Annotated in this window: 63 protein-coding genes (1 of these 63 running past the window's edge); 33 read left to right on the forward strand and 30 right to left on the reverse strand. The window is 40.3% G+C overall.

The window, feature by feature from the left end:
* Positions 1–93 precede the first annotated feature (93 nt).
* The gene (locus PHY84_RS05300) at positions 94–1089 is read left to right on the forward strand and encodes a GGDEF domain-containing phosphodiesterase (RefSeq protein ID WP_299858328.1); all 996 of its coding nucleotides are present in this window, start codon (positions 94–96) and stop codon (positions 1087–1089) included.
* Positions 1090–1104: 15 nt separating this feature from the next.
* On the opposite strand, the gene PHY84_RS05305 is transcribed toward PHY84_RS05300, so the two are convergent.
* The 9 genes from PHY84_RS05305 to folD are packed head-to-tail and all read right to left on the reverse strand — an operon-like array spanning position 1105 to position 7963.
* Entirely contained in the window at positions 1105–1617 is a 513-nt protein-coding gene (locus PHY84_RS05305; protein WP_299858329.1) for an RNase H family protein, read from the reverse strand.
* A 34-nt stretch (positions 1618–1651) separates the two neighbouring features.
* The gene (locus PHY84_RS05310) at positions 1652–3067 is read right to left on the reverse strand and encodes a leucyl aminopeptidase (protein WP_299858330.1); all 1416 of its coding nucleotides are present in this window, start codon (positions 3065–3067) and stop codon (positions 1652–1654) included.
* 8 nt (positions 3068–3075) lie between these two features.
* Positions 3076–4275 (reverse strand): tryptophan synthase subunit beta, encoded by a 1200-nt coding sequence (gene trpB / locus PHY84_RS05315; RefSeq protein WP_299858331.1) that lies wholly within the window; start codon positions 4273–4275, stop codon positions 3076–3078.
* Complete coding sequence (locus PHY84_RS05320) at positions 4275–4823, reverse strand: adenine phosphoribosyltransferase (protein ID WP_299858332.1); 549 nt, start codon at positions 4821–4823, stop codon at positions 4275–4277. Before PHY84_RS05320 ends, trpB begins: the two co-directional genes overlap by 1 nt.
* Before the next feature lie 10 nt (positions 4824–4833).
* Positions 4834–5166 carry a hypothetical protein gene (locus PHY84_RS05325; RefSeq protein ID WP_299858333.1) on the reverse strand — a complete coding sequence of 111 codons (333 nt, stop codon included), beginning with the start codon at positions 5164–5166 and terminating at the stop codon, positions 4834–4836.
* A 12-nt stretch (positions 5167–5178) separates the two neighbouring features.
* Positions 5179–5616: a ribose 5-phosphate isomerase B gene (rpiB, locus tag PHY84_RS05330; protein WP_299858334.1), complete on the reverse strand. Its 438-nt coding sequence runs from the start codon at positions 5614–5616 to the stop codon at positions 5179–5181.
* A 15-nt stretch (positions 5617–5631) separates the two neighbouring features.
* The gene (locus PHY84_RS05335; protein WP_299858335.1) at positions 5632–6309 is read right to left on the reverse strand and encodes a site-2 protease family protein; all 678 of its coding nucleotides are present in this window, start codon (positions 6307–6309) and stop codon (positions 5632–5634) included.
* Positions 6296–7105, reverse strand: a complete 810-nt coding sequence (gene lepB / locus PHY84_RS05340) for a signal peptidase I (RefSeq protein WP_299858336.1) — start codon at positions 7103–7105, stop codon at positions 6296–6298. The genes PHY84_RS05335 and lepB overlap by 14 nt, the downstream gene beginning before the upstream one ends.
* A complete protein-coding gene (gene folD / locus PHY84_RS05345) occupies positions 7106–7963 on the reverse strand; it encodes a bifunctional methylenetetrahydrofolate dehydrogenase/methenyltetrahydrofolate cyclohydrolase FolD (RefSeq protein WP_299858337.1) in 858 nt (285 codons plus the stop codon). It abuts the gene before it with no gap.
* A gap of 75 nt (positions 7964–8038) precedes the next feature.
* Between folD and PHY84_RS05350 the strand changes: the two genes are divergently transcribed.
* A complete protein-coding gene (locus PHY84_RS05350; RefSeq protein WP_299858338.1) occupies positions 8039–8395 on the forward strand; it encodes a cytochrome c in 357 nt (118 codons plus the stop codon).
* Positions 8385–9320 (forward strand): aldolase/citrate lyase family protein, encoded by a 936-nt coding sequence (locus PHY84_RS05355; RefSeq protein ID WP_299858339.1) that lies wholly within the window; start codon positions 8385–8387, stop codon positions 9318–9320. The genes PHY84_RS05350 and PHY84_RS05355 overlap by 11 nt, the downstream gene beginning before the upstream one ends.
* A gap of 5 nt (positions 9321–9325) precedes the next feature.
* Here the strand turns inward: PHY84_RS05355 and PHY84_RS05360 are convergent, their stop codons facing one another.
* Positions 9326–10204 carry an energy transducer TonB gene (locus PHY84_RS05360; RefSeq protein ID WP_299858340.1) on the reverse strand — a complete coding sequence of 293 codons (879 nt, stop codon included), beginning with the start codon at positions 10202–10204 and terminating at the stop codon, positions 9326–9328.
* Between the two features lie 93 nt (positions 10205–10297).
* Between PHY84_RS05360 and hemL the strand changes: the two genes are divergently transcribed.
* Genes hemL through PHY84_RS05375 form a run of 3 tightly spaced genes read left to right on the forward strand, consistent with a single transcriptional unit; the run spans position 10298 to position 12396 of the window.
* Complete coding sequence (hemL, locus tag PHY84_RS05365) at positions 10298–11590, forward strand: glutamate-1-semialdehyde 2,1-aminomutase (RefSeq protein WP_299858341.1); 1293 nt, start codon at positions 10298–10300, stop codon at positions 11588–11590.
* Positions 11583–11912, forward strand: coding sequence for an AtpZ/AtpI family protein (locus PHY84_RS05370; protein ID WP_299858342.1), 330 nt, complete (start codon positions 11583–11585; stop codon positions 11910–11912). The genes hemL and PHY84_RS05370 overlap by 8 nt, the downstream gene beginning before the upstream one ends.
* Complete coding sequence (locus PHY84_RS05375) at positions 11896–12396, forward strand: hypothetical protein (RefSeq protein ID WP_299858343.1); 501 nt, start codon at positions 11896–11898, stop codon at positions 12394–12396. The genes PHY84_RS05370 and PHY84_RS05375 overlap by 17 nt, the downstream gene beginning before the upstream one ends.
* Here the strand turns inward: PHY84_RS05375 and PHY84_RS05380 are convergent.
* Positions 12380–13063 carry a hypothetical protein gene (locus tag PHY84_RS05380; protein ID WP_299858344.1) on the reverse strand — a complete coding sequence of 228 codons (684 nt, stop codon included), beginning with the start codon at positions 13061–13063 and terminating at the stop codon, positions 12380–12382. The genes PHY84_RS05375 and PHY84_RS05380 overlap by 17 nt on opposite strands.
* Before the next feature lie 8 nt (positions 13064–13071).
* Complete coding sequence (gene rpoD / locus PHY84_RS05385; protein ID WP_299858345.1) at positions 13072–14943, reverse strand: RNA polymerase sigma factor RpoD; 1872 nt, start codon at positions 14941–14943, stop codon at positions 13072–13074.
* 92 nt (positions 14944–15035) lie between these two features.
* Here rpoD and PHY84_RS05390 point away from each other — a divergent pair, with 92 nt between their 5' ends.
* The 13 genes from PHY84_RS05390 to PHY84_RS05450 all read left to right on the forward strand — a co-directional run bounded on the left by PHY84_RS05390 (position 15036) and on the right by PHY84_RS05450 (position 25392).
* Positions 15036–15920, forward strand: a complete 885-nt coding sequence (locus PHY84_RS05390; RefSeq protein WP_363317894.1) for a flagellar hook-basal body protein — start codon at positions 15036–15038, stop codon at positions 15918–15920.
* An 18-nt stretch (positions 15921–15938) separates the two neighbouring features.
* A complete protein-coding gene (flgG, locus tag PHY84_RS05395; protein WP_299858346.1) occupies positions 15939–16727 on the forward strand; it encodes a flagellar basal-body rod protein FlgG in 789 nt (262 codons plus the stop codon).
* Between the two features lie 134 nt (positions 16728–16861).
* Positions 16862–17365: a 3-isopropylmalate dehydratase small subunit gene (locus PHY84_RS05400; protein WP_299858347.1), complete on the forward strand. Its 504-nt coding sequence runs from the start codon at positions 16862–16864 to the stop codon at positions 17363–17365.
* Positions 17365–18432: a 3-isopropylmalate dehydrogenase gene (gene leuB, locus PHY84_RS05405; RefSeq protein WP_299858348.1), complete on the forward strand. Its 1068-nt coding sequence runs from the start codon at positions 17365–17367 to the stop codon at positions 18430–18432. Before PHY84_RS05400 ends, leuB begins: the two co-directional genes overlap by 1 nt.
* Positions 18429–18677 carry a tetratricopeptide repeat protein gene (locus PHY84_RS05410; protein ID WP_299858349.1) on the forward strand — a complete coding sequence of 83 codons (249 nt, stop codon included), beginning with the start codon at positions 18429–18431 and terminating at the stop codon, positions 18675–18677. The genes leuB and PHY84_RS05410 overlap by 4 nt, the downstream gene beginning before the upstream one ends.
* Positions 18668–19000: a hypothetical protein gene (locus PHY84_RS05415; RefSeq protein WP_299858350.1), complete on the forward strand. Its 333-nt coding sequence runs from the start codon at positions 18668–18670 to the stop codon at positions 18998–19000. Before PHY84_RS05410 ends, PHY84_RS05415 begins: the two co-directional genes overlap by 10 nt.
* Entirely contained in the window at positions 18997–19833 is an 837-nt protein-coding gene (gene purU / locus PHY84_RS05420; protein WP_299858351.1) for a formyltetrahydrofolate deformylase, read from the forward strand. Before PHY84_RS05415 ends, purU begins: the two co-directional genes overlap by 4 nt.
* An 8-nt stretch (positions 19834–19841) precedes the next feature.
* A complete protein-coding gene (locus tag PHY84_RS05425) occupies positions 19842–20312 on the forward strand; it encodes a tRNA (cytidine(34)-2'-O)-methyltransferase (protein ID WP_299858352.1) in 471 nt (156 codons plus the stop codon).
* On the forward strand, positions 20309–20455 hold the full coding sequence (locus PHY84_RS05430) for a hypothetical protein (RefSeq protein ID WP_299858353.1): 147 nt from the start codon (positions 20309–20311) through the stop codon (positions 20453–20455). The genes PHY84_RS05425 and PHY84_RS05430 overlap by 4 nt, the downstream gene beginning before the upstream one ends.
* A 477-nt stretch (positions 20456–20932) precedes the next feature.
* Positions 20933–21592 carry a LexA family transcriptional regulator gene (locus PHY84_RS05435; RefSeq protein WP_299858354.1) on the forward strand — a complete coding sequence of 220 codons (660 nt, stop codon included), beginning with the start codon at positions 20933–20935 and terminating at the stop codon, positions 21590–21592.
* Between the two features lie 5 nt (positions 21593–21597).
* On the forward strand, positions 21598–22944 hold the full coding sequence (locus tag PHY84_RS05440) for an SH3 domain-containing C40 family peptidase (RefSeq protein ID WP_299858355.1): 1347 nt from the start codon (positions 21598–21600) through the stop codon (positions 22942–22944).
* Between the two features lie 76 nt (positions 22945–23020).
* Positions 23021–24136, forward strand: a complete 1116-nt coding sequence (locus PHY84_RS05445) for a multiheme c-type cytochrome (protein WP_299858356.1) — start codon at positions 23021–23023, stop codon at positions 24134–24136.
* Positions 24137–24150: 14 nt separating this feature from the next.
* On the forward strand, positions 24151–25392 hold the full coding sequence (locus PHY84_RS05450; RefSeq protein ID WP_299858357.1) for a 1-acyl-sn-glycerol-3-phosphate acyltransferase: 1242 nt from the start codon (positions 24151–24153) through the stop codon (positions 25390–25392).
* Here the strand turns inward: PHY84_RS05450 and PHY84_RS05455 are convergent.
* Positions 25374–26645, reverse strand: coding sequence for an MFS transporter (locus PHY84_RS05455; protein WP_299858358.1), 1272 nt, complete (start codon positions 26643–26645; stop codon positions 25374–25376). The genes PHY84_RS05450 and PHY84_RS05455 overlap by 19 nt on opposite strands.
* Positions 26646–26711: 66 nt before the next feature.
* On the opposite strand from PHY84_RS05455, the gene PHY84_RS05460 reads away from it, so the two are divergent.
* Genes PHY84_RS05460 through amrS form a run of 4 tightly spaced genes read left to right on the forward strand, consistent with a single transcriptional unit; the run spans position 26712 to position 29431 of the window.
* On the forward strand, positions 26712–27497 hold the full coding sequence (locus tag PHY84_RS05460; RefSeq protein WP_299858359.1) for a glycerophosphodiester phosphodiesterase family protein: 786 nt from the start codon (positions 26712–26714) through the stop codon (positions 27495–27497).
* Positions 27494–27766, forward strand: coding sequence for a J domain-containing protein (locus PHY84_RS05465; protein WP_299858360.1), 273 nt, complete (start codon positions 27494–27496; stop codon positions 27764–27766). The genes PHY84_RS05460 and PHY84_RS05465 overlap by 4 nt, the downstream gene beginning before the upstream one ends.
* A 15-nt stretch (positions 27767–27781) precedes the next feature.
* Positions 27782–28393 carry a methyltransferase domain-containing protein gene (locus PHY84_RS05470; RefSeq protein ID WP_299858361.1) on the forward strand — a complete coding sequence of 204 codons (612 nt, stop codon included), beginning with the start codon at positions 27782–27784 and terminating at the stop codon, positions 28391–28393.
* Between the two features lie 12 nt (positions 28394–28405).
* Positions 28406–29431 (forward strand): AmmeMemoRadiSam system radical SAM enzyme, encoded by a 1026-nt coding sequence (gene amrS / locus PHY84_RS05475; protein ID WP_299858362.1) that lies wholly within the window; start codon positions 28406–28408, stop codon positions 29429–29431.
* 12 nt (positions 29432–29443) lie between these two features.
* Here amrS and PHY84_RS05480 read toward each other — a convergent pair whose 3' ends face one another.
* The 12 genes from PHY84_RS05480 to PHY84_RS05535 are packed head-to-tail and all read right to left on the reverse strand — an operon-like array spanning position 29444 to position 40380.
* Positions 29444–29968: a hypothetical protein gene (locus tag PHY84_RS05480; RefSeq protein WP_299858363.1), complete on the reverse strand. Its 525-nt coding sequence runs from the start codon at positions 29966–29968 to the stop codon at positions 29444–29446.
* 32 nt (positions 29969–30000) lie between these two features.
* Positions 30001–30954: a uroporphyrinogen-III synthase gene (locus PHY84_RS05485; RefSeq protein WP_299858364.1), complete on the reverse strand. Its 954-nt coding sequence runs from the start codon at positions 30952–30954 to the stop codon at positions 30001–30003.
* Between the two features lie 30 nt (positions 30955–30984).
* Positions 30985–31752, reverse strand: coding sequence for an enoyl-ACP reductase (locus tag PHY84_RS05490; protein WP_299858365.1), 768 nt, complete (start codon positions 31750–31752; stop codon positions 30985–30987).
* Positions 31753–32646, reverse strand: a complete 894-nt coding sequence (dapA, locus tag PHY84_RS05495) for a 4-hydroxy-tetrahydrodipicolinate synthase (protein ID WP_299858366.1) — start codon at positions 32644–32646, stop codon at positions 31753–31755. It abuts the gene before it with no gap.
* Positions 32643–33902, reverse strand: coding sequence for a pitrilysin family protein (locus PHY84_RS05500; RefSeq protein ID WP_299858367.1), 1260 nt, complete (start codon positions 33900–33902; stop codon positions 32643–32645). The genes dapA and PHY84_RS05500 overlap by 4 nt, the downstream gene beginning before the upstream one ends.
* 43 nt (positions 33903–33945) lie before the next feature.
* Positions 33946–35004, reverse strand: a complete 1059-nt coding sequence (locus PHY84_RS05505; protein ID WP_299858368.1) for a quinone-dependent dihydroorotate dehydrogenase — start codon at positions 35002–35004, stop codon at positions 33946–33948.
* A 56-nt stretch (positions 35005–35060) separates the two neighbouring features.
* The gene (locus PHY84_RS05510; protein ID WP_299858369.1) at positions 35061–35639 is read right to left on the reverse strand and encodes an HAD family hydrolase; all 579 of its coding nucleotides are present in this window, start codon (positions 35637–35639) and stop codon (positions 35061–35063) included.
* A complete protein-coding gene (locus tag PHY84_RS05515) occupies positions 35636–37111 on the reverse strand; it encodes a glycosyltransferase family 39 protein (RefSeq protein WP_299858370.1) in 1476 nt (491 codons plus the stop codon). The genes PHY84_RS05510 and PHY84_RS05515 overlap by 4 nt, the downstream gene beginning before the upstream one ends.
* Positions 37108–37839, reverse strand: coding sequence for an SDR family oxidoreductase (locus tag PHY84_RS05520; protein ID WP_299858371.1), 732 nt, complete (start codon positions 37837–37839; stop codon positions 37108–37110). The genes PHY84_RS05515 and PHY84_RS05520 overlap by 4 nt, the downstream gene beginning before the upstream one ends.
* The gene (locus PHY84_RS05525) at positions 37836–39128 is read right to left on the reverse strand and encodes an FAD-binding oxidoreductase (RefSeq protein WP_299858372.1); all 1293 of its coding nucleotides are present in this window, start codon (positions 39126–39128) and stop codon (positions 37836–37838) included. Before PHY84_RS05525 ends, PHY84_RS05520 begins: the two co-directional genes overlap by 4 nt.
* Entirely contained in the window at positions 39125–39517 is a 393-nt protein-coding gene (locus PHY84_RS05530) for a GtrA family protein (RefSeq protein ID WP_299858373.1), read from the reverse strand. The genes PHY84_RS05525 and PHY84_RS05530 overlap by 4 nt, the downstream gene beginning before the upstream one ends.
* The gene (locus PHY84_RS05535; RefSeq protein ID WP_299858374.1) at positions 39514–40380 is read right to left on the reverse strand and encodes a decaprenyl-phosphate phosphoribosyltransferase; all 867 of its coding nucleotides are present in this window, start codon (positions 40378–40380) and stop codon (positions 39514–39516) included. The genes PHY84_RS05530 and PHY84_RS05535 overlap by 4 nt, the downstream gene beginning before the upstream one ends.
* Positions 40381–40561: 181 nt before the next feature.
* Here PHY84_RS05535 and PHY84_RS05540 point away from each other — a divergent pair, with 181 nt between their 5' ends.
* Both PHY84_RS05540 and PHY84_RS05545 read left to right on the forward strand, forming a co-directional pair.
* Positions 40562–41785, forward strand: coding sequence for a nucleotide sugar dehydrogenase (locus PHY84_RS05540; RefSeq protein WP_299858375.1), 1224 nt, complete (start codon positions 40562–40564; stop codon positions 41783–41785).
* Between the two features lie 26 nt (positions 41786–41811).
* Positions 41812–42369: a DJ-1 family glyoxalase III gene (locus PHY84_RS05545; RefSeq protein ID WP_299858377.1), complete on the forward strand. Its 558-nt coding sequence runs from the start codon at positions 41812–41814 to the stop codon at positions 42367–42369.
* Here the strand turns inward: PHY84_RS05545 and PHY84_RS05550 are convergent.
* Positions 42353–43264, reverse strand: coding sequence for a class I SAM-dependent methyltransferase (locus PHY84_RS05550; RefSeq protein ID WP_299858378.1), 912 nt, complete (start codon positions 43262–43264; stop codon positions 42353–42355). The two genes, PHY84_RS05545 and PHY84_RS05550, sit on opposite strands and share 17 nt — an antisense overlap.
* A gap of 59 nt (positions 43265–43323) precedes the next feature.
* Here PHY84_RS05550 and PHY84_RS05555 point away from each other — a divergent pair, with 59 nt between their 5' ends.
* Positions 43324–44523 carry an FAD-dependent oxidoreductase gene (locus PHY84_RS05555; RefSeq protein WP_299858379.1) on the forward strand — a complete coding sequence of 400 codons (1200 nt, stop codon included), beginning with the start codon at positions 43324–43326 and terminating at the stop codon, positions 44521–44523.
* Here PHY84_RS05555 and cysS read toward each other — a convergent pair.
* Genes cysS through murJ form a run of 4 tightly spaced genes read right to left on the reverse strand, consistent with a single transcriptional unit; the run spans position 44520 to position 47935 of the window.
* Complete coding sequence (cysS, locus tag PHY84_RS05560) at positions 44520–45920, reverse strand: cysteine--tRNA ligase (RefSeq protein ID WP_299858380.1); 1401 nt, start codon at positions 45918–45920, stop codon at positions 44520–44522. The two genes, PHY84_RS05555 and cysS, sit on opposite strands and share 4 nt — an antisense overlap.
* Before the next feature lies 1 nt (position 45921).
* Entirely contained in the window at positions 45922–46227 is a 306-nt protein-coding gene (locus tag PHY84_RS05565; RefSeq protein ID WP_299858381.1) for a CcdB family protein, read from the reverse strand.
* Positions 46227–46472, reverse strand: a complete 246-nt coding sequence (locus tag PHY84_RS05570; RefSeq protein WP_299858382.1) for a type II toxin-antitoxin system CcdA family antitoxin — start codon at positions 46470–46472, stop codon at positions 46227–46229. Before PHY84_RS05570 ends, PHY84_RS05565 begins: the two co-directional genes overlap by 1 nt.
* Before the next feature lie 56 nt (positions 46473–46528).
* Positions 46529–47935: a murein biosynthesis integral membrane protein MurJ gene (gene murJ, locus PHY84_RS05575; protein WP_299858383.1), complete on the reverse strand. Its 1407-nt coding sequence runs from the start codon at positions 47933–47935 to the stop codon at positions 46529–46531.
* A gap of 92 nt (positions 47936–48027) precedes the next feature.
* Here murJ and PHY84_RS05580 point away from each other — a divergent pair, with 92 nt between their 5' ends.
* The 7 genes in view from PHY84_RS05580 to PHY84_RS05610 are tightly spaced (at most 17 nt apart) and all read left to right on the forward strand, a layout consistent with a single transcriptional unit that may run on beyond the window.
* Entirely contained in the window at positions 48028–49935 is a 1908-nt protein-coding gene (locus tag PHY84_RS05580; RefSeq protein WP_299858384.1) for a flagellar assembly protein A, read from the forward strand.
* Complete coding sequence (gene ruvA, locus PHY84_RS05585; RefSeq protein WP_299858385.1) at positions 49932–50501, forward strand: Holliday junction branch migration protein RuvA; 570 nt, start codon at positions 49932–49934, stop codon at positions 50499–50501. The genes PHY84_RS05580 and ruvA overlap by 4 nt, the downstream gene beginning before the upstream one ends.
* Before the next feature lie 17 nt (positions 50502–50518).
* The gene (locus PHY84_RS05590; protein WP_299858386.1) at positions 50519–51556 is read left to right on the forward strand and encodes a D-alanine--D-alanine ligase; all 1038 of its coding nucleotides are present in this window, start codon (positions 50519–50521) and stop codon (positions 51554–51556) included.
* The gene (locus PHY84_RS05595) at positions 51556–52293 is read left to right on the forward strand and encodes an alpha/beta hydrolase (RefSeq protein ID WP_299858388.1); all 738 of its coding nucleotides are present in this window, start codon (positions 51556–51558) and stop codon (positions 52291–52293) included. Before PHY84_RS05590 ends, PHY84_RS05595 begins: the two co-directional genes overlap by 1 nt.
* Positions 52293–53738: a UDP-N-acetylmuramoyl-tripeptide--D-alanyl-D-alanine ligase gene (gene murF / locus PHY84_RS05600; RefSeq protein WP_299858389.1), complete on the forward strand. Its 1446-nt coding sequence runs from the start codon at positions 52293–52295 to the stop codon at positions 53736–53738. The genes PHY84_RS05595 and murF overlap by 1 nt, the downstream gene beginning before the upstream one ends.
* Positions 53738–54223 (forward strand): TRAP transporter small permease subunit, encoded by a 486-nt coding sequence (locus PHY84_RS05605; RefSeq protein ID WP_299858390.1) that lies wholly within the window; start codon positions 53738–53740, stop codon positions 54221–54223. Before murF ends, PHY84_RS05605 begins: the two co-directional genes overlap by 1 nt.
* Positions 54220–54998, forward strand: the 5' portion of a protein-coding gene (locus PHY84_RS05610; RefSeq protein WP_299858391.1) for a TRAP transporter large permease subunit. The gene runs 505 nt beyond the window's last position; the window shows 779 of its 1284 coding nt (coding positions 1–779); it begins with the start codon at positions 54220–54222; the stop codon falls past the right edge of the window. Before PHY84_RS05605 ends, PHY84_RS05610 begins: the two co-directional genes overlap by 4 nt.

The raw sequence follows: 54998 nt of genomic DNA on the forward strand, positions 1-54998 counted from the left end.
TTTTTGGTTGAAAGTTGTATCAATATAAGGAAAAACTATTTCTAGGCTATTCTAAGAATTAGAATATATTAAATTAAGCTATATTTAAGAACCGTGGCGCATTTTGTACCTTTATGTAAATATAGCCCACTTCTGTACGAACACATAGAATTTAAAGAGATTGAGATTCTTCTTAGGGAGTGGCTTGTACATTTTGCAGCTACCTCTTTTTTTATAGCTCAGGAGCCTGTACCTGTTCGTATGACCGTTGGAGTGGCTATCGGAGGCATAAAACTTTTAACACATGCAGATATCGCCCTGCATCATGCTAAAGAGAAGAGGCTTGCCTATGCGCTTTATAAGGAAGAGGCAAATATAGAAGAAGTTTATCGTACCAATATCGCTATGGCAAAAACCATCCACCAAGCACTCCTGCAAAACTGCATCATCTGTCATTATCAGCCTATTGTCGATTTTAAAACCAATGAGATTTCAAAGTATGAAACGCTGGTACGCCTTGTCAATAAAGATGGAAGTATCGTGCCGCCGCTACATTTTCTCCCGATAGCAAAAAAGACAAAACTCTATGCACAAATTACCCGTGCGGTTGTGCGCCAAGCGTGTGAGACTTTCAAAAACAGAAGCGAGGAATTTTCTATCAACCTCTCTATTTATGATATTGAAGATTCCGCAACGGTGCAAGAGATTATCAGCAGGCTTATCAAGACAAAGACTGCTTCACGTGTTGTTTTTGAGATTTTGGAGTCTGAGGGTATAGAAAACTACAGTGCCGTAGAGCAGTTTATCACGCAGGTAAAAGCACTTGGGGCAAAGATAGCTATAGACGATTTTGGAAGCGGTTACTCCAACTTTGAGCATATTTTGAGACTGGACATTGACTATATCAAGATAGACGGCGCACTTATACGTGATGTTGCAACCAAGAGGAACAACGACATTATTATCGAAACAATTGTTGATTTTGCCCATAAAATAGATGCAAAAGTAGTTGCGGAATATGTAAGCGATGAAAATATATATAATATTATCAAAGCGATGGGTGTGGAATATTCACAAGGCTTTTTTACGGGAAAACCGAAAGTGCTTTAGGAGTTGTAAGAGATTTTAACTTGTTTTTTTGGTCAAAAAGTATCGCAAGGCTTCTCGTGAAGCTCTATCTACAAGCGTAAAAAGATTGTCCACCAAATCTTTATCTTGTGTCTTTTTATGTCCTTTTACTTTGACAAAATCACACTCATTATGTTTAACCAAGGCGTAAAACTTTTTATAGAGTTCATGGTTTCTCAAAAGCTCGTTTTTTTTCGTCATATAGTTATTTTTTATGATTCGCTCTCTTCTATCTTGAAGCGATATGAGATTTTGACAATCGGTAAAGATAATTATCTTGCGTTTTTTAAACTTCACCTCACTCAGCGCCCATATAAGTGTTTGAAGCTCAAGTTTAGACGAAGTAGTGTTTTTAAACTTTTTTGTCTTTACTTTAAGTTTTGAGAGCGGAGCTTCGAGTTCATACTCAGCCAGAAGCAGGTATGCGCCGTACCCGATATTTGTCTGGGGATAGACACTTGCATCCGTGAAGAGAAAAAAAGTAGGTTTCACCCTATCGACATAAATCATACAGGTATAAATCCATCTATATCAAGCGTGTCTGCTATTTTATCTCTCTCAAAAATTCACACATCAAGCGCACACCAGCACCCGTACCGCCATAGACATTACAGTCCCATGCTGTCTCCGTATAAGCAGTTCCTGCGATATCAAAGTGCATCCACTTGTTTTTGTTCTCCTCTTTTATAAACTTATCTAAAAACATTCCCGCCGTAATCGCTCCGCCGTAAGGCTTTGAAGCAGTGTTGCTAATGTCGGCTATTTCGCTTTTAAGTAGTTTTTTGAGGTGTCTGTTAAATGGGAGTGAGCTTATCATCTCTCCTGCATCGCTTCCTGCTCTGCTTATGTCATGTTTGAGTTTGTGCGAGTGCCCCATCAAGCCCGTCGTATATTGCCCAAGAGCAATCATACACGCTCCAGTTAACGTTGCAAAGTCAAAGATATAGTCAGCCGCAACTTTATCTTGTGCATAGTCAAGCACATCGGCTAAAACCAAACGACCCTCTGCATCCGTGTTTCTGACCTCTATGGTTGTTTTGCTTCTTGAAATTAAAACGTCGTCAGGTTTGTAAGCATTGCCGCCGACCATATTTTCAACCGCACCGATAAATCCATGCACCTCAACATCAAGTTTAAGCTCACTTACCGCCTTTAAGATGCCAAGCACGGCACATGCTCCGGCTTTGTCCATCTTCATCGTAACCATAGAAGTAGGCTGTTTTAGACTTAGTCCGCCGCTGTCGTATGTCAAACCTTTGCCCACAAGTGTAATGACTTTTTTTGGATTTTGCGGCTTGTATGAGAGATGTATAAGAGTGCTTCCATGCACAGAAGCACGTCCGACTGCCAGCATCGCTCCCATCTTCTCTTTTGCCAAATCATCCTCTTGAAGTATTGCACATTCAAGGTTGTTCTCTTTTGCAAGGTTGCTTGCCACAAGAGATAGAGTTTGCGGGTTAATCTCTTGCGGCGCTTTGTTGACGATATCGCGAGTAAAGTTGGTTGCATTTGCTATGATTAGGGAGTTTGCAAAAATCTCTTCAACTTTTGTAAAGTCCAAATCATTTGAAACTAAAAAAACCTCTTCAAGTGCTGCTTTTTTTGGCTCCGATTTGTAGTCGTTAAACTCATATCCGCCAAGAACAACACCATCAACAAGCGCACTGATAACCGATTTGCTTAAGATGGCAATTTTTGCAGATTTAAAATTTGATGTCTTTAGAGTTTTCATAGCACATGAACATGCACTTCGTATATCATCGCTCTTTTTGCTCTCAACACCGCAGACAAGAACTCCTTTTTCATACAAAAAGCAAGTAGTGTCCTGCTCCGCCTTAAATCCTGCTTTTTGCAAAATCACAGCATGCTCATATGACTCCAGCTCATCTTTTTTCATAAAAACAACGTTCACATCCGCAGTTACTGCATCTAACTCTGTCTCAATAAGTTTAATATTCATCTCTTATCCTAGTCGTCAAAATTTAGTATATTTTTTGCTTGTATCATATCTTTGTCGCCCCTGCCTGAAAGGTTTACGATGATGAGTTTGTCTTTTATGTTTGGCATCTTTTTTAGGTATGCTACGGCGTGTGCGCTCTCAAAAGCAGGGATGATACCCTCTTTGCGTGAGAGCCATACAAAGGCATCAAGCGCCTCTTGGTCGGTTGCGTGGTTGTAGCTTACACTCTTGTTTTCATAGTGAAATGCATGCTCAGGTCCGATACCCGGGTAGTCAAGTCCCGCTGAGATGGAGTATGCTTCTTGAATCTGTCCGTCCTCATCTTGCAAAAGGTAGCTCATCTGCCCGTGAAGCACGCCCGCACGCCCTTTTTCAAGAGAACATCCGTGCTCATGCGTCTCTATGCCTTTGCCACCTGCTTCTATGCCGATGCACTCAACCTCTTCGTCCTCTAAAAAGTGTTGAAACATACCGATAGCGTTGCTTCCTCCGCCGATACATGCGATAACATGGTCAGGCAAACGCCCCTCTTTTTCAAGGATTTGTGCTCTTGCTTCATAGCCTATAATCGCCTGAAAATCGCGCACCATCATGGGGTATGGGTGTGGTCCTGCAACTGTTCCGATGATGTAAAAAGTGTCTCTTGCGTTGGTTACCCAGTGGCGGATAGCGTCATTCATGGCATCTTTTAGCGTTCTGCTTCCGCTCTCGACGCTATTTACTTTTGCGCCTAATAGTTTCATGCGAAAAACGTTTAGTTCTTGACGTGCCACATCTTTTGCGCCCATAAATATTTCACACTCTAAACCCAAAAGTGCGCTAATAGTCGCTGTTGCCACACCGTGTTGACCCGCGCCGGTTTCTGCTATGACTTTTTTATAACCGAGTCTCTTTGCCATAAGCCCTTGGGCTATAACATTGTTGACTTTGTGTGCTCCCGTGTGGTTCAAATCTTCTCGTTTTAGATAGATTTTTGCACCTAACTCCTCTGAGAGGTTGTTTGCAAAGTAGAGCGGAGAAGGGCGACCGACATAGTCTTTTAGGTAGTAATCCACTTCCGCCCAGAAATCTTTGTCAAAGCGGATACTTTTGTACTCCTCTTCCAGCTTTAAGAGTGCGGGCATAAGAGTTTCAGGAACATATCTGCCGCCAAAAATCCCAAAGTGTCCATGAATAGGGTCAAATTTTGAAGCTGATGGAATATACATTAGGCTACCTCGATTAAAGAATATACAGGAGTTACGCTTTGTAAATTTTTTTGCCCGTCTAAAAAAGTCAGGGCGATGATAAAGCAAGCCTCCACACAAGAAGCACCCGCTTGGTTGATAAGTCTGGCAGCGGCATTTGCCGTGCCGCCTGTTGCGATTAGGTCGTCTATAAGAAGCACTCTTGCGTTTGGCTTTGCGCTAAAAGCATCGATATGAATCTCTATCTCATCAAAACCATACTCCAAAGAGTACTTTTCGCTGATGGTTGTGTATGGAAGTTTCCCTTTTTTGCGAATCGGCACAAAACCTATACCTAGCATCTGCGCCAAAGCTGCCCCGAAGATAAAACCTCTTGCATCAATCCCTGCAATGTAGTCAAGATTATACTCTTTGTATTTTTGATAGAGGTGGTTCATGGTTACGCCAAAGGCTTCCGCATTGTTTAAAAGCGTTGTGATATCTTTAAAAATAATTCCCGGTTTTGGAAAATCCTTAACATCACGCAAAGAACCCTCTATAATTTTTCTCTCTAAGCTGCTCAGTGTCATCATCTATCCTTTAAAGAAGAGCGTCTATACGGCTCTCCAGTGCTTTGATTTTGTTGTTGAGACGGTCTGTCTCTTGTCTGTGTTTTGTGTTTCTCTGTTTTAAAACTTTGAGTTCGTTGCGTAGTTTTGTAAGCTCGTCACTTAAAATATCCACATTGCCAAGCGCACGCTGGAGCTGAATCTGATACTTTCTTATAAGTATCTCCGCCTCTTGAAGTGTGAGCTTCATAAGGTCGTTGCTTCTTTGCTCTTTGTTTGTGATGCTTTTGAAGTAAAACATCTTGACAAAAAGATAAATTGCAACGATAGCAAGCAGTGTTAAAAGTGACCATTCCCAAAACATACGCTTTTCCTTTTAGTTGTTTATAGCTTCTATCTTTGCAACACGACCCTCATGGCGTCCGCCCTCAAAACTCCCTGCAATCCAAGCGTCCAAGATGGACTCGGCAACCCCTTTGCCTACGATTCTCTCGCCAAAGCACAGAACGTTTGCGTCATTATGTCCGCGTGCAACCGTTGCGGTGTAAGCGTCATGACAGAGTGCAGCACGGATACCGTGGTGGCGGTTTGCAGCCATGCTCATGCCTATACCCGAGCCGCAAATCAAAATCCCCTGGGCTTCCTTGTCTGCCAAAACAGCCTCGCAAACCTTGATAGCATAGTCCGGATAGTCAACTCTCTCTTTTGAGTATGGTCCTAAGTCAACAACATCGTGCCCCTTTTGTTTAAGCAGTTCGACCGTATAGTCTTTAAGATCCAAGCCGGCGTGATCCGTAGCGATATAAAACTTCATTTTTTCCTCTCTTTTTTATGGTAATAACAGACTTAAAATCATCTGCACAGGTAGAAGCAGCAGATAATTTTTTAGCGGTGTCATAAGAACAATCAAGACTATAATTATTCCATATCTTTCATATTTGTAAAAGAATTCAGCGACAGAATTTATCCTGTGTTTGAGTGCAAGATGCGTTAAAAAATGGGCACCGTCAAACTGCGGAATAGGCAGGAGGTTGAAAACCCCAAGCACTACATTGATGATAAGTGTTTGCAAAACAAAAAGATATGCAAAAACATAAAAGAGCGAATCACTCGTCGTAGGCTGACTCATCATCACAATAACCACAGAAGCAAAAGCCGCCAATGTAAAGTTATAAACTATACCCGCCAAATCCACCTGCATAGCGCCGTTATAACCCGCATTTCTTGCTACAGTGGACATATTTATAGGCACCGGTTTCGCCCAGCCAAAGAGAAAACCGCTCTCAGCCCCAAGGAGCATAGGTAAAAAGTACATAGTCGCAGGAACGATGATAGTGCCTACCAAATCGACATGCGAGATAGGGTTGATGGTAAGTCTGCCTGCATTTTTGGCTGTTGTATCGCCATAGATGTAGGCAACCCATCCATGCATAATCTCATGCCCGATGATGGCTGTCGCAAGCGCTAAAACGGCAGCCGCAATTTTGAGCAGATCAATAGATTCCATAATCATCTTTATCTTGTTTTTTTCTCTCAGCTATAGCTTTTTGCAGATAAACATCACCCTCTAAATCAGTTGGAGTTTTGCCTATGCGATCCCATCTTATCTCCCAGTTGTCATCTATGCTAAAGTAAACAAACCAAGGAGTTCCTTCGATGTTTTCATAAGGCACCGCACCCCAAAAACGGCTGTCATTTGAGTGGTCACGGTTATCACCCATCATAAAGTAGTGGTTTTCATCTATACGGATAGGGGCAAAGTGGAATATAGGCAAAGGATACTGACCATTTTGTGTTATTTTTTCATCATGGTGAATCCCTAGATGTTCTTTTGTGTATGGATTTTTTACCCAGAGTTTTCCTGCAAAAACAACGATTTCATGCCCTTTGAAGTTCTCTTCTATCCATGCATCGCCCTCTTTATGGTGGAGGTATAGATTTTTATCAGATATGAAAAGTTCATCGCCAGGGAGTGCAACACAACGCTTGACAAAGTGCTGTTTTGGGTTGTGCGGCGGTCGAAAGATAACGATATCGCCACGCTTTGGCGTATCTCCGTCCATAAGGCGAAGTCTGTCGCTCCACGGCATGATAGATACCTCTAAAAACGGAATATGCGGCATAGGGATGCCATAAGCAAACTTTTTGGCAAAAAGATGATCCCCGATAAGCAGCGAGTCTTTCATCGACCCGCTTGGAATCTTGAAAGCCTGAGCAATAAAAAAGATAACAAAAAGAACGATGATAATCGTTCCCGTCCATGAGTTGGAAAATTTGTATGTTTTGTGTAGAAATTCTTTCATTTACACTCTCGCTTTTGCATGGGCTTTTGCCGCTTTTAATGTATTGCTAAGAAGCATGGCGATAGTCATTGGTCCGACACCACCAGGAACAGGGGTGATGTAAGAGCATTTTTCACAAACTTTTTCAAAATCGACATCTCCTACAAGTCTGCCGTCATCTGTTCGGTTGATGCCGATATCAACGATTATAGCGCCATCTTTTACCATGTCCTCTTTGATAAGGTTTATTACACCTGCACCTACAAAAATCATATCAGCGTTAAGTGTATGTTTTTTCAAATCATCCGTAAAGATATGGCAAATCTCAACGGTTGCATTTGCATTTAGCAGAAGCGAAGCCATCGGTTTTCCAACAATGTTTGAAGCACCCACAACAACACAGTTTTTTCCCTTGACATCAATGTTGTACTCATTTAAAAGTTCCATAACGCCAAGCGGGGTGCATGGAACAAAGCCCTCCAGTCCTGTTGTTAGTCTTCCCACATTGTATGGATGAAAACCGTCCACATCTTTGCTCGGCTCTACAAGCTCTAAAAGTTTGGTTGTGTCGATGTGTTTTGGAAGAGGAAGTTGGATAAGAATACCGTCTATATTTGGGTTGTTGTTCATCATCTTGATAGTATTTTCAATGGCAGATTGTGAGATGTCGCTCGGCATTTCATGCGTTACAGAGTAAAAACCGACTCTGTCGCATGCCTTTTTTTTCATGTTGACATACGCTGCGCTTGCCGGGTCTTGTCCTACTAAAATGACTGCCAACCCGGGGACTAAACCTGTTTTGTTTTTTAGCTCTTTTACTTCATTTACAACAGTAGTTTCTATCTTTGCCGCAAGTGCTTTTCCATCAAGAAGTTGCATTAAAAGTCCTTCCTTTAAACCTCATAATATAATTTTTTTGTTATTATACCTTTATATATTAAAAGGTCGCTTTATATGAGCAAAGTGTTTGTATTGTTGTTGTTTTCGCCGTTTTGTCTTTTGGCTCAGAGCAGTTTTATAACGCCTATGGAGTATGCTTCGTCACTTTACCAAAATCCGAGAGGTATAGGGTGTCACAAGTGTCACGGGGAGTTTGGAGAGGGTAAAATAGTTGCAAAATATGAACATAAAAAGGAACAGAAGAGTTTTGTTGGTTCCCGTATCAACAATATGGATTTCAACAATTTTTACCGTGCTTTAAATGTGAGAAAAAATGGGATGCCTAGATACTTTTTAACACCAAAAGAGATTCAATCGCTCTATTTTTATCTCCAAGAAAAGAAAAAAGAGGAGGATGCAAATGTTAAATAACATAGAAAAAATAAGAGCCGCCTATGAAAAAAGGGACTTGGTAGCACTGGATGCTTTGGCAGAGCCGACATACAGAATGATTAACCCTAGAAAAGATTTTCGCTCTGCTTTGATGCTCTCATGTCACAATCTTGACCATCTTTTGAAGATAGACTCTTTGAATGCGGATTGTATTATTTTAAATCTTGAGGATGGGGTTAGCAAGCAGGATAAGCCGTTTGGGCTCGTTTTGTGTGCGCTTTTTCTCGCCCATCACAATAGATGTGATAAAAAACTAGTTGTCCGTGTAAATGCGCTAAATGAGGGTGGATATGAGGAGATAGCATATCTTAACCAGTTTATGCCGGACGCTATCCGTGTGCCAAAGATAAAAAACAAAAAAGAGGTAGAGACCGTATATGAACTCTTAGATGCCAAAACGGAACTGCATCTCTCCATCGAAACCAAAGAGGGATGGGAAGCTATGTCTGAGCTTAAAATAGATAGAAAAGTGACTGCTTTTTATCTTGGCATATTGGATCTTTTTGCAGATATGGGTCTTTCTCAAGCGCTCATTACAAGAGACAATCCTGCCGTGCACTATATACTTTCGCATTTTTTGATTACGTGCAGAGTTATCGGCGTAAAACCTGTCTCTTTTGTCTATCAAGAGTATAAAAATACAGAAGAGTTTAAGATGTGGCTTGAGCTTGAAAAAAAGATCGGTTACGATGCCAAAGGGTGCATTTCACCTTCACAGGTACTTCTTGTAAATGAGATGTTTCAAGATAGTCAAAAAGAGATAGCACGAGCAAGAAACATTATCAAGCTGTTTGAACTCAAAAGAGCAGAGGGTATTACTGGATTTGAAGATGATATGTACGGATTTATCGATGAGCCGATTTACAAAGGCGCACTAGCGCTTTTACAAAAGCAAAAAAGCTAGAAGTTTTATCTCGCTAAATTATAAAAAACATTGTAGCGCACAAGTATCTTCTCATCAGGTCTTGGATAGCGGCTGTATGCAAACTCGATAGTCTCTTGTGTAGTCTGGTCAAGTACATGGTAACCGCTTGGTTGTAAAAATTTAAAGTCCGTCATATCTCCGTTTGGATGAAGATAAAATTCCACTATATTGACTTTGTTGACATTCATATCATGGCGTATATTGACGCGCGCAACCCTGTTTAAAATCTCTTGCGTGATGCGGCGCATAATCTCTTGGTTGTCTATAAGATATTTTTGCTGCCCCTTGGTTAGTTTGCCAAACTCATCGCCGTAAAGCTCTCTCAAATCTGAATTGCCTACACTGCTGCCGCTTTTTTGCTTTGCCTTTTCTTCTTTGGCTTCTTGTGCTGTTTTATCTTCATAAAGCCAATCTAAAGATTCCTTTTTTTGTTCTTTTTTCTCTTCATGAAGCGGCACAAATGGTTTGGTTGGTGGAAGAGGTTCTGTTTTTAAAATAGGCTCTGCTTTTGCTTCTTCTTTTTGTATCTCTTTTTTTGTCTCATTTAGTTTAGGAGGTTTTTGAGATTGTGCTTTTTTGGGCTCATACTTTACAGGCGCTTTTGGCGCACTCTGAGGCATCTCTTTTAACTGGCTTCCCTTTGGCATCGGCGGTGCGATATCAGGCTGTTTTTGGATAACTTCCTTTACTTCGCCCGCATCTTTAAATTTTTTAGGCATCTCTTTGAGAGAAATTTTTATCTTATTTTCTTTTTTTTCCTCTTTTTTTATCTCCGGTGCCATAGTTCCAAGCAGCCAAAAGAGCAAAAGTATTAAAACATGTATCAAAAATGCGACAAATAGGGCAAAATAAGAGCGATTCAAATGATTCCGTTTAGTTAGAAATTTTTTTTGGGATTATAACCCATATAGATTAATACTACTTTGCTATAATCACATAAAAAATAAGGTTATTTTATGAGCATAGACAATTCATTAAAAGCTTTTGAAGAAGCACAGCAACTTATCCCAGGTGGGGTAAACTCTCCTGTTAGAGCATTTAGAAGCGTTGGCGGAACGCCTCTTTTTATTGCAAAAGGCGAGGGTGCGTATCTTGTAGATGTTGACGGCAACAGATATGTGGACTATGTGCAGAGCTGGGGTCCGCTTCTTTTTGGACATAGAGACGAGTCGATTGAAAGTGCAGTTATTGAGGCTGTAAAACATGGTCTTAGTTTTGGCGCACCTACACAAGCAGAGAGCGAGCTTGCAAAACTTGTTATCTCTATGTTTGACTCCATCGAGAAGGTTCGTTTTGTAAGCAGCGGAACAGAAGCAGTCATGAGTGCTATCCGCCTTGCTCGCGGGTTTACTAGGCGTGATGATATCGTAAAGTTTACCGGATGCTATCATGGGCACAGTGATTCGCTTTTGGTTCAAGCAGGAAGCGGTGCGGCAACTTTTGGCAACCCAAGCTCTCCGGGAGTTCCGGCTGATTTTACAAAACATACACTTTTGGCTGAGTACAACAATATCGAGAGTGTAAAGAAATGCTTTGCGGATTCTAAAGAGATTGCTTGTGTTATCATAGAGCCAATTGCAGGCAATATGGGGCTAGTTCCGGCTGATAAAGAGTTTTTGCATGAGCTAAGAGCGCTTTGCGATGCAAATGGCACCCTGCTTATATTTGATGAAGTTATGAGCGGTTTTCGTGCAACGCTTCATGGTGCAGAGTCGATTACGGGAGTTAAACCGGACATCGTAACACTGGGCAAAGTTATCGGTGGCGGTATGCCTGTGGGCGCTTTTGGAGCAAGAGCAGAGATTATGGCAAAACTATCTCCTGAGGGGCCTGTTTATCAAGCAGGAACACTAAGCGGAAACCCTGTAGCTATGGCGGCAGGACTTGCAGCTATCTCAAAGCTTAAAAACAATCCGCAAGTTATCTCTGTTTTGGATGAGAGAGCAAAAAGACTCGTTGAGGGAATGCAAAAAGAGGCAGCTGCATGCGGTATAGCTATGCAGATAGATACAAGAGGGAGTATGTTTGGCTTTTTCTTTAACCAAAACCCTGTTAAAAACTTTGCGGATGCTTGCAAATCAGATGAGGCACTTTTTGCAAAATTCCACGCTATGATGCTGCAAGAGGGCTTTTACTTCGCATGTTCACTTTATGAGACCGGTTTTATCTCCACTGCAACAACGGATGAGATGATTGAAGAGACCATAAAAGCAAGTGGCAGAGTTTTCAAGGCGCTTACAAATGGCTGAGAACAAAGAGGAGCAAAAAGCTCCTAGAATCAAGCCTATCATCGAAGCGGCAGACAGTCTGTCTCTTGGAATTTCTATGGTTGTGGCTGTGCTTATGGGTGTCGGAATCGGCTTCATACTAAAAAATATGACAGGTGTTTTTTGGACACTTTGGATAGGTGTTTTTATAGGTGTCGCAGCGGCAGTGTTAAATGTCTATAAAGCATACTCTAAGCAGTATAAAAGCTACGAAGAGCTTGCAAAACAGCCACGCTATGCCATCAAAAAAGAGCTTCAAGACGATGAAGATGACGAAGAGGATTATGGTGAAAAAAACCGTTAAGTCTCTTCTCGCGCTTGAACTCTCTATTTTGCTAAGCGCATTTTTCTCTTTTTCCTTTTTTATAAACCTGCAAGTTGCATTTTTAAGCAGTTTTTTTATCATTGTAGGTTCAATGCATGCTTACAAAAACATGATAAAAACAAAGATACAAAACGAAGAGATAGAAGAGCAAAGAGATGAGTTAGACAGGGTGCTTGACCCGTACGAACTAGATGATAATGCGCCCATCAGCGAAAAACCTATAGATGAACTTGATCTAAAGGCAATCGTTAAAGAGGAGAAAAAAAAGATAAAACTCCTTAATCTAAGCGATATCAAAAAAGGCTCAAGCGCCTCTTTTTCAGCTTATAGGCTAGTTCCTTATCTTTTTTTGATTATCGCTTTTATAGCACTAAAAAACAACGAACTGCTGGATATAGCAGTCTATCTTCCATCACTTTTTTTAGGTATCGTTGCCGGGTATGTTACTATGAGAGAATCATAGGGATATTGATAGTAATCTTTTTTTGGATATCAATGTAGAAGTTTGTGTTTGCAACTAAAACCTTTAACTCGTTAAGTTTCTCTTCATCTGCATTTTTTGCAGACACTTCAATAGAAAAAAGTGAGTATTTCTTCTCTTCAAATTTGATATGCTCGCCGATTCTGTAAAATATCTTTGTTACTATATTTTCATTTTTTTCATAACAGGCATAAACTTTATTGAGCAGTTTGATAAAGTTGTTTGAGTCGATAATGATATCGGGAATAGTAGGGTCAAAATCTTTTTCAAAAACTATTTTTGAGTTTATAGAGTAAGAGAGGATACACAAATCCACCAGTGCGTAGATATTTGTCGATTCTCCGATTGGTTTTGGTTTGTTTATCTTGAAAGAGGGCGCTTGGTAAAGTTTGATACCGATTGCTTCATCGCTCTCATAACCCACGGTAATAGCAAAAAATTTATAACGCCCAAACTCCAACTCCAAAAATGTAGTTTTAAATCCAAAAGAGATGTTGGCGTAGGATGTAGCAAGGTTAAAAAGTTCTTCCGTTGTAGCAGAGCCGAGCAAGAACTGTGCTTCGGCGTTTAAAGAGATGATTTTTCCGGCTGCGCTAAAGAGTATGAAAGGGTTGTAGTCATACTCTATCCATTGCTGCTCAAAAGTCATCGTTCTTACTACTCTTCTATATAATTTTTAAGTTTTCTTCCGACTTTAGGGTGTTTGAGCTTTTTGATAGCGCTTGACTCTATTTGGCGGACTCTTTCACGTGTTACATTAAGCTCTTTGCCAATCTCTTCAAGCGTTCTGTCGGACTCATCATCCATGATACCAAAGCGTAGTTTGATAACGGCTTTTTCTCTTTCGTTTAGCTGCTCAAGAACCTGCTCGATTTGTACACGTAAGTCATCTTTCAAAATTGCATCTGATGGAGAGAGAGACATTTTGTCTTCGATAAAATCACCGAATCTTCCGTCATCTTCGCTTCCTATAGGTGCTTCAAGACTTATAGGCTCTTTTGTGATTTTAATGACATTTTTTACTTTCTCAACAGAGAGACCGACCTCTTGTGCGATTATCTCAACATCCGGTTCTCTCCCGTGTTCTTGGAGATGTTTGCGCATAATCTTGTTAATGCGGTTTATGGTCTCTATCATGTGAATCGGGATACGAATCGTTCTTGCCTGATCGGCTATGGCACGGCTGATTGCCTGACGAATCCACCATGTTGCATAGGTTGAAAACTTATACCCTTTTTGGTATTCAAACTTGTCAACTGCCTTCATGAGACCGATATTTCCCTCTTGGATAAGGTCAAGGAACGGCAAGCCTCTGTTTGTATAGCGTTTTGCGATAGAGACAACAAGTCTAAGGTTTGATTTAGCCATCTTTGTTTTTGAAACTTCGGAGATATTTTTTCCACGCTTAATTTGTTCTAAAATATCTGCAAGTTTTTCAGGCTCCATATCAAAACTGTTTTTTGATGCCTCTTTTGTCTGTACAAGCTTTTTGATTTCCATATAGGTACTTACCATGGTTGCTTCAGGAACCATAGCCGCAATATCCTCTTTGTTCAAATCACAAATTTTGTCAACTAAAATTTTATGGTTTGCTTTAAGTGTTGCATTGAAAAGCGGAAGCTTGTACTCAAGCCTTCTGAGTTCTCTATCGTAACCCTCGTCACTTTTGAGTGCAGTCTCCATTGCTTTTACAAGTTCATTGATAAGCTTAGAAGTAGGACCAAGGTCTAAGAGTTTTTCTTTGAGAGTTTTCTTTTTAAAAGTTACCGTCATATAGTACAAAACAGTATCCGGAGTAAGTTCTCCATCCGCATCTTCCGGAAGCTTTTCTGCCAGTTTTACCCACTCTTTTTTTGCTTTTTCAAGTGCTTTAAAGCTTGTAGTTACCTTTTCTACTCTGCTTTTATCTTTTGCGGTAAGCACTTTTTCGACAACTTCTTCTTCATCATTTTCGTCAATATCATCTTCGCTCTCATCAGCATCTTCGCCGTCATCTTTTTCATCTTCAAAGCTCTTAAAAAGCTCTTTTACTCTTCTCTCACGGTTGATAAGCGGCTCTCTGTAATCAAGAATAAAGTCAATAAGATAAGGAACAGAGCAGATTGCATCGATAATAATGCTCTCACCCATCTCAATTTTTTTAGAGATTTCTATCTCCTCTTCTTTTGTTAAAAGTGGGATTTGCCCCATTTCGCGCAGATACATACGAACAGGAGAGTCGGAGCGGGACCATTCTAGGAGCTCGTGCTCTTTTAAGATGTCAAATTCATCCGTCTCATTGTTCTCAATCATTTTTCGCTGTGCACTTTTTCTCGCTTCAGCTTCTTTGTCGTTGAGAAGTTTTGCATGCTCGGATGAAGTATGGATACATGTTTTATGTTTTTCTATAAGTTTGTGGATAGTTGCAGCTTGTGCGGCTGTCGGTTGTTTGTCAAAAAGTTCTAAAAGCGCTTCGTAAGTGGAACACTCTTTTGGTTTTTGATTGGCAAAAAATGCTTCAATAGCCTTGTTGAGTTCTTTTGCTGTCATATTTGGGGTACACCTTGTCTGGATGGTTAAGATTTTTTAAAGGTGGATTATACCCAAATAACATTAATACATGCTTTTTAAGAGAGTTTTGCATGAAATTTAATATTGGAACATACTTTGCTTCTAGTGGTCAATATTTCAAAAAAAGGCACACGATGCAAAGTGGGTATTACTCTTCGGCAGCGGGAATGGTGACACAGTTCAACCGTCTTGATACCATTGCAAACAACCTCGCAAATGTCAATACGGCAGGTTTTAAAGAAGACAGCTTGATTGTCGGTGATTTCTTGCGTCTTTACAAAGAGGCAAGAGATGAACTTCCAAATGCAAACCATACAAAAGAGGCCGCACAGTTTTTGAATCGTGCGATGAACAAAGCTCCTCAGGTTGTTGATGCATTTACGGACTATTCGCTTGGAAATATGCAAAAAAGCGACAACTCCTTAGATATGGCTCTTTCAAAAGAGGGGCTTTTCTTTTTAGTAAAAACTCCTAACGGTGTACGTTTAACAAGAGATGGATCTTTTACGAAAGATGATGAAGGGAAGCTTATTACAAAGCAGGGGTATGAAGTATTGCCAAGCGACTACTTTATTACAAATCAGCCTGTTGTACTTAACCAAGGCGATAGTGCTATTGAGATAGACAAAAATGGGCAGATTTTTACAAATGCTGGCGGCGGTATGACGCTTGAAGCGGCACAAAGACTCTTTATAGTACAGCCTGACAATGTAGCTCTTCTAAAAAAAGAGGGGAATAGTCTTTACAAATATGAAGGTGATACAGAATTTATTAGTGTTGATGAAAGCGAGGCTGTAAAACAAGGATTTGTCGAAAAAAGCAATGTCAATGCCGTAAAGATGATGACACAGCTTATAGAGGCAAATCGTTTAGTTGGGATGTACCAAAAAGCAATGGATACACAGATGAACGACATGAACCGTGACGCAATTGAAAAAATTGCCAGAAAATCTTAAGAACCAAGGACTTAAACCATGATGCAATCACTCTATACTGCTTCTACCGGAATGCTGGGGATGCAGACACAAATCGATACCACGGCAAACAACATTGCCAATGTCAACACAATAGGATTTAAAAAGTCTCGTGCAGAGTTTGCAGATTTGATGTACAAGGTTATGGAGTATGCAGGAACATCCACAAGCGATGTTACCAAAAGTCCTACCGGTATAGAAGTCGGTCTTGGCGTGCGTGCTACTGCCATCAACAAGATATTTTCCGAGGGGAGCTTAAAGCAGACGGATAATCAGCTTGATATGGCAGTGACCGGAAGAGGATTTTTTAAACTTGAGCTGCCTGACGGAAGTGAAGTTTACTCAAGAAACGGTGCATTTAAAGTAGATGAAAACGGCTCAATCGTAAACAGTGACGGCTACAGACTTGTTCCCGAAGTTGTTATCCCGCCTGATGCTACAAATATAAGTATCGGTACGGATGGAACAGTAAGTGTTATTCAACCGGGACAAGCACAGGCAACGCAAATAGGTCAAATTACACTTACCAACTTTATAAATCCGGCGGGTCTTCACTCAATGGGAGATAATCTCTACCTAGAGACTGACAGTTCAGGACAGCCGGTAGAGGGAACTCCGGGAATAGACGGTCTTGGAGTTTTACGACAAGGTTTTGTGGAGTTGAGCAATGTTGAACTTGTTGTTGAACTTACGGACCTTATCACCGGACAGCGTGCTTATGATTCAAACTCTAAAGTTATTACAACAAGTGATGAGATGCTTCAAACAGTCAATAATCTTAAAAGATAATAACCTCTCTTTAGCGGCGTGATACTAATAAATATCACGCTATTCTTTACTTTCAATTATTATCTCTTTATAAAACTAAAATCTCCTTTTAGCTATAATCACGAAATTATTTTAAAATAAAGTTGGGAATTTCTATGCAAAAAGCAAATATTGACGGTAAAGTTTGGAGATTTGGAAAAGATATTGACACTGATTTGATTATTGCCGCACGCTACCTGAACACATCGGTTCCGGAGGAGCTGGCAAAGCATGTTATGGAAGATGCGGACCCGGAGTTTGTAAAGAAAATGAGCAGAGGCGATGTTATAGTTGCAGGTGAAAATTTCGGCTGCGGAAGTTCTCGCGAACATGCACCTATAGCACTTAAAGCTGCCGGTGTTGCTGCCGTTATCGCTCCTACATTTGCAAGAATTTTTTATCGCAATGCGTTTAATATGGGGCTTCCGATTTTTGAACTTCAAGAGAGTGATGAGATAGCTGAGGGCGACAAGATAAGCGTTGACATGAATAATGGAACAGTAACCAACCAAACTACAGGAAAAATATATAAATTTATCCCGATTCCCGCATTTATGCAAGAGCTTATTGATGCCGGCGGGCTTATGAATTATGCACAAAACGAAATTAAAGGAAAGTAATGAAAACATATAAAATTGCACTTATAAAAGGCGATGGAATCGGTCCTGAGATTATTGATGAGGCTGTAAAGGTTTTGGATGCGGTGGCTTCATGCTGTGATATAGAGTTCTCTTACGAAGAGGCTTTGATGGGCGGTTGTGCTTACGATATCACAGGCGATCCGCTTCCTCAAGAGACAATCAATATCTCATTAAATAGTGATGCGGTGCTTTTTGGTGCCATCGGCGGACAAAAATGGGACAGCCTTCCTCGTGAGAAACGCCCTGAGAGCGGACTTTTGAGATTTCGTAAAGAGCTTGGTGTTTATGCCAATCTTCGTCCTGCAACTGTTTTTGACGAACTTATAAATGCTTCTTCACTCAAACCTGAAGTGGTAAAAGGCGTTGATTTGATGGTGGTTCGCGAGCTTATCGGCGGTATCTATTTTGGCGAGCCAAAAGGGCGTGACGAGAACAGGGGATGGAACACTATGGTTTATACCCGTGAAGAGATTGTAAGAATCGCACATCAGGCATTTAAAATCGCTATGACAAGGAGCAAAAGAGTCTGCTCCATAGACAAAGCAAATGTTTTGGATGTTTCGCAGCTTTGGAGAGAAGTGGTAACAGAAGTTGCACGCGAGTACCCTGAAGTTGAACTATCTCACATGTATGTTGACAATGCGGCAATGCAGCTTATCCGTGACCCTAGACAGTTCGATGTTATGCTTACGGGAAATATTTTTGGAGATATACTAAGTGATGAGGCAAGCATGCTCTCAGGCTCTATCGGACTGCTTCCATCAGCGTCGGTAGGAGCTAAGATAGGCGTTTATGAACCTATCCACGGCTCAGCGCCGGACATCGCAGGACAGGGGATAGCAAACCCGATTGCAACAATTCTTTCGGCTTCTATGATGCTTAGATATGCTTTAGGCGAAAATGAAGCGGCCGATAAGATAGACAATGCCGTTAAAAGAGCGCTTAAAGATGGGTACAGAACAAAAGATTTGGCGCAGTATGACGCAAAAGAGGTCTGTTCTACAAGCGAAATGGGTTCTATTATCGCTAATTATGCGGCAAAATGAAAACATTAACTTTAGCAAATATCTATGAGTTGCAAGGCTTAAAAGAAGAAGCCCTTGAAATTTACAAGGAGATTTTGAAAAAAGACCCTTCTAATAGTGATGCTAAAATTGCCATACGAAGGCTCTCCGGGATGAGAAAAAAGTTTTTAAATGTCAATACTCAGATGAAAGAGTACTTTGTGAAGATGCAGGATGATATAGAGTTTAATGAATTTGAAAGGTGGTTGTTAAAATTATGGAACTAAAAGATGTTATTCTCTCAACTTTGGCGGAGCTGGAAGACAGCAAGCCAGATGTTGGCTCTCAAACAAACAGAAACGATTTGCAGCCTAAAAGAGACGAAGGTGCTTTTATACAGGTACAACCAAGCCAAGAATCAATACTAAGCGGCGAGATGGCTTTTTTAGCATCAATGCGGGAGCGCTTACTTGTTCTTTTTGAAGGTTTTCAAGCACCAAACAACACAAACATAGAAGCCAAAGTGGATATGACGCTTAATTTTTTAGAGTATGTTTTAGTAACAATTGATTCAAGAATGGAAGAGTTAGAGAAAGGAAGTCGTAAATGAACCAATACCGGGTACTCATAGATGCAAATGATGAAAAGGGGTTGGTTCACAAAATATCAAGTGTTTTTTACCACAATGACCTCAACATCCTATCAAACAGCGAGTTTGTTGATGCGGAGAATAATAAATTTTTTATGAGAAGTGTTGTAGAGGGTGCGATTGATCTCAACCAACTTTACGAGCTTCTTTGCAGTGTGCTGCCGCAAGATGCAAATATAGAAGTTATTGCTCCAAAAAAGAAAAATATTGTCATTATGGCGACAAAAGAGATGCATGCGCTTGGCGATATACTTGTGCGCCATGAGGCCGGAGAGCTTGAAGCAAATATCTTGGCGGTTGTCTCTAACTATGGCGATTTGGGCTCTTTTGTTGAAAAGTTTGATATCCCGTTTGTAGAAATTTCGCATGAGGGCTTAAGCAGAGAAGAGCACGAGAACAAGATTCTTGCATGTCTGGCAGAGTTTGAAGAGATAGACTATATCGTGCTTGCAAAGTATATGAGGATTTTGACTCCAAGATTTGTCGAAGTGTATGAAAACAGAGTTATCAACATTCACCACTCCTTTTTACCTGCATTTATCGGTGCAAACCCTTACAAACAAGCGTATGAGCGAGGCGTAAAGATTATCGGTGCAACATCGCATTTTGTAAACAACAACCTTGATGAGGGTCCAATTATCGCTCAAGAGGTTATCCACGTTAATCATGCCTACAGCTGGAGAGATATGCAGCGCTCAGGCAAAGATGTGGAAAAAGTAGTTCTCTCCCGTGCGCTAAAACTCGCACTCGAAGATAGAATCTTTGTTTATGCAAACAAAACTGTTATTTTTTAAGGTCAGCGTTGTTTAATCTTGTCTTGGTGCATCCGCAAATTCCAAACAATACCGGTGCTATAGGGCGGCTTTGCGTCAATGCGGGGGCTACTTTGCATATCATTAAGCCCATTGCTTTTGACATTGATGAAAAAGCAGTGCGCCGTGCAGGACTTGACTACTGGCATAAGCTTGATTTGCATGTTTGGGAGAGTTTGGATGATTTTTTTGCAAACAATACCATTGTAAACAATGCTCATTTTGCAACTACAAAAACCGATAAACCCTATTTTGAAGCAGAGTTCAAAGATGGGGACTATATCTTCTTTGGAAGCGAAACGGCGGGGATACCGCAAGATATACTTGAGCGGTACAAAGAGCAAAATATCACCATCCCTATGACAAAAGAGGGCAGAAGTCTCAACCTTGCCATAAGTACGGGTATAGTGCTTTATGAGGCGATAAGGCAAAATTATACCCTGTTTAAGGAACATCCATGAGTACATTTATCGACATTGTTATGCTACTTCTTTTTTTGCTTTTTATGATTTTTATTTTTGGCGGGTACCATAAAAACAAATCAGCGCAAAGAGAAGCGGATGAGCGCAGAGCCAAAGAGAGAGAACAAGAGAACCTAAAATAGGATTTCTGCTACTCTCTCAAGATAATTTTCGAATTTTTCCAATAAACTTTTTGCGTTTTTTACTACCATTTGCATATCAAATCCTTTTGGGCGCCTCTAAAAACTCTAGCCGTCTTCAGAGGGAATCAACAAAGATGAGATGATGTAAAATCTTTTTTGAGCCTTAGCCAACGCTAAGGCGATAAAAAGTTTTGCGGCATATCGCTTTTTTGAACCCTCCCGTAGGGCGATAGAGCCAAGCCCACACTCTGCGTTGCCTCTTTTTGCCTTAGCCTTAGCTAGGGCTGCAAAGAGCCGCCTTGATTGTGAACTTGGCTCTATCGCTGAAGATGGCTAGAGTTTTTAGAGGTGCCCTTTTTTATTTCAAATAGTATATGTTTTTTAACAAGTAAGTAAAAAATATTGCAAATTGTCATATTTTTTTGACTAAATTAGAAAAAAAGTATTATAATCATAGAAAGATATTAAAGGAGTTGTATGAAAAATTTTGTTGATATTGTAGAAGAGATTAAAAGTATAGTTTCTACAGAGTTTAATGGAAAAAAGATATACGATAAAGATGTTGCAGATATTTTGGGTATTTCACAGATGAATTTTGCAACTATGAAAAAGCGAAACAAAGTTCCTTTTGGAGAACTTTTGGATTTTTGCGCACTCAAATCTATCTCTATCAACTGGCTGCTTTACGGACAATCTCCAGAGAGCCTTGTTGCAGCTACAAACAGATTTTTTATGGTGAAATATTTTGGACAGATTAGCGCCTCAGCCGGCGGAGGTGCAAATGCTGATGAAGAGGTGAGCCAAATGCTAGAAATCCCGCAAGAGTTTGTAGCTATGCTTGGCGGCGAGAGAGAACTTAAAAATATAGAAGCCATCAATGTAACGGGTGATTCAATGGAGCCGACTTTTAGTTATAACGATATCGTTTTTATCAACAGGGCTAAAACAGACTTGGCAAGAGGCGGTATCTTTACTATACGAACAGAGGCGGGGCTTTTTATAAAAAGAGTGCAAAAAAGGTTGGATGGAAGAGTGGATATTATCTCAGACAACCCTGTTTATGCGCCTCAAACATTAAATCCGAATGAGATAGAAGTAATCGGAAGAGTGATAAGCAGATTTGGAAGCGTGGACTGATGTCGATGCAGATTAAAATTATTTTACTGCTTGTGCTGTTTTTCTTTAGCGGGTGTGCGCTTCATGATACAAAAAAGAGCTTTGATGGCACACAAAAGATAGCCGACTTAGAGCAGATTCCGCAAGATGGAGCCTATTTTTGTAAAAATATAAGTGATAGTAAAGAGCTTTACGAGATTCAAAAAAACTATAATAACATGCATTTTTATGTATGGAATATGCAACAGCCAAAAGAGAAGTTAGAATCCATAAAATGGGCGTTTAACACATATCGTCCATCAAGCAGCTATGGAGAAAATCTACAAAAACTCGATCAGAATTTTTTTGATACGATGCTGCAAAATGCAAATTTTGATGAGTATGGTACGCTAAATGCAAAAGGTTTAACGCTCAGAGAGTTAAATTTGAGGGTTTTTCCAACTATCCGACCACTTTTAAGAGACCCCTCGCTTGCGGGGGAAGGGTTTCCGTTTGACTACCTTCAAAATAGTACTGTCCATGCAAATTCGCCGATTTTTATCTCGCACTACTCAAAAAACAGAGAGTGGGCTTATGTTTTTGCCTCTTTTGCATCGGGTTGGGTAAGGGTGCATGAATTTGTTATTTTAGAAGATGCTCAAAAAGATTTTTGGCAAAACAAGGAACAGTTGGCGATTATAAAAGAGGGTGAAGCTATCTATGATATGGATGGAAATTTTCTATTTTCATCAAAAATCGGCATGGTGTTGCCTTATGTTGCCGAAGATGAGACATCTTATATAGTTGCGGTCGCAAAATCAGGTACAGAAGGACAGAAGGCTGTTTTGACAGATGCAAAAATTAAAAAAGAGATTGCTACAAAAGAGATACTGCCTTTAAATGCAGATAATCTGGCAACAGCTATACACGAAGTTTCAAAGACGAACTACGGTTGGGGTGGGATGTATGAACAAAGAGACTGCTCCTCAACGTTAAGAGATATGTTTACGCCATTTGGCATCTGGCTTCCTAGAAATTCGTATCAACAAGGCAGAGTTGGGAAAGTCATCTCTTTGAAAGAGTTAGATGACGAAGAAAAGATAAAAACCATTAAAGAAAACGCCATCCCTTTTCAAACACTACTTTATAAAAAAGGGCATGTTGTTCTTTATGTTGGAACATATAATGATGAAATTATTGTTTTTCATAATGTTTGGGGAATTAGGACGAAGCAAGACGGCATTGAGGGAAGAATTATTATAGGCAAGCCAATTTTCAGCACTTTAAGGATTGGAAAAGAACAGCCCCGCTATGACAAAGAGGCAGAGCTACTAAAAACCATCTCAAGTATGAATATTATAACGGGTAAAAATGAGGCTATTGCTAAAAAATAGTATAAATATAATTTTAAAAAATAATAATTATAAAAATTTATAGTATAATCTTTCTCAAACAACAAACGGAGTCTGAATGAAAAAGGTTATTTTACTGTTACTATTTATGTTGGCAGCGTCTGAAGCAAAATATTTGGATAGCAAGTCGTGCAAGGAGTGTCATGAAGATATTTATGCAGAGCACGCAAAATCTATGCACCATAAATCATCCATTTTTGGCGATGAGATACACAAAAAAGTAAAAGAGATTTCAAGCAAGTCGAATTATTCATGTGCATTGTGCCACATGCCGGCAACGAAAAATCTCTCAGCAATGATTCGCGGGGAGGAACAGCCAGACCCTGCGGATGTGAGACAGAGTGATGGAGTATCTTGTTTTTATTGTCATCAAATCAGCAAGGTGCATCATGCAAAAGCCTATAACATTAACTTTTCAAGCGCATCCGGTGATGAAAAACCAACAATGTTTGGAAACCTTAAAGACCCGGATTCAAGTGACAAGCACCATGCAGAGCATAATGAGATTTACAAAAATAGCGAAGTTTGCATGGGTTGCCACTCACACAAAGAGAATGAACACGGCTTTGAAGTCTGCAACACAAAAAATCAGTACGATAAAAGAAGTGATTGTATAGCATGCCATATGCCACGTGCAGCAGGCGGAAATGAGAAATTCAACAAAAAAGGAAGAGACGAGTACACAACACATAACTTTCTTGGAATCCGCTCAGATGAAATGGTAAAAAAAACCGTTAAACTTGAACTTGCCTATAAAAATAATATGATTGAACTTACTATCGCCAACAAAATGGGACACTCAATCATTACACACCCAATGCGCCTAAAGTTTGCAAAAACGGTTGTGACAAGAAAAGGAGAGGTTATCTGGAGTAATTTCAAAGAGAGTCCACAAGAGGATAAAGAGGCAACATTTATCATAGCTTTTAAAGATAGCGAGGGTAAACCTTCTATGCCGCATACGGCAAAAGATTATCTTATCAATCAAAATCTAAAAGCAATGAGTGCAAAAACAGTGCTCTACAGCGTACCTAAACTTCAAAAAGGGGATGAGATAAAAACAACATGGATAAGTTATGTTATCAGCCCTAATATAGCGCAGAAGTTACAAATCACTTCTGAAGAGGCGACAAAAGCGTATGTTGGAGCAGAAGAATCCATTGTCGTGCAGTAGTTTTATAAAATAAAATGGATTTGCATAATATAGAAGAGAAGCTATCGTCACATATATTTATCAAAGAGGTTGCTCTCATCGTTCATAACGGCTCTTTGTTCGCTGTTGTCCACCCTGATTTTAATGCCCTAAAAGAGGCAAGAATAATCAACATAGAAGAAGAAATCAGATGGTACGCCATAGAGCTTTACAATATGCAAGTCCAAGAGCCTTTGAAGATAAAAGGTTATAAAATATTAACCGTCCCTTTGCCAAAAACAGCGCTTGGCGGTGTCGATTTAGTGGCACTAAGAGAGCTTATATCATCAGACAAAAAGAGTGATTTTGCCATAGAAGATGAACCTGATGATAAAGTGTATGCTACTTTAAAAGAGTATTTATCAACTCTGACAAAGGGAAAAATTACTCCATCTTCACATTTAGAACTTACTCTTGGGCTTGATTCACTTGATTATGTAGAGCTTTTTGTTTTTATAGAAGAGAGTTTTGGAGTTAAAATTGATGAAGCGATTTTTTCATCCGTTATGAAGATGGGGGATTTGTATCTTTTTGTTAAACAAAATGCAAAATATGCAAACTCTTCAGCAGTAGTTTGGGAAGATATTTTACATCAAAAGATAGACGAAAAACTGGTGTATTCGCCCATTATAATCTCTCTGTACAAAACCGTTCTCTATCCTCTTTTTAGGCTCTATTTTCGGCTTGAGGTATCAGGAGTGGAAAATATTCCCACATATCCGTGCATAATCGCCCCGTCGCATCAAAGTATGCTTGACGGTTTTTTGATAGAGTCCGTACTTCCGTATAAGATTTTAAAAAAGAGTTTCTTTTTGGCATACAAACAGGTGTTTGGTACTACGCTATTGGCACCTGTCTCAAAGCACGGTCAGACTATTTTGATAGATGCAAATATAAATCTCAAACATACTATGCAGTATTGCGCACTGCCCCTAAGAGAGGGAAACAATCTTGTGATTTTTCCTGAGGGGGCAAGAACCAGAGATAGAAAACTGCTTGAGTTTCGTCCTTTTTTTGCGATGCTCTCTAAGACTTTTGGTATTCCCGTCGTTCCAGTCGTAATTGACGGTAGTTATGAAGCGCTTCAGGCAGGAAAAATATTTCCAAGACCCAGAAAAATAAGAGTTGCATTTCTAAAGCCGATTGCCCCTGATGGACTCAGCAGTGATGAGATAACGCAAAAAGTAAGAGAAATGATAGAGATTGAACTCGGCAAATCTCACCCTAAGGCACTTTGAACATCTTTTGCGCTCTTTTTTTCATCTACAAAATAGAGTAAAATCGCTCCCAGTATAAATAAAATAGCCACAGAAGCAATCGAAGCACGGGAGTTTTGAGTAAGAAGGGCGACCAAGGCCACCAATAAAGGTCCTAAAATAGCTGCAAATTTGCCCAAAAAGTTATAAAAACCGAAAAACTCTGCAGCGTGCTCTTTTGGAATCATTTTTGAGTAGTATGAGCGGCTGAGGGATTGAATAGCCCCCTGAACAAGCGCAATCATAACTGCCAGCATATAAAACTCATGCACCTCTTGCATTATTGCAGCCAAAAGAGTAATAAAAAGGTATATGCCGATAGCTAGAAAAATTGTTTTCTTCGTATCCCATGACTGCGCGATTTTTGCAAAAAGAAGCGTTGCTGGAAAACCTGCAAACTGAACGATAAGCAGGGCAAAAATCAGATTTTTAGAGTCAAATCCAAGAGCCATCCCATAATCAATCGCCATTCGTATAATGGTGTCAACTCCGTCAATGTAGAGCCAGTAAGCCGCTAAAAAGAGAAATATGCCCTTAATTTCTCTTATCTTTTTAAAGGTGTTTTTTAGTCTTAGATAACCATCTTTTAAAAGCGCAGCGGCTGTTTTTGCCTCTGCTTTTTTTTCTTCAACAAATAAAAAGAGCGGAAGTGAAAATAGCGTCCACCAGAGCGCAACGCTTATAAATGAGGCTTTTATTGCTTCTGCTTGATTTTCAAGCCCAAAAAGCGAAAAATTCTGCACCAAAGCCACATTGAAAGCAAAGAGTATCCCGCCACCAAGATATCCGAGTGCAAAACCCAGCCCTGAGATATAATCGGCGTTTTTGTTATTTGAGATGGATGGAAGCAGGGAGTCGTAAAATATATCTGCACCCATAAACCCGATATTGCCGAGTATGTATATAAAAGCCGCTAATTGCCACTCTCCTTGAGATACAAGTGTCAAAGCCGCACTCATCAAAATTCCAAGATAGGCAAAGAGAAAAAGAAATCTTTTTTTGAGCGAAGCGCTGTCTGCCATGGCTCCTAAAAGAGGTGCGACAAGAACTATAATAAAACTTGAGAGCGCATTTACAAAACCAAGATGCGCGGTGCTTAGTGTAGCTTCCATGTCAGCAGCATAGTATGATTTGAAAAAGATGGGAAAAAATCCAGCCATTACAGTAGTTGCGTAAGCAGAATTTGCCCAGTCGTAAAGCGCCCAAGAGTAGATAGTTCTTCTGTCTTTTTGCATAAAAACCTCTGCTTTAATTTGGCATCAATTCTACCATAACGGCTAAAATAAATGCTAGAATAGTGCATGAAATTTTTGGAACTGTTGAGTCATGTCGGTCTTATTGCTGCTCATAGAGGTGCTCGCTCCATCGCACCTGAAAACACGCTTGCGGCTTTAAAAAAAAGTGTTGGCAGATGTGATTTTATCGAGATAGACGTACAGTTAAGCAGAGATGGTGAGGCTATAGTCATGCATGACGATACATTGCAGAGAACTACGGATGTAGCACAAATTGCCTCTTTTGCATCCCGCAAACCCTACTATGTGAGCGACTTTACGCTTAGCGAACTTAAAAAACTTGACTATGGAAGCTGGTTTTACAAAGACAAAAAGCATTCAGAGCCGCTTCTCACACTTAAGGATGCACTCCTCTTTATAAAAGAGAATAGCATACTTTTAAATATCGAGATAAAAGATATGAACAAAAAATTTAACAATGCGGATGTTGTCGGTGTGGTCGTTGATGCGATAAGAAAGAGCGGTGTGATGGATAGCGTTTTAATATCGTCTTTTAGGCATGAGTATCTTAAAATCATAAAAGCAGAACTTAGTGATGTGCCGACCGCGGCTCTGGTAGAGGGCAAACATCCCCCAAGATTGCTAGAGTATCTAAGAGAGCTTAAAGTAGAAGGCTACAGCTTAAACAATGAACTTGTCGATAGAGAAAGCGTGGAGACGTTAAGAGAGGCAGGATTTTTTGTGGGTGTCTATACTGTGAATAATTCCAAACGGGTAAAAGAGCTTTTTGATATGGGTGTAAACTGTGTCTTTAGCGATAGTCTGGAAAAAAAAGAGGCGGGCATTTTATGAATTATGAAAAATTCCAAGAGGCTCTTGATATACTTGATATATCTTCGCGCATAACACATACGGAGCTGAAAAAAAGGTATCAAAAACTCTCAAAAGTATATCATCCTGATATGCAAAGCGGAGATGAAAAAAAGTTTAGAGAGATTCACGAGGCATATAAAATCGTAGAAGCATATATGAAAAACTTCAGGTTTTCTCTTGACGAGAAGGAGTTTTATGAACAAAATCCGTTTTCAAAAAAATCAAAGGATTGGTTTTACAGTTTTTAATATTGAGGGACGGTTATGAATTCAAATCAAGAGTTGGTTGATTATCTTATAGGTGTCGGGGCGCTTCGCTCAAGCGGCATTATAGAAGCCTTTAGAAATGTTGATAGAGCTGATTTTGTGCATAACAGAGAGACTTTTGATATTTATGAAGATTATCCTCTTGCCATAGGTCATGGTCAAACAATCTCTCAACCAAGAACGGTTGCCATGATGATGGAGATGCTCTCGCCTCAGGTTGGACAGAGCATTTTGGACATCGGAAGCGGCTCAGGGTGGACGACGGCACTTTTGGCTTATATTGTAGGAGAAGACGGCTTGGTTGTCGGGGTTGAGAGAGTAAGCGAACTTGTAAAGTTTGGAAGTGATAACCTTAAAAAATATAAGTTTAAAAATGCTAAGATTGTTGAAGCGGGAGATGAACTTGGGCTAAGAGGCGGGAAGTTTGACCGTATTTTAGTCTCTGCGGCAGCAGATGAGTTTCCGTACGAACTGGCAAAGCAGTTAAATATCGGTGGGAAGATTGTCATTCCCGTGCAAAATTCGATTTATGAAATGACAAAAGAAAAAAATGGGGAGCTTGGTGGAGTTGAACATTACGGATTTACGTTTGTTCCGTTGATTTATTAGAAGGGGGCTAAGATGTCACATACAGCATGGTTAAGTAAAAAACTAGATAGCGGAAAGATTTTATGCGAGGCGTGTGCCCATGCCTGCAAGCTTGAAGAGGGTGAGTATGGTATATGCGGTGTCAGACGTGTGGAAGAAGGTGAGCTAAAGCTGCTTGTTTACGGGCTTGCTGCGGCTGTGAATATTGACCCTGTTGAGAAAAAGCCTATGTTCAATTTTCTGCCTGCAAGCAAAGCTTTTTCTCTTGGAACGGTTGGATGTAACTTCTCTTGCAAGTTTTGTCAAAACTTTGACATATCTCAATATCCAAAAGAGCATGCCCATAAAATCATAGGTCGTGAACTTTTGCCCCAAAAAATAGTTGAACTCTCCATTGAAAACGGATGCCGCTCAATCGCATACACTTACAATGAGCCGGTAGTTTTTTTCGAATATACTTACGATACGGCAAAAATAGCGCATGAAAAAGGGCTGAAAAACATCTACGTCACAAGCGGTTATGAAACACGAAAAGCCATAGATTTGCTCGCCCCATATATAGACGGAATGAATATAGACATCAAAGGCTTTACGGATGAGTTTTACAAAGAGATTTGCGGTGCCAGACTAAAACCCGTGCTTGAAGCCGTTAAACATGCTCGTGAGAAGGGCATTTGGGTAGAGATAACAACTCTTTTGATTCCCGGAAAAAATGATTCAGATGAAGAGATACGAGGAATTGCAAAATTTATAGCTTCTGTCGATACATCTATGCCTTGGCATCTCTCGGCATTTCATCCGATGTATAAGATGCTTGACGTTCCACGCACTCCCGAATCAACGCTTTTAAGAGCATACAAGATAGGAGTGGAAGAGGGGCTTAAATATGTCTATATCGGTAATGTTGACAATGAAGATTATGAATCGACCTACTGCCCGAATTGTAAAAAAAGAGTGGTTGACAGAAGCGGAAACATCGGGCAATTTGTGACAAATGAACTAGATGAAGACGGTACATGTCCATACTGCGGATATAAGCTTGAAGGTGTGTGGCATTAATGCCACGCCTTTTTAAAACATGTTTACAACACCATAATCAAGCATCTCTTCAAACTGCTCTTGAGTTAATACCGCTTTTACCTTTTCTATACACTCTAAGTGAATCTTTGTAAGTTCTGCTCTGAGCTTTGCTATCTCATCCACTTTTGGATAAAAATCTGCCGCTTTTGGACCTTTGTGCTTAAAAGAGATTTGCTGCATCATATCAAGTTCAAGCTTTTTAATCACAAGAGCTTTGTCCACCGCCTTGCTCATAAGCTCCTCTTTTATTTTTAGTATTGCGTTGATTTGCTCTTTGGAGAGTTTGAGATTTGCGCTTGAGCTGTCGTAAAGCGTCATTCCAACAAGATAAGGAAGATTTTTTGGCATCAAAAAGTAATCTTTGGGAAAGTTCTCTTTTGTGGTAAAAGGTCCTGCCGGACCCGCTAACTTCTCCATTTTTACCACATCTTGCACCGGAGGAGGCAAGGTCGGTTCTGCGAGTAAAGAGCATGAGAGTAGAGTGAGTGCAAGAGCTGTATTTTTTATATTTTTCATAGCTGTTCCTTTGGGATATATATTTGTAAATATTATACAGAGCTATTGTTAACCAACTCTATAGCTTTTTTTACGCATGAATCAAGCGAGGTTGTCTGTGCGATAATGGGAGTGATGTATGGTGGAAAATAGTTCTTTGTTGTATATCCTATGGATATGGCTATGTAGCTCTCATCCCATGTGGCATTTTTTAAAAAACACTCTATTGTTGATGGTGACGAGAAGATAATTGCTGAGTTTTTTGGTAAAACAATCTTCTTTTTAAACTCTACACATACTGTTTTATAGACTATTGCTTCATCACAAATAACGCCATTTGTGTTTAGTTTTTCTACTAATGTTGAAACTATTTTTGAGCCTCTGACATAGAGCACTTTTTTGTTTTTTAGCAGTGGAACTAACTCGTCTGCGAACTCATTCCCATGTTTTTCTTTGCTGACAAACTTGATCTTACCGCCCAGATTGCTCGCTGCTTTTGCGGTTTGTGGTGCAATAACATATAGTGGTTTTGATTTCCACTTTTGATTGTAAGAGTTGAGCGGATAGATTGCACTTTTTGAAGTAAAAATAATCGCATCATAAGCAGAAAAATCGATATCGCATTTTATAGTCTCTATCTTTATGACCGGTAGATTTTTTGCCCATTTGACTTTTTTGTCGTTTAGTACATAAATAGGAAGTGAGTTGTTTTTAAAATTCTGTATAAATGAGCCTATTACTCTTTTTATTCTTGTAAATATTGTATCTTTGCTGTTTAGCACTAAAGATTTATTCTCATCTACAAAAAAGTTAATATTCTGCTTACTCAACATATATGTTATCTTGATAAGTTCTTCAAATATATGCTCATTGGAGTAATTTCTGTCGAGCAGAAACGAGTTTGTAGAGTAGTCATACTCATAGTAGATAAGATTTAATGGTTCAATTAGTTTTTCAATATTTTTCATGGAGTGGATAATAGCATTATGTGAGTAAATATTTTTCAAAAAATTGAAAAATATTTATGGGTGTAGAGGTTATTGAAACGTCGTGCCGCCATCAACGACTATAGTCTGCCCTGTAAGCCATGAAGATTCATTGCCGCAAAGAAAAAGACATGCACCTGTCAAATCTTCAGCTTCACCCATGCGAGAGAGCGGAGAGCGTTTTACTACTTCGCTTTTTACCTCTTCATAGTTTGGAAATGCTTTTAGTGCGTCTGTGTCGATTGGTCCGCCGCTTACTGCATTTACTCTTATGTTTTTCTCGCCAAGCTCTGCTGCTGCATAACGCACCATTGCTTCAACTGCCGCTTTGTTTGTACCGTGACCTGCATAGTTTGGAGTATAAACTAGGTTGCCTGTTGAGCTCATGCTGATGATGCTTCCGCCGCCTACCTTCTCCATCCTCTTTGCTGCCTCTTGCGCACCTACGACAAATGCGTCAACCGTTGCCGTGTAGATATTGTTTAACCCTTTTGGCTTTAGTCTCATAAACGGACCAAATCCGCCAACAACAGCACGCCCAGAGATGATGGCATTTGAGATAAAAAAGTCAAGTCTGTCAAAATCATTGTCAAACTCTGCGTAAACATCCCTGTATGTTTCAGGTTCTAAAATGTCAAGCTTATATGCTCTTGCTTTTACACCATACTTTGCCTCGACATTAGCGATTATCTCATTTGCGGCATCAGCTTTTGTCGCATACGTAAAAGCTACGTTGCACCCTTTTTGAGCAAAAGCATAAACGATTGCTTTGCCGATTCCTCGTGTTCCGCCGCTTACAAATAGAGTTTTGCCTGTCATTTATAATCCTTTGATTTTGTAATGTTTCATAATAGATTCTAGTTTTTTCATATTTTCAACACTTGGAGCAACGAGAGGAAGCCTGTATTCAAGTGTCTCAATAAGTCCTGCAACATACATTGCGGCTTTTATCATGATAGGGTTTGACTCTAAAAAGAGCGCTTTGTTGATTGGAAACAGCATATCATTTATGGCTTTTGCACCGCTAAAATCACCGCTTAGAGCCTTTTGAACCAATGCACTTTTTAAATCAGGCAGAAGATTTGATGTAACTGACGTAATCCCTGCGCCGCCGTTTGCAAGGATGGGAAAGTCAATTGCATCGTCGCCACTAAATACTTTTAGTTCGGGTCTGCGGGAGAGCAGCTCTACTGTACGCTCCAAGCTTCCGGTTGCTTCTTTAATGCCGTAGATATTTTTTACATCGTCAAATAGTCTGATAACGGTATCGGCACTTATATCGACTACGGTACGCCCCGGAACATTGTAGAGCATAAATGGAAGTTCAGGAACTGACTCGGCAATAGCTTTATAGTGTTGGTAAAGTCCCTCTTGTGACGGTTTTACATAGTACGGTGCAACTGAAAAGATTGCGTCAACTCCGCATTTTTGAGCTGTTTTTGCCGCTTCAATCGCTTCTGCTGTTGAGTTGCTTCCCGCACCTGCTAAAACTTTTGTTTTTGTGCCGCGGCATACCTCTACGGCTATCTCAATACATCTTTTGTCTTCAGCGTATGTAAGTGTCGCACTCTCGCCCGTTGTTCCTACCGGACAGACAGCGTCTATACCGTTTTCTATCTGTCTTTGGATTAGTTTTGCGTAAGTTTGCTCATCTAATTTGCCATTTTTAAACGGTGTAATGAGTGCGGTTGTAGAACCGGTTACTATATTCATTTCGTTCCTTTTTTTAAAATAAGTGTTGTTGATTTGTCAAAATTGAAGTACTTTTGTGCTACTTCTAAAACTCTTTCTTGCGTGATTTTTTCTATATTTTCTTCATAATTTAAAAGCAATGTCAAATCGCCTCTGACAAGGTAGCTTCCAAAAAGATTTGCAACCGATGTTGAACTCTCAAGCGAGTAGATAAACTCTGCTTTTGTGTTGATTTTTACTTTTTGTATCTCTTTTTCATCTACTTTTTTCTTCTTTAAAAGCTCTATCTGTTTTACTAGCTCTTTTTCGACGTCCTCGGCTTTAACACCGGGGTTGCAGGTTGCCAAAAAGATAAAAAGCCCCGGGTCGATATTTTCCATATTGTAAGCATAAACATTGTTGACAAGGTGTTTTTTCTCCATTAGCTCTTGGTAAAGTCGTGAACTTTTTCCGGAAAATAGAATCTCAGAAATCATGCTGAGTACGATTTGGTCTTCATTTTGAAAATTTGGGATATGAAACGCTATGGCAATCATCTCCACTTCGCTCTCTTTGTGGATGGTAACTCTTTTTGCTCCCTCTTGATCAGGTTCTACAAACTTTAATTCTGGGATTTTTCCACTGTTTTTGATGTGAGAAAACCTTTTCTTCGCTTTTTTGAAAACTTCCTCAGGCTCAACATCGCCCGTAACCATCAAGATAGCGTTGCTTGGTTGATAGTAGGTTTTGTGAAACTCTTTTATATCATCAGTCGTCCATGTTTTGATGTCGTTCATAAATCCGATAGGTGTCCAATGATATGGATGATAGACATAAGCGTTGTTGAAAAGCGCAAAATACAAGTAGCCCATCGGTGAGTTTTCTGTTCTCCAGCGTCTCTCTTCGGCGACTACATCGCGCTCAGGCTGAAACTCTTTGTCTTTGAGTTTGAGATTTTGCATAAGTTCGGCATAGAGTTCAAGCGATTTGTCGAGGTTTTGTGTGCTTGACTTGATGTAGTAATGCGTGTAGTCAAAACTTGTAGATGCGTTGTTGATGCCGCCTATGCTTTTTACCTCTTTATCAAACTCGCCGGCATCAAGATTTTTTGTGGATTTGAAGTTCATGTGTTCTAGCATGTGGGCGATGCCGGTTTTGCCCATAACTTCGTTTCTGCTTCCGACTTTATAAAAAATATCGGTGCTAATAACGCCAGTGCCGTTTTTAAGCGGAATTACAACAATTTGAAGCCCGTTTTCAAGGGTCTTAGTCTCATATTTCGGTAGTGATGATGCCATTAAAATTCCTAAAGTAAGTGTAAGTGCAAAGAGAAATTTCATGCTATTTTCTATCCGCGCCTATCGCCTCTGTGATGTTTGCGTATCCGTCAGCCTTTATAAGCTCAGTAAGCTCCAAGTTGATGTTTTTTATCATATCCGGACCGCCAAAGATAAGCCCGCTGTAAATCTCTACAAGTGAAGCCCCTGCCTTGATGCGTCTGTAAACCTCGGCGGCAGAGTCGATACCGCCGACAGATATAAGCACTGTTTTGCCAAAAAGCTCTTTTGCAATCGCTTCAAAGATGGCAAAACTCTTCTCTTTAAGTACCGCACCGCTTAAACCGCCTATGCTTTTTGGGTTTTTAACAAGCGAATAGTCTATGGTAGTATTGGTAGCAATGATGCCATCAGCTCCTTTTGCAACCGCTAAAGACGTAAGAGCAACCGCATCTTCTTCGCTCATGTCCGGTGCGATTTTTAGTAAAATCGGTTTTGTGGTTATCGCTTTTGCTTCCTCAAAAAGCCTTGTGATAAACTCTTCGTTTTGCAAATCTCTTAAGCCCGGTGTGTTTGGGGAAGAGATGTTTATAACAAGATAATCGCCTAATTCGTGAAGCGCTTTGATGAGAGTTGTATAATCATTTATCGCTTCGTTCTCCGGAGTAACTTTGTTTTTGCCGATGTTTATCCCGATAGGCGTGGTAAAAGGGAAGCGCTCTTTTAATCTTTTTTGTACCTTCAAAAGACCGTCATTGTTAAATCCCATCGCATTTTGGATGCTCTGTTCCTCGATATGGCGAAACATACGAGGTTTTGGGTTTCCCGCCTGTGGCTTTGGCGTAACAGTGCCAATCTCCGTAAAACCAAATCCAAGTATCTGCATTCCACGAATCATGGTTGCATTTTTGTCAAATCCTGCACCAAGTCCTATAGGGTTATAAAAAGTACGCCCGAAAAGCTCCTGTTTAAGTATGGGGTTGGTAACAAAATGGGACTCTAGAAAAGAGTTGAAAGGTATGGGGCAGATATTTGGAGCTCTAAGCACACACTCCGCAAGCATATGCGCACTCTCCGGCTCAAGTTTGAACAGCCAATTTTTTATGGTTTGATACTCTAACATATAGTTCTCTTTTACTAAAAATTAGGAGATTATACAAAAAGAACGATAAAGTTATGTTAATACTTTACACTTTTATGCGCAAGTGCGAGCATCTCTGTGTCTCCTGAGCTGTCACCATAGGCATAGATAGTTTCATACTGTTTAATATCTAAATGCTCTTTTATACGTTTTGCTTTCTCTGCTCCGTGGCAGTTTGGGGTTAAAAATTTACCGCTGAATTTTGCGTCTTTAAATTCCAGTTCAGTTGAGAGGAGTTCAATTCCCTCTCTTTGGCACCATGGCTTAAGCCAACACTCCATGGATGCAGAGACTACAAGCACTCTGTCGCCTTTTGTTTGATGTGTTTTAAGGATTTGCAGTCTCTCTTTGTTGATGATGGTATCAAGTTTTTCGAGCGAAAATTCCTTTGCTTTTTGCTTGAAAATCTCTTCATTTGTTCCTTTAAAAAAGAGGGAGAAAAGACGCTCTTTTGCTTCGGAATTTGAGATAATGCGCAATTGCCAGAGTGCAAAATAGGGGAGAAATCTTGTCATATTGAAGAGATATGACTTTTTGCTTGAAGCGTGTTTTAAAAACTCGCCTAAGGAGTCTTTGGAGCTGAGCGTTCCGTCAAAATCAAAAAGTGCGAGATTCATCTGTAGTACCTCTCTTTAAAATAGCATGCTCCGACCGGCAACCATGAAGGGATGTTATAAAACTTCTCATTTTGCACATCAAGATAGTTCTTTTTGTAAAACTCATAGTTAAAACCTTTGCAAGTTGCGGTATAAAAAATCGCTCCATTACCATTGAAGCTATCCAGTGAAAAGGAGTTACAGCTTTGTGTAAGCAGTTTTTCATCGATAGGGCTTTTGTGAAATAGAGTGATATCACTGTTGGCAAGCTCTCTTACATCAAGGAGTTTATCATCAAGACGACCATATTTGGAGTTGTTGAACAAAACATTGAACTCTCTTTTACAAAAGTGCGAGAGCAGTGATGCACTTGAGTAGCCGAGCGTAAAAATCCTCTCATCATTAAACTCTTTAAGCTCCTCGCAAATAGCTTGAGGCTTGGTGTACATCACGATATCCGAGTATTTTTTATGCTCTTTGAAGAGTGAAGTCGGAAGTAAAAGAGCGGTTACTATAATGATGATATGAATTGATGTAAAAATGGCGTTATAGTTGAAGAGTTTTTGCAAACGCTCCATTTGGATAAAACTAAAGAGCAAAAAGATGTAAGGTATAAAAAGCAAAAACCAGTGTAATCCGATGTTGTTTTTGAGAGAGACTACAAAAAAGATAAAAAACGCAACACTTAAGATTAGCGTAAGCAGTCTTAAAAGTGTTGTTTTTTCAAATTTTGATTTGAGCAAAAAGTAAAGCCCCCAAGGTGTGACTACGTAGAGCAGAAGCCCAAAATAAGCCAAAACTGTGCTTATACCATAGACGCTATCTTCAGTTCTTGCAAAGAAGTTAAAAAGGATATTGTTCCAGCAGCTGTTATAGTTAAAGTAGAGATTTTGCGATATAAAAAGCAGGACGATAAAAGCGACAACCGCTACTGTTTTTAGGGCTTTTGTCTTGTATGTAAGAATAGAAAAAAGTAGCAGCGAAAAGAGCATAAAAACTGCAAAATATTTGCTCAAAAACGCAGCACCTAAAAAAACTCCGGCTAAAAGTGCATAACCAAACCACTCTTTTTTCTCCAGTGAGTAGAGCAAAAAGAGCGTTCCAAGCGAGCTGAAAAAGAGCAGGGCAACATCGTTGGTCATAAGAACAAGCAACAAGTCAACAGGCGAGACTAAAAAGAGAAATGAGGTGTAAAGTGCTTTTTCTTTATGGATACCGTAAAGCAGAGCGATTTTATAGAGTACAAACGCCGCCACAAATGTGGCCAAGATAGCAAAAGAGCGAAAAAATAGATGCGAATCACTCACAAAACTCATAGCATAGAGTACCCATCCAACCATCGGCGGGTGGTCGTAGTAGCCCATACTTGGGTTGTGTGCCCATTTTATAAAGTATGCCTCATCCCCCGTGAGCGGGAGCAGCCAAAGAATCAAAATCTTAAAGGCGAAAATCCCTGCAAGGATAGAAAGTTCTCTTCTGTAGCGCTCTATCATATACTCATTTTCTTAAATAAAAATTCCGGTATATGCTTGATGATAAGCATGATAACCATCCAAATAGGCTTTGTGTAGAGGACATTGCGCCCTTTTTGCTGTGCGTTAAAGATATCCTCGGCAACTTCACTTGGGCTTGCCGTGAGCTTTGGCGGAAGGTCGAGATGTTCGGTCATCTTTGTGTGTACAAACCCAGGTTTGACGGTAAGTACCTGCACCCCGCTCTCATAAAGTCTGTTTCTTAAACCGCTAAGATACGCCGAAAAAGCTGCTTTTGCGCTGCCGTAGATATAGTTTGCTTTTCTGCCGCGATCTCCCGCAACGGAACTCACACCTACGATAAAACCGCGTCTCTCTTTTTCAAAATCATTGGCGATGATATTTAAGATGCTCACTGCTCCCGTGTAGTTTACATTGATAGTCTCTAATGTTTTGTTCCACTCTTTTTGTGCCTCTTTTTGTTCTGTCATATAGCCCGAGATTACGATAGCGCCAAGCGGCTTTTCTTCAAGTGAGCTATAAAAGCTCTCATGCGTCTCATAAGCAGTAATGTCAAACTCTTTAAGTACAACTTCCACGCCGCTTCTAAGTGCGATATCTTGCTTTAACTCCTCCAAAGAAGCACTCTCTCTTGCCGCAAGATAGAGGTTGTAGCCGTTTTTTGCATAGATGCGTGCGACCTCTTTTGCAATGTCGCTTTTTGCACCGATAATAAGAACATAACTCATATGCATACCCTTTTTGACTGAAGTGATTGTAGTTTTTTATCCATGTTGTTCTCTTTTCTGAATGTACGAAATGTCTCGATAAGCGGATACCCTTGCTCAAATGTTTCACGACTCACACGCACATCTTTGGTGAGATAGATGCGTCCGCCGTGGCGTACTACGACCTCGTCAAGTGCATCCAAAAGTTCAAAAAGTCCCGTTTCAATCTTAAAGTCAAGTGCGAGCGAGTAGCCCTCCATGGGAAAAGAGAGATAGTTGTCGTTTGCTTTGCCGTATAGTTTTAAAACTGCCAAAAAAGAGCCTTTGCCCGAAGCCGAAATTTTGCCGAGTATCTCTTTAAGCCCATCAAAACTGCTCTCTTTGGGCAAAATAAACTGATACTGCGTAAAACCGCCGCTTCCATAGATCTTATTCCAATCCCCGATAGCATCAAGCGGATAGAAAAATGTGTCTATATCGACTTTTTGTTTGGAGATACCATTTGGAGCTTTTGCATAGTAGAGCCAGTTAAAAGCCTTTACGCTGAGGTTGTTGAGCGCAAAAGATGGGAAGGTAAACGGAATGGTAAGCTTTTTTTTGCTTTTGTACTCCAAATCGCCGTCGTTTGCAAAATCACCGACCATCAGCAAGCATTTGCCAATCTCTTCATCTTTTGCCAAACAGTCTATCCATGCCACAGAGTAGGGCATATCTTTGTATTTCTCAAATGCTTCAAAAGTCTCTTTTAGGTTTTTGGTTTTGATGGTTGTTTGGTTTATGTGCTTGGAATTTATCTTCTTGAGCGAAATTTTTGCACTAAGAATAACGCCGGTAAGTCCCATCCCTCCGCAAGTTGCATGAAAAAGCGCATCCCCCTTTTTACAGCTCTTTATCTCACCATCTGGCAACATAAGCGTCATCTCTTCGATACATTCGCTAAAACACCCTTCAGTGTGGTGGTTTTTGCCGTGAACATCGCTTGCGATTGCTCCGCCGATGGTTATGAGTTTTGTCCCCGGAGTTACTTTTAAAAACCAACCGCGCTTTACAAGTGTATCAAGTATCTCACTCAAAAGCACTCCTGCTTGGCACTCAAGTATGCCCTCTTGTGCGTCAAAAGCTAAAAAATTGTTGTATGGTTTGGTATAGACTATGTTGTCTGCAAGTGCACTGTCACCGTAGCTTCTGCCGTTGCCGTAAGGGATAAACTCTTCTGTTTTTTCTGCATACGCACACAAACTCTCCGTGTCTCTGAGTGAAAACACATTGCTTTTTATCTTTGGGTACATACCCCAGCTAAAGAGATTCATAGTCCGTCCTTAAACACAAATTTTTTATCAAGAAAATATTTTACGATATAACCGATACTAAGACCTACTAGCGCGCCCGCATATTTTGCATTTTGGCTCTCAAAAAGCATGTCAAATCCAATCTCAAAACCCCAAAAGATAAATGTGGTGAAAACTCCCATAAGCGAGTAGAGAAAAAACTTTTTGCCATCATCGGCTCTGCTTTTTGGAGTGTGAAAAAAGATATATTTTTTGTCAAGTATATACTTCAAAACAAGACCTGCCAAAGTACCCGCAAGCATCGCAATATAGAGCGATAAAAAACCGCTGTATATCGTAAAGCTGAAGTACTGAAAAAAGAGATTTAATGCAGTTGAGAGCAGTGCGAAGATAACATATCGTGCAATCATGTCAGTTTTATAATTCCCACGAAACTAAGAAGCCAAAAAAAGATAGTCAGCTTTAAAAATGTATCTTTGATAACAACTCTCGTAGGACTTCCGCTATTCTCCTCGACAAATGTTATCTGCATATAGCGTAAAATGCCCAAAATAACGAAAAAAGAGGTAAGAAAGAGATACTCCGTGCCAAGCCTTGCCGTAACCTCCGCAGAGATAGTGTACATGATGTAGCTCACAATAACCACACCTGCCATCAAAACCATAGAGGCGTTTACAAACTCAAGGTTATAGCCGTCTATGTTTTTGCGTGTCTGTTGCCCATCCAAAGAGAGAAGCACATCGTCTCTTCTTTTGGCAAGAGCAAGAAAGAGGGCAAGAAGGAATGTCATCGAGATTATCCACATAGAGAGTGAGATATCTGTAACGCTAGAACCCGCAAAAAGACGCAAAACAAAGCCCGAAGCGATGATAAAAATATCTAAGATAGCGATATGTTTAAGCTTGATACTGTAAAAAATATTGAGGATAAAGTAGAGAAGCAACACGCCAAAAAGGGTTTTGCTGAGCAAAAACGAGAGCGCAAGAGAGGCAGAGCTAAGAGCCAATATAAGGAAAATCGCACTCTTTTTTGTAACGCTTCCGCATGCCAACGGGCGATTTTTCTTTGTAGGATGTGCCATGTCTTCGTTGATATCCAAAAAATCATTGAAAATATAGACACTGCTCGCAAGCAGTGAAAAAAGTACAAAAACAAAAAAAGTGTCTCTAATGACCTCCGTATCTGTAAAGGAGAACGAAAAAAGAAGCGGCAAAAAGATAAAAAGATTTTTTATATATTGATGTACTCGCAAAAGTTTGATGATTTCACCCAAAAAAGAGCCTTTTTTAAGCGGATTATAACACTTTGGTCATAAAACTTAACTTTGTCATTAAGCTATCATTAAATAAAATAATATTTTTTAAAAATTATTTATCAAGTTCAAAGTCCAAACACGATAAAATCTAACTTTTAGATTATACAGGAAGTCTAATATGAAAGCGACTAATATATTAATGACGAATAGCAAATCCTATAAAATAGCAATAGCAGGAACGGGGTATGTGGGACTAAGTAATGGGCTTTTACTGGCTCAACACAACCAAGTCGTAGCACTTGATATCATTCCACAAAAAGTGGAGATGCTTAAAAATAAAAAATCACCTATCGAGGATAAAGAGATAGAAGAGTATCTGCTAAGAGACGATTTAAACTTTACTGCAACGCTGGATAAAGAGCAAGCTTACAAAGATGCAGATTATGTAATCATCGCAACTCCAACAGATTATGACCCTGAGACAAATTATTTTAACACTAAGTCCATAGAGTATGTAGTAGCAGATGTGCTTAGTATAAATCCTGATGCAACGATGGTTATAAAAAGCACTATTCCTGTAGGATACACTAAGTCTTTACGAGAAAAATTTAACACTCAAAATATCATCTTTTCACCGGAGTTTTTAAGAGAGGGGAAAGCGCTCTATGACAATCTTTATCCAAGTAGAATCATAGTAGGTGAAAAAAGCAAAAGAGCAGAGATTTTTGCAAATCTTTTAGCCGAGGGTGCCATAAAAGAAAATATCGATATTCTTTTTGCCGACTCAACAGAAGCGGAAGCTATAAAACTCTTTGCAAACACATACCTTGCTATGAGAGTAGCATACTTCAACGAGCTTGACTCTTATGCAGAAGCGCACGGGCTTAACACCGAGCAAATCATCAAAGGTGTAGGGCTGGATCCAAGAATAGGCACGCACTACAACAACCCTAGTTTTGGATATGGCGGCTACTGCTTGCCTAAAGATACAAAGCAGCTGCTTGCAAACTACCGAGATGTGCCCTCAAACATGATAGAAGCCATCGTAAATGCAAACAGCACCAGAAAAGATTTTATAGCAAACAGTATCATCAAAAAACTAGAGTTAACACCTCAAAATCCAAACAATATCCACACTTCAAAAAAAGTGGGAGTGTATAGACTTACCATGAAAACAGGAAGCGACAACTTTAGAAGCAGTGCTATCCAAGGGATAATGAAAAGAATCAAAGCTAAAGGCATAGAAGTAGTTATATACGAACCCTCTCTTGCCGATGAGACTTTCTTTAACTCAAGAGTTATCAAAAATCTTGACGAGTTCAAAGCTGTCTCAGATGTGATAATAGCAAATAGACTAAGTGAAAATTTACTAGATGTAAAAGATAAGGTTTACACTAGAGATGTATTTAACAGTGATAGCTAGGTAAATATTTTATAAAGGGGTGACAAATGATCAGAGTTTTAGTGCCACTGGCAGATGGGTTTGAAGAGATAGAGGCAATCTCTATCATAGATGTTTTGCGCCGTGGCGGGATTGAGGTTATCACTGCTTCTTTGGGACAAAACCGTTCAATCAAGGGAGCACACGGTGTAGTTGTAATGGCCGAAGCGGAGATTACCGCTGTGGCTACAGAGGCTCTTGATATGGTAGTTTTACCCGGTGGGTGGGGTGGAACACTGGCTTTATGTGATGATGCCAACGTACAGAGAATCCTTAGAGAGATGGATAAAAAAGGAAAGCTCATAGGAGCGATTTGTGCCGCACCGCTCGCACTGGAACGTGCCGGTGTACTTAAGCACAATTACACATGCTACCCGACCATCGAGCAGCAGATAAGAGAAGATGGCTTTGATGAGAGCGGGATGGTTGTAGAAGACGGCAATGTGCTTACTTCCCGCGGACCCGCAACCGCCATCTGCTTTGGGCTTCAAATCGTAAAAAAACTCTCAGGCGAGAAGAAGTACCTTGAGGTAAAATCCGCCCTTTTGGCTACCTACTGCGAATAAAGAGAAGGTTTTTTAAGCTTCGTTCTTCCTCTTGGCTTGCAAACTCTTGCACGTTTTCAAGCCGTTTTACAAAGGTAAACTCAGAAGCCAATTCGCCAAAGAGGCGGATAAGAAAGTTACTATCAAGTTCGGGCGCATTGAGGCATGCCAAAACCATAGAGCCTTCCATGCTCATCTCATGGAGCCGTTTGATGATTTTTTCATAATCTTTTGTTGCTTCAAAACTCCCTCTTTGCAGGGTCGGCGGGTCGATGATGATAAGGTCGTAAGGGGCGTCTTTTCTGATGCGTGAGAAAGATTTGAGGATATTATGGGGCAAAAAACTTACCCCTTTTGAATCGATAGCGTTTAAGTGGTGGTTTGCTTTGCCCACTGAGAGCGCACCTTTGCTCATATCGATATTGACGACGCTCTGCGCACCTCCCATTTTTGCTGCAACGCTAAAAGCGCATGTGTAGCTAAAGAGGTTTAGCACTCTTTTGTCCTTGGCATTTTCTCTCACAAACGCTCTGCCGTTTTTCATATCAGGAAAGTAGAGGCTGTTTTGATTGGAGAGGAGGTTGAGTTTAAACTTCATACCGTTTTCAAGCGCAAAAAGGTTTTTTGGTACTTCTCCCATCAAAACCTCGCTTGGTGCGCCTTTAAGGTAGCGTCTTTGTATCACGAGCGTTGTAAAACGGCTTGAGGCTACAAACTCCTTTAGCATTGCTAGAAGTTCTTCCTCTTTTTCGTCTTGCATAAAAAGAGCCACATTTAAGATGGTGTCTATCGAATCAATTGTGAGATGCTTCCACCCCTCAAAAAGTCCGCCTCGTCCATGAAAAATCCTTTTAAATTCTTCGCCTGCATCTTTTGTATTTTCTTCTAAAAGTTCTTTGAGTTGTTTAACCGTCATTCTTTGCCTAAGTAATTTTTTGTATAATTCTAACCATTTTAGAGCGCAAAAGGCAAAAAGTGAAGAAAAAAGTAGTTGTTATCGGCGGAGGATACGGCGGGCTTCGTGCCGTTGAGCATTTGGCTTTGCAAGCGGATATGGATGTAACACTCATCGATGCGCATCCTTACCACTATCTTCAAACAGAGGCGTATGGCTATATTGCGGGTCGATTTGATCTGCATGATGTTGTTATCGACTTGCAAGACTGGTGCGACGGTTTTAAGAAAAAAGTGACTTTTATTTACGACCATGCAACGGATATTGACTTTGTATCGCAAAAGGTCAAGCTTTGCAGCAGCGAGGTTGCTTATGACTATCTTATCATCGCAACGGGTGCAAAAACAAACTTCTTCTCTTTTATAGAGGGGCTTAGAGAGCATAGTTTTGGAGTAAAAAGCCTTTATAGAGCGCACAATTTCCGTGCTGAATTTGAAAAAATCATATACAAAAAGCTTCAAAATGAGGCTGATACACAAGAGATAAATCTGGCTATCGGAGGGGCGGGTCTTAGTGGCGTAGAGGTAGCGGCGGAGATGGCAAATGTGGTTTCGGTCTATAAAAAAACACTTGGCAACAGGGTGGCAAGCATCAGGATTCATCTCATAGATGCAAGCAAAACGATTTTACCGGGGATGAGCGAATTTTTGGTGCAAAGTACGCATAAGCGGCTTGTATCGCTTGGTGTGCATATCTTGACGGATGCCTTTATCCAAAAAATGGATGACTCTTACATCTACTTCAAAAACGGCGATACGCTCGCATATCATTTTATGATTTTTACGGGCGGCATCAAAGCATCTGATTTGAACGAGAAGGTGGATGTGCAAAAAAATAGAATCTTACAGTTTTTGCCGGATGAACGACTAAATATTGGTGGCTATGAGAATGTTTTTGCGGTGGGCGACTGTGTCGAGATACGGGACGCAGCAGGGCGCATCTTGCCTCCGACTGCCCAAACTGCCGAAAGAAGTGCGGAGTATGCGGCAGCAGCCATTCGTAAAAAGATAGACAAGCAAGAGATAAAACCTTTTGATGCCAAAGTTCTTGGTGTCTTTATCGCCCTTGGCGGACGGTATGCGAGCGGAGAGCTTTTTGGAGCTCTAAAAGTAACGGGCTACAGCGCCTATGTGCTAAAAAAAGCCATCACATACGCCTACTACTTAGGACTGAAACTTCGTCTCAACACGGGATATAAAAATAGAACCAAAACGCTCTAAATCTTCTCCCAAAAAGTACCCTGCGGCGTGTCCATGATGCTCACGCCGTAAGATAGAATCTCATCACGGATTTTGTCTGAGGTTGCAAAATCTTTTGCCCTCTTTGCTTCGTCTCTTTGCATGATAAGTGCGTTAATCTCCTCTTTTGTCGCCTCATCTACACCTAGTTGAAAATACTCAAATGGATTTTTTGCTCCAAAACCCAAAACCTCCCCAATGTAGGCGATGTTTGAGAGTGTTTGGGCTTTAAACTCTTTGTGTTTTCCCGGCATATCAAGCGATTCGTTTGCTTTTGCAATCATGGCATCAACAAGTGCCAAAGAAGCCGAGATGTTTAAATCATCGCTAAGTGTTTCTAAAAGCTCTTCTTGAAAAGCAGTTTTAATAGGCTTGTAAGCTAAACCAAAAAGACGCTTTTTAACTCTGTAAATCTTGTCTAAACGCTTTTTTGAAGCCGCCAAATCTTCGGTGTTGAAGTTAAAATTGCTTCTATAATGCGTACTTAGGAGATAAAATCTTAAAACCTCGCCGTCATAAACTTTAAGTGCATCTTTGAGAAAAAAGCTGTTTCCAAGACTTTTTGACATCTTTTCGCCGTCTATGTTGACAAAACCGTTGTGCATCCAGTAGTTTGCCAGTGTGTGGTTGGTTGCGCATCTGGTCTGTGCCGCCTCGTTTTCATGATGGGGAAAAAGCAAGTCCGCTCCGCCGCCATGAATGTCAACGGCAAACTTTGCGCCATCCTTAGCCAGATGCTTCTCTATCATGGCAGAACACTCCACATGCCAACCGGGGCGACCGGCTCCAAATGGAGAATTGAAAGTTACGGTGTCGTCTTTTACACTTTTCCACAGAGCAAAGTCCGCAGTGTTTTTTTTCTCCGATGAGTTCTCAACCCTGTTTTGTTTTTCGCTCTCCTCTTGAACTCTATGTGAAAGGCTTAAGTAGTCGTTGTCGCTTGCAGTATCAAAGTAAACATCTCCATCTACGGTTACGTAAGCGTGTTTTGAGTCTATGAGTTTTTGTATAAGCGCAAACATCGCCTCAAGAGATTCTGTGGCTTTTGGCTCAATATCAGGACGTGAAATACCCAACTGCGCCATCTCTTTGTGATAAGCATTCGTATAAAAATCTGTAATCTCTTTTATTTCTCTCTTCTGTTCAATAGCTTTTTTGATGATTTTGTCATCTATGTCGGTAATATTTCTGGCATAAGTCACATCGTAACCGTTTGCCTTTAAAACGCGTGTGAGAAGGTCAAAAACCAAAGCACTCTTTGCATGCCCCAAGTGAGCATCATCATAAACCGTCGGACCGCAAACATAGAGTGAAACCCTGTTGCCGTCTTGAGGGATAAACTCCCGTTTTGTTTTTTGTACTGAATCGTAAATTGTCATTTTAAAAACCTGTTATCATAAAATCAACCGCTGCAATAATTTCATCTCTTTTGTCTTGAAGCGAACAGATAGGTACTCCTAAATGTTGTATGGATATACCCGCCAACTCAGCCGTTGACATTGTAACCTCCAAACCTTCAATTTTAAAAACCGGATGCAATATCTTTGCAGGTTTCATATCTAGTACCAAAGGCACAACTACTCTTGTGGTAAGGGATTTAAGAATATCGTTTTGTATATCTAGCAAAAAAGGTATCTCTTTGCTTGTCTTTGGATTTTTGTTTTTATAAACATCAAATTGAGCCATTAAAAACTTCTTATTTCATCGCTAAAGAGACCATCTTTTGCGACTCTTTCGTTATAGCTGTTGATAGCATTTTTGTTTTGTGCCTCCCATTTTTTCATCTCTTGCTCTTTAATAAGTTCAATAAGTGTTTTTTCTAATGAATTTGAGATGTTAATATGAAGTTCTTTTGCCTTTTGAAGCAGGTCGGAATTGATGCTTAAATTGGTCGCTTTTTTCTTTGCGTATGGATTATAAAGTGCTGTCATGTTTATTCCTGTATGCATAAAGTATGTGTATGATTGTAACGTATTTGAAAAAAATTTCAGATGATTGTTGCTATAAAATCCTTAAAAAGAAGAAGTAAAACCGTTAAAACGACTAAGCCGCCCAGAAGATAGAGTGCTTTTTTGGATGCAACTATAGCGTAAAAGTTTTTTACGCCAAAGGCTTTGACAGTCATGCCAAAACCTGCAAAGCCGCTGATGGTTCCTGCAAGTGCTAAACCGCTTGCTCCCATCGGGGTGATGAGTGCGAGAGCGCTAAAAGTGTAAAAGAGAAGCGAGTATGTCGCTATCTTTGCGGCACTGAGCTGTTGCTCATTTGCATAGAGCCAGAGCAAAAATAGTTTTTGAAGACCCAAAGGAAGCAGTCCTATCATATACATTTGAAGCACGGATGCGGTTACAAGTGTGTCGTTTGCACCAAATGAGCCTCTCTCAAAAAGCAGCCATATTATTTCATATGAGAGAATATATCCGCCGATAGTACTGGCACTGAGCAGATATGCCAAAAACCAAAAAGCACGCTGCATATAAGCTCTTGCTTTTTGCTCGTCGTTATTCTTTATGTAGCGTGCGATGCTTGGAAAGAGCGCGATGGAAGTAGCTATGGCAAAAATGGCAAGAGGAAGCTGAAAAATGCGGTTGCCGTAGTAGAGGTAGCTGATAGAGCCTGAAGCCAAAAAAGAGGCTAAAAAAGTGTCCAAAAAAGCACTGACCTGAGGTGTAGAGTTTCCCCACATGGCCGGGAAAAACTGTTTTTTAAACTTTTGTGTCTCATTTTTGATATACACTGCTTTGCCTCTTAGATACTTCAATCCCCCGACCAAAGGTTTGAAAAGTCCTAAATGATGGAGTGCCGCAAGGTGGGCGACAAGCTGTAAAATCCCGCCTATGACCACCCCAAAACTAAGATAATAGACGATTTCGCTCTGGCTCTTATCTTGTGAAAGGTAGAGTGCTGCGATGAGTGAGATGTTAAGAAGTGCGGTTGAAAAAGCCGTAGTGGCAAAATGGCGTTTGTACTGCAACATGGCACTTAGAAATGTCACCGCAAAGATAAGCGGGAGATACCAAAAGTTGATGGCAACATAGGGAGCGGCGAGTTCTATGGCGGCAGCGTCAAAACCGACCGCTATGACTTCCGTCGCCAGAGAGGGCAGTATGTTGACAAGGAGTGTGAGCGTAAGGATGATGGACAAAAAGAGCAAAAAGATATTTGCGCCAAAAACACCTTTGTGTTTTGAGTGGGCATAGGCAGGGATAAAAACCTGCGTAAAAGCCCCCTCTGCAAAGATACGTCGAAAGAGATTTGGAAGTTTAAAAGCGACAAAAAAAATGTCACTGTAGATATTTGCTCCGAGTGCAGAGGCGGTGAGCATATCTCTTAAAAATCCTAAAACTCTTGAAAATAAAATACCAAAACTGTTGGTAAAAATGGCTTTAAACATGGGCTTCTTTTGGAGAAAAATAATATTTTTACGAAATTTTAACAAATCTTTGATTAAAATGTAGAGTTTAAAAATTAAGCTCAGGCAAAAAAATGGGATTATTTAGTTCAAGTGCCACTACAGAACAAGCAACAAAGAAGATTCGCCCGACAGTGGTGAAAACTCAAAACGTTGCAAAAGAGTTGATGGAGATAGCCAAAAAAAATGAGGTAAATCCCAACTCGTTAGATTTTGATATCTTGGAAGTTAAAACATATACGAGAGTAAACAAAGAGAAAATGGAATCTGACTGGGAAGAGATAGGTGCCGGCGAGCTGCATGAGCTTGATGATGCTACTGCTATTTTAAATAAAAATTTTCAAATCAAACAAGCTTACGAAATAGAAGTTTATACTAAAAATGAGAATGATATTTTTAAAAATTTCCACGCAGCCGTAGGTGCAAATGCTACAAAATGCAAAATCTATCTCAGTATAAAAGAAGGCTCCGAAATTGCGACTGTTCCTAAGTTTGAGGACGAGTTTTTAAGATATATCAACAAAAGCAAAATCCGTGCCGGGATTTTTGTCGGGATGTTTGACGAAATGGTCTTTGACGTGGTTTCAAGGGCTTCGGCAATGGCAAAAGTGGATGGTATCATTAAATATGACAAAAATCAAACTATTCTTATCGCCGAAGCGTACGAACCGACACCTACTATCAATGATGCATTAATCAAACATTATGAGAAAGGGAATGCTCCTGTCCAAGAGCATGAAAAAGTGGACTACTCTAAACGCGGATTTATTCACAGTGTGCTAGAGGGAGAAACTCTCTTGGAGTATATCAAACCACGCAAGGGCAAGGCAGGGAGAAATTGTCGTGGTGAGTTTATGGAACCGACAGAGCCTCTTGTGAAGTATGCACCGGACTTTAGCGTTGATGAGACTATAGAAATAGTGGATAACAAAGAAAATATTATCTACCGTGCCAAAAGAAGCGGATACATCAGTTTTGAAGCGGGAAAATATCAGATAAAGTCAGATATGGATGTCGGTGAAATCTCTTTTAAGACAACAGGCTCCGTGCTGACGGGTTTAGGTTCTGATGTATCACTCAGCGTCAAAGAGAATGACTACCAAAAAGATGCCATCGGTGCAGGCATGGAAGTACAAGTTAGCGAGATAGACATTAAAGGAAACATTGGTCCAAACTCAAAAGTCTATGCCAACAGAGCTACCGTAGAAGGGCAAACTCACAAAACATCTTATATTGCAGCCAATGATCTGACCATTAACATCCATAAAGGGTTTGCAACGGGGGATAGTATAAAAATCAACAGACTGGAACACGGTGTGGCTGAGGGAAAAAAAGTTGAAGTTTCACAGGCTATGGGCGGGACTATCAGAGCAAAAGATATTGAGATAGAACATTGCACCTCTTATGTCAAAGCAACAGCCTCAAGACTTATAGAGATTAAAAAACTTCAGGGGAGCGAAAATATTTTTACTATTGACCCTCTTTTGCAAAAAGAGAAAAACGAAGATTTTGATGAGAAAAAACATGAGATTCATCAGTTGGAAAAAAGTATAGATGAGATAAAAAAAGAGATAGACAGGTACAAAAAAATGATTAAAGACAATAGTAACTCTTTTAATGAAATCAAAAAAAGATTAATCTATTTTAAACAAAATAACATAAAAATGCCTGCCTCTTTTGTGGATAAATATAAACAGCACATCAAGGCACAGGAACACTTGGATGGAATTACTAAAGAGTATCAAACTAAAAGTGACAAGCTTACTCTTTTAAATGCAAAAGCCACCTCTTTGCAAGATAATATTTTTGACGCAAGAATCATAAACAGAGATAGATGGGTGGGACACAACGAGCTTATCTTCAAACTAATAGAGCCGCCTATAGAGGTGAGCTACAAACCTTATGAGGGTTCTGTGGATAAAATATTTGCTATCGTCAAAATGGATGACGGTATGTTTGAGATAAGGGCGGTGAAAGAGTGATAGCAGGTTTAAATGGTAGGGTAGTTTACAAAGAGCCGTCGTTTGTGCATGTGGATGTAAGCGGTGTGATTTATGAGGTCTTTATATCACTGCAGAGTTTTTCGGCTCTTGGCAGCGATGAGGTAAAACTTTTTACATCTCATATCATTCGTGAGGATGCGCAACTTCTTTACGGTTTTTTGGAGATGGGCGAGAAGAGGCTTTTTGAGAGGCTTATAAAGATAAACGGGGTTGGTCCTAAAGTTGCTATGGCGATTTGTTCTACTTTTACGCCAGCCCAGTTTGCGATGGTTATCAACAGCAAAGACATAAGCGGAGTGCAAAGAGTCCCCGGAATCGGACCAAAGAGTGCAGGGCGGATTTTGGTGGAACTTAGCGGTTTTGATGCTGAACTGATGGCAGCTCCGAGTGCAGAGCCAAAAAGTTTGGCAGCAGCGCAGGCATGTGAAGCTTTGGAATCTTTAGGTTTTAAAAAAGAGAAGATTCTCAAAGCTCTCAGTTCGTGCAATGGCAGCGACACTGCTTCGCTTGTAAAAGAAGCACTCAAATTTTTACAAACAATTTAAAAAAACAAGGATTTATATTGAAATTAACTATTTTATTTGGCGGTGCCAGTTTTGAGCATGAGATTAGTATAGTAAGCGCAATAACGCTCAAACAAAAAATTACAAAATTTGAGCTAAGTTTTGTTTTTTGCGATCAAGACCACAGTTTTTATCTTATACCATCAGAAAAGATGAAAGCCGTCACGTTCTCAAAGGGCGAGTACAAAAAGATGCCAAAACTCTCACTCTCTCATGGCGCGTTTGTGCAAAAAGGACTTTTTGGCTCCACAGAGGTAAGCGGGACAGTTTTAAACCTTATCCACGGTGCAGATGGTGAAGATGGAAGTATCGCAGCGCTTCTTGACTTTTTTGCTATCAAATATATCGGTCCGCGTATGGATGCAAGTGTCTTTTCTTATGACAAAAGATATACAAAATGGCTCTGCAATGCACGCGACATAAAAGCAGTAGAGTCTCAAGAACTAAGCAAAAGCGAACATAGCAATCTTAAAATCGCCTATCCGCTAATCGTCAAGCCTTCACGTCTGGGCAGCTCTATCGGGGTTAGCATTGTAAGGGAAGAGAGCGAGCTTGACTATGCGCTTGACACTGCTTTTGAGTATGATGACTCTGTAATAGTAGAACCTTTTTTAGAAGGTGTTAAAGAGTACAATCTCGCAGGTTTTAGAGCGAATGGGAAGTTCTACTTTTCTATCGTTGAAGAGCCTCAAAAAGAGGAATTTTTGGATTTTGAGAAGAAGTACATGGACTTTTCACGCAGCGGAGATGTCGCAAGTGCGGAGATTTCAAAAGAGCTTGAAATGAAACTTAGAGCAAATTTTGAAAAGGTGTATGAAAATCTTTTTGAAGGCGCACTCATCAGATGTGATTTTTTTGTAGTGGGCGGCGAAGTCTATCTTAACGAGATCAACCCTATCCCCGGCTCTATGGCAAACTACCTTTTTGAGGATTTTAACGCCTCTTTGGAGATGCTAATCAACTCTCTTTCTCATGCCAAAAGAGCAAAAGTTGGGTATGAGTATATCCACTCCATCTCTAAAGCAAAAGGGAAGTAATGCCCCTTAAATCTATTCAGTACCACCAACACACACTTGATATAAGCTATGAAATCCTCAATCCCGATGCAAAAGTGGATATGATTATTTTACATGGCTGGGGAAGCAACAAAGCGTTGATGAAAAGCACATTTGCGCCGTATATGGACACTTTTCGTCATATCTACATTGACCTGCCTGGCTTTGGCGGTTCAACTTGCAACCTCGCACTCACTACAAAAGACTATGCAAGAATCGTAGAGCTTTTGATGATTCATCTAAACGCTTCAAAAGATATCATTGTTGGACACTCTTTTGGCGGCAAAGTGGCACTTTTGCTAGAACCGCAAGTGCTTGTTTTGCTCTCAAGTGCGGGGATTTACGTCTCAAAATCACCCAAAGTAAGAGCAAAAATCGCACTTTTTAAGTTTTTAAAACTATTTGGGCTGGCGAAATTTCGAGAGTTTTTTGTCGCAAATGATGCAAAAAAACTAAGTGAACCGATGTACCAAACCTTTAAAAATGTCGTCAATGAGGATTTTTCTGACGAGTTTTTTGCCTATAAAGGTAAGGCTCTTTTATGCTGGGGAAGAGACGACACGGCAACACCTCTTAGCAGTGCTATCAAGATAGAAAAACTCATAGAAGATGCTACACTTGTAGTCTATGACGGCGACCACTACTTCTTTATGCACCACGCCAAAGATATAGCCGCAAATATAGAAAAAACATTTTTAAAAACATTGGAGCATAACTAATGCAAGAGTATGAGATTTTTTTAGCGTTTGTAACAAATGTTTTGTTTGTAACCGCGCTTGGATGGTACCTTATCACCAATCTTCAGTGGTATGACTACAAAATTTCACGTGTGTTTTTAAAGCACCACAAACCCCATTGGCACGCTCTTTACTTTATCATTCCATTTATCGCTTACTATACAACGGGCAAGTTTTTTGCTATCTTTTTTTACTTTGCCATTGCGCCCTCACTATTTCTATGGCATAAAAAACTCGATAAAAAGCTGGTTTTAACATGGAGAGTGAAACGCTTTTTGATACTGCTTCTATCTTTGACTCTTTTTCAAAATGTGCTCTGTACGCTCAAAGAAGCATGTGAAGTTTATGGTGTTTTCATGCCGCTTTTTATGGCGTATGTAGGAAGCTTGGCGATAGAGAGATTTCTTTTTGAAGCGTTTAAAAAAGAGGCAAAAAAAAAGCTCTTAAGCATACCAAACTTACAAATCATCGCTATCACGGGAAGCTACGGCAAAACAAGCATCAAAAATTTTGTAGCACAGATTTTAAGCAAAAAGTACAAAGTCTATGCGACACCCAGAAGCGTGAATACTCTTGGCGGCATTATGCGTGATGTCAACGAATCTTTGCCGCAAGACACCCAGATATATGTCTGCGAAGCAGGGGCCAGAGAGAGCGGCGACATCTATGACATCACCACATTTTTAGAGCCTCAGAGTGTTGTTGTAGGCAAAGTAGGTTTGGCGCATCTTGAGTATTTTAAAAGCTTGCAAAACATCATCGCTACAAAGCTGGAGATTATGAAGTCTCCGAGATTGGCACGTGCATTTATCCACACAAGTGTGACAAACGAACCGCATGAAAAGGTTACATTCTTCGGCGATAATATACAAAATATCGATGCAACACTTGAGGGAACTGACTTTGAACTTGAGATTGACGGGGAAAAAATATCGCTTCACACAGATGTCTTAGGTGCATTCCAAGCGATGAATATCGCCGTGGCAGTCAGTATTGCACGCACTTTTGGCATGAGCAATGAAGAGATAAAAGAAGCAGTAGCACAGCTCTCCCCCGTACAACACAGACTTCAAATGATAAAAGCTGGCGGAAAGCTTATCCTAGATGATGGCTACAACGGAAACATAGACGGAATGCTAGAAGCCATACGCCTCTGCTCACTCCATAACGGCAGAAAAGTTATCATCACGCCGGGACTGGTTGAAAGCAGTGACGAGTTAAATCTTAAACTCATCGATGCCATAAACAACACCTTTGACATAGTCATAGTGACAGGTGCGCTCAATGCGGAACTTTTTGACAAAAACCTGAAAGTAAAAAACAAAATCATGCTAAGCGACAAATCAAAAATCCAAGAAGTTTTGATATCACAGACAAAAGTAGGCGATATCATACTTTTTGCCAATGATGCTCCGAATTTTATATAATGCAGTTTATTGACAGAGCAATCAAATACCTCGGGTACTTTACCGCTTTTGTTCTCTCTCTTCTTGTTTTGCTTATCGTTTATGATGCGACGGCGAGGTATCTTTTTGCTACGGGTTCGGTGGCGTTGCAGGAGCTTGAATGGCATCTTTTTGATGTCGTTATCCTCTTTGGGATAGCGTATGCGCTTAGGGAAGATTCTCATGTGCATGTCGATATCTTTTATGCTTCTTTTTCACAAAAAACAAAAGCGTTGCTTGGTATCATCTCCTCTTTGTTTTTTGTTCTTCCTTTCTCTTTGCTTCTTGTCTATATCGGGGTTGATTTTGTCTCTATGAGCTTTGCGCAAAATGAGGCATCTTCTGACCCCGGCGGACTGGAGTATCGCTTTTTGGTCAAGTCGCTTCTGCCGCTCTCTTTTGCATTTTTGGTGCTTCAAAGCATAAAAGAGGCGCAGGTAAACTTTGTCAAATGGAAGTCACTATGATAGCGATTTTGATGTTTGTAGTGATTTTGGCGCTTTTAATGGTGGGGATTCCTGTTGCTTTTGTTTTTGGGGCTGTCTCTGTCGTTTTTGCTTTTTTTATCCCTGAAATCGGCTTTGATATCTTTGCGACACTTCCGTTTCGCATCTACGGCATTATGTCCAACACCACGCTTATCGCCGTTCCGCTTTTTATCGCTATGGGGCTTGTGCTTGAAAAATCTCTTATGGCGGAGAAGCTCCTTGTTGCTATGAGTTCGGCATTTCGCACGATTCGAGGCGGTTTGGCGGTAAGTGTTGTTTTGGTTGGGGCGATGCTTGCGGCATCCACCGGAGTAGTCTCCGCCAGTGTTGTAATGATGAGCGTTATTGCACTTCCTCTCATGCTTCGTGCAGGATATGACAAAAGCCTATCAAGCGGCACGATAGCCGCCAGCGGCACACTCGGGCAAATCATTCCGCCATCCATCATACTTATCATTTTAGGCGATGTGATGAGCGTGAGTGTCGGCGAGCTTTTTATGGGTGCTGTTTTGCCGGGACTTCTTTTGGTTTTGCTCTACGTCATATATATTTTTGTTTTTTCCTACCTCAAACCAGAAGTCGCACCGGTTGCAAAAGATGTCAAAGAAGTTGGGATTGTGGAGATTTTAAAGGCAGTCACGCCGCCTCTGCTTTTGATGCTTACCGTTCTTGGAACCATTTTTGCAGGGGTAGCTTCTCCAACCGAATCAGCTGCATTTGGCGTTGTCGGCGCACTTTTGCTTGCGGTAATGAA

It is taken from the genome of Sulfurimonas sp., from assembly GCF_028694605.1.
GTDB lineage: Bacteria > Campylobacterota > Campylobacteria > Campylobacterales > Sulfurimonadaceae > Sulfurimonas.

Bases quoted from the DNA above. Each gene is read 5' to 3' on its own strand.
- PHY84_RS05305 (WP_299858329.1), bottom strand. From the start codon at position 1,617: ATGATTTATGTCGATAGGGTGAAACCTACTTTTTTTCTCTTCACGGAT.
- PHY84_RS05310 (WP_299858330.1), bottom strand. From the start codon at position 3,067: ATGAATATTAAACTTATTGAGACAGAGTTAGATGCAGTAACTGCGGAT.
- trpB (WP_299858331.1), bottom strand. From the start codon at position 4,275: ATGTATATTCCATCAGCTTCAAAATTTGACCCTATTCATGGACACTTT.
- PHY84_RS05320 (WP_299858332.1), bottom strand. From the start codon at position 4,823: ATGACACTGAGCAGCTTAGAGAGAAAAATTATAGAGGGTTCTTTGCGT.
- PHY84_RS05325 (WP_299858333.1), bottom strand. From the start codon at position 5,166: ATGTTTTGGGAATGGTCACTTTTAACACTGCTTGCTATCGTTGCAATT.
- rpiB (WP_299858334.1), bottom strand. From the start codon at position 5,616: ATGAAGTTTTATATCGCTACGGATCACGCCGGCTTGGATCTTAAAGAC.
- PHY84_RS05335 (WP_299858335.1), bottom strand. From the start codon at position 6,309: ATGGAATCTATTGATCTGCTCAAAATTGCGGCTGCCGTTTTAGCGCTT.
- lepB (WP_299858336.1), bottom strand. From the start codon at position 7,105: ATGAAAGAATTTCTACACAAAACATACAAATTTTCCAACTCATGGACG.
- folD (WP_299858337.1), bottom strand. From the start codon at position 7,963: ATGCAACTTCTTGATGGAAAAGCACTTGCGGCAAAGATAGAAACTACT.
- PHY84_RS05350 (WP_299858338.1), top strand. From the start codon at position 8,039: ATGAGCAAAGTGTTTGTATTGTTGTTGTTTTCGCCGTTTTGTCTTTTG.
- PHY84_RS05355 (WP_299858339.1), top strand. From the start codon at position 8,385: ATGTTAAATAACATAGAAAAAATAAGAGCCGCCTATGAAAAAAGGGAC.
- hemL (WP_299858341.1), top strand. From the start codon at position 10,298: ATGAGCATAGACAATTCATTAAAAGCTTTTGAAGAAGCACAGCAACTT.
- PHY84_RS05370 (WP_299858342.1), top strand. From the start codon at position 11,583: ATGGCTGAGAACAAAGAGGAGCAAAAAGCTCCTAGAATCAAGCCTATC.
- PHY84_RS05380 (WP_299858344.1), bottom strand. From the start codon at position 13,063: ATGACTTTTGAGCAGCAATGGATAGAGTATGACTACAACCCTTTCATA.
- rpoD (WP_299858345.1), bottom strand. From the start codon at position 14,943: ATGACAGCAAAAGAACTCAACAAGGCTATTGAAGCATTTTTTGCCAAT.
- PHY84_RS05390 (WP_363317894.1), top strand. From the start codon at position 15,036: ATGAAATTTAATATTGGAACATACTTTGCTTCTAGTGGTCAATATTTC.
- flgG (WP_299858346.1), top strand. From the start codon at position 15,939: ATGATGCAATCACTCTATACTGCTTCTACCGGAATGCTGGGGATGCAG.
- PHY84_RS05400 (WP_299858347.1), top strand. From the start codon at position 16,862: ATGCAAAAAGCAAATATTGACGGTAAAGTTTGGAGATTTGGAAAAGAT.
- leuB (WP_299858348.1), top strand. From the start codon at position 17,365: ATGAAAACATATAAAATTGCACTTATAAAAGGCGATGGAATCGGTCCT.
- PHY84_RS05410 (WP_299858349.1), top strand. From the start codon at position 18,429: ATGAAAACATTAACTTTAGCAAATATCTATGAGTTGCAAGGCTTAAAA.
- PHY84_RS05415 (WP_299858350.1), top strand. From the start codon at position 18,668: ATGGAACTAAAAGATGTTATTCTCTCAACTTTGGCGGAGCTGGAAGAC.
- purU (WP_299858351.1), top strand. From the start codon at position 18,997: ATGAACCAATACCGGGTACTCATAGATGCAAATGATGAAAAGGGGTTG.
- PHY84_RS05430 (WP_299858353.1), top strand. From the start codon at position 20,309: ATGAGTACATTTATCGACATTGTTATGCTACTTCTTTTTTTGCTTTTT.
- PHY84_RS05435 (WP_299858354.1), top strand. From the start codon at position 20,933: ATGAAAAATTTTGTTGATATTGTAGAAGAGATTAAAAGTATAGTTTCT.
- PHY84_RS05440 (WP_299858355.1), top strand. From the start codon at position 21,598: ATGCAGATTAAAATTATTTTACTGCTTGTGCTGTTTTTCTTTAGCGGG.
- PHY84_RS05445 (WP_299858356.1), top strand. From the start codon at position 23,021: ATGAAAAAGGTTATTTTACTGTTACTATTTATGTTGGCAGCGTCTGAA.
- PHY84_RS05450 (WP_299858357.1), top strand. From the start codon at position 24,151: ATGGATTTGCATAATATAGAAGAGAAGCTATCGTCACATATATTTATC.
- PHY84_RS05455 (WP_299858358.1), bottom strand. From the start codon at position 26,645: ATGCAAAAAGACAGAAGAACTATCTACTCTTGGGCGCTTTACGACTGG.
- PHY84_RS05460 (WP_299858359.1), top strand. From the start codon at position 26,712: ATGAAATTTTTGGAACTGTTGAGTCATGTCGGTCTTATTGCTGCTCAT.
- PHY84_RS05465 (WP_299858360.1), top strand. From the start codon at position 27,494: ATGAATTATGAAAAATTCCAAGAGGCTCTTGATATACTTGATATATCT.
- PHY84_RS05470 (WP_299858361.1), top strand. From the start codon at position 27,782: ATGAATTCAAATCAAGAGTTGGTTGATTATCTTATAGGTGTCGGGGCG.
- amrS (WP_299858362.1), top strand. From the start codon at position 28,406: ATGTCACATACAGCATGGTTAAGTAAAAAACTAGATAGCGGAAAGATT.
- PHY84_RS05480 (WP_299858363.1), bottom strand. From the start codon at position 29,968: ATGAAAAATATAAAAAATACAGCTCTTGCACTCACTCTACTCTCATGC.
- PHY84_RS05490 (WP_299858365.1), bottom strand. From the start codon at position 31,752: ATGACAGGCAAAACTCTATTTGTAAGCGGCGGAACACGAGGAATCGGC.
- dapA (WP_299858366.1), bottom strand. From the start codon at position 32,646: ATGAATATAGTAACCGGTTCTACAACCGCACTCATTACACCGTTTAAA.
- PHY84_RS05500 (WP_299858367.1), bottom strand. From the start codon at position 33,902: ATGGCATCATCACTACCGAAATATGAGACTAAGACCCTTGAAAACGGG.
- PHY84_RS05505 (WP_299858368.1), bottom strand. From the start codon at position 35,004: ATGTTAGAGTATCAAACCATAAAAAATTGGCTGTTCAAACTTGAGCCG.
- PHY84_RS05510 (WP_299858369.1), bottom strand. From the start codon at position 35,639: ATGAATCTCGCACTTTTTGATTTTGACGGAACGCTCAGCTCCAAAGAC.
- PHY84_RS05515 (WP_299858370.1), bottom strand. From the start codon at position 37,111: ATGATAGAGCGCTACAGAAGAGAACTTTCTATCCTTGCAGGGATTTTC.
- PHY84_RS05520 (WP_299858371.1), bottom strand. From the start codon at position 37,839: ATGAGTTATGTTCTTATTATCGGTGCAAAAAGCGACATTGCAAAAGAG.
- PHY84_RS05525 (WP_299858372.1), bottom strand. From the start codon at position 39,128: ATGAATCTCTTTAGCTGGGGTATGTACCCAAAGATAAAAAGCAATGTG.
- PHY84_RS05530 (WP_299858373.1), bottom strand. From the start codon at position 39,517: ATGATTGCACGATATGTTATCTTCGCACTGCTCTCAACTGCATTAAAT.
- PHY84_RS05540 (WP_299858375.1), top strand. From the start codon at position 40,562: ATGACGAATAGCAAATCCTATAAAATAGCAATAGCAGGAACGGGGTAT.
- PHY84_RS05545 (WP_299858377.1), top strand. From the start codon at position 41,812: ATGATCAGAGTTTTAGTGCCACTGGCAGATGGGTTTGAAGAGATAGAG.
- PHY84_RS05550 (WP_299858378.1), bottom strand. From the start codon at position 43,264: ATGACGGTTAAACAACTCAAAGAACTTTTAGAAGAAAATACAAAAGAT.
- cysS (WP_299858380.1), bottom strand. From the start codon at position 45,920: ATGACAATTTACGATTCAGTACAAAAAACAAAACGGGAGTTTATCCCT.
- PHY84_RS05565 (WP_299858381.1), bottom strand. From the start codon at position 46,227: ATGGCTCAATTTGATGTTTATAAAAACAAAAATCCAAAGACAAGCAAA.
- PHY84_RS05570 (WP_299858382.1), bottom strand. From the start codon at position 46,472: ATGACAGCACTTTATAATCCATACGCAAAGAAAAAAGCGACCAATTTA.
- murJ (WP_299858383.1), bottom strand. From the start codon at position 47,935: ATGTTTAAAGCCATTTTTACCAACAGTTTTGGTATTTTATTTTCAAGA.
- PHY84_RS05580 (WP_299858384.1), top strand. From the start codon at position 48,028: ATGGGATTATTTAGTTCAAGTGCCACTACAGAACAAGCAACAAAGAAG.
- PHY84_RS05595 (WP_299858388.1), top strand. From the start codon at position 51,556: ATGCCCCTTAAATCTATTCAGTACCACCAACACACACTTGATATAAGC.
- murF (WP_299858389.1), top strand. From the start codon at position 52,293: ATGCAAGAGTATGAGATTTTTTTAGCGTTTGTAACAAATGTTTTGTTT.
- PHY84_RS05605 (WP_299858390.1), top strand. From the start codon at position 53,738: ATGCAGTTTATTGACAGAGCAATCAAATACCTCGGGTACTTTACCGCT.